57 protein-coding genes (2 of these 57 running past the window's edge) are annotated in these 53,915 nt (G+C 72.5%); 21 read left to right on the top strand and 36 right to left on the bottom strand.

The features are described 5' to 3' along the window. The 3 genes from ACBJ32_RS04315 to ACBJ32_RS04305 all read right to left on the bottom strand — a co-directional run. On the bottom strand, positions 1 to 827 hold the 5' portion of the coding sequence (locus ACBJ32_RS04315; protein ID WP_375125507.1) for a glucose-1-phosphate thymidylyltransferase. The gene continues 229 nt to the left of window position 1, outside the view; only the first 827 of its 1,056 coding nucleotides appear in the window; it begins with the start codon at positions 825 to 827; its stop codon lies beyond the left edge, outside the window. A gap of 80 nt (positions 828 to 907) precedes the next feature. Beyond that, a complete protein-coding gene (locus tag ACBJ32_RS04310; protein ID WP_375125506.1) occupies positions 908 to 1,687 on the bottom strand; it encodes a thioesterase domain-containing protein in 780 nt (259 codons plus the stop codon). A gap of 119 nt (positions 1,688 to 1,806) precedes the next feature. Continuing rightward, positions 1,807 to 2,580 (bottom strand): alpha/beta fold hydrolase, encoded by a 774-nt coding sequence (locus ACBJ32_RS04305; RefSeq protein WP_375125505.1) that lies wholly within the window; start codon positions 2,578 to 2,580, stop codon positions 1,807 to 1,809. A gap of 224 nt (positions 2,581 to 2,804) precedes the next feature. Between ACBJ32_RS04305 and ACBJ32_RS04300 the strand changes: the two genes are divergently transcribed. Continuing rightward, a complete protein-coding gene (locus tag ACBJ32_RS04300) occupies positions 2,805 to 3,146 on the top strand; it encodes a hypothetical protein (protein WP_375125504.1) in 342 nt (113 codons plus the stop codon). A gap of 313 nt (positions 3,147 to 3,459) precedes the next feature. Here ACBJ32_RS04300 and ACBJ32_RS04295 read toward each other — a convergent pair whose 3' ends face one another. The 3 genes from ACBJ32_RS04295 to ACBJ32_RS04285 all read right to left on the bottom strand — a co-directional run bounded on the left by ACBJ32_RS04295 (position 3,460) and on the right by ACBJ32_RS04285 (position 7,309). Beyond that, on the bottom strand, positions 3,460 to 4,773 hold the full coding sequence (locus tag ACBJ32_RS04295; RefSeq protein ID WP_375125503.1) for a cation:proton antiporter: 1,314 nt from the start codon (positions 4,771 to 4,773) through the stop codon (positions 3,460 to 3,462). Positions 4,774 to 4,850: 77 nt separating this feature from the next. Beyond that, positions 4,851 to 6,305: an AMP-binding protein gene (locus ACBJ32_RS04290; protein WP_375125502.1), complete on the bottom strand. Its 1,455-nt coding sequence runs from the start codon at positions 6,303 to 6,305 to the stop codon at positions 4,851 to 4,853. Positions 6,306 to 6,415: 110 nt separating this feature from the next. After that, positions 6,416 to 7,309, bottom strand: coding sequence for a DMT family transporter (locus ACBJ32_RS04285; RefSeq protein ID WP_375125501.1), 894 nt, complete (start codon positions 7,307 to 7,309; stop codon positions 6,416 to 6,418). Positions 7,310 to 7,561: 252 nt separating this feature from the next. Here ACBJ32_RS04285 and ACBJ32_RS04280 point away from each other — a divergent pair, with 252 nt between their 5' ends. From ACBJ32_RS04280 to ACBJ32_RS04250, 7 genes are all read left to right on the top strand, one after another. Further along, entirely contained in the window at positions 7,562 to 7,972 is a 411-nt protein-coding gene (locus tag ACBJ32_RS04280; protein WP_375125500.1) for a hypothetical protein, read from the top strand. A gap of 104 nt (positions 7,973 to 8,076) precedes the next feature. Continuing rightward, positions 8,077 to 8,346 carry an acyl carrier protein gene (locus ACBJ32_RS04275; protein WP_375125499.1) on the top strand — a complete coding sequence of 90 codons (270 nt, stop codon included), beginning with the start codon at positions 8,077 to 8,079 and terminating at the stop codon, positions 8,344 to 8,346. Then, entirely contained in the window at positions 8,343 to 8,717 is a 375-nt protein-coding gene (locus ACBJ32_RS04270) for an ectoine synthase (protein WP_357878477.1), read from the top strand. The genes ACBJ32_RS04275 and ACBJ32_RS04270 overlap by 4 nt, the downstream gene beginning before the upstream one ends. Positions 8,718 to 8,732: 15 nt before the next feature. After that, a complete protein-coding gene (locus ACBJ32_RS04265; RefSeq protein ID WP_375125498.1) occupies positions 8,733 to 9,887 on the top strand; it encodes an acyl-CoA dehydrogenase family protein in 1,155 nt (384 codons plus the stop codon). Then, on the top strand, positions 9,884 to 10,555 hold the full coding sequence (locus ACBJ32_RS04260; protein WP_375125497.1) for a transglutaminase family protein: 672 nt from the start codon (positions 9,884 to 9,886) through the stop codon (positions 10,553 to 10,555). The genes ACBJ32_RS04265 and ACBJ32_RS04260 overlap by 4 nt, the downstream gene beginning before the upstream one ends. An 8-nt stretch (positions 10,556 to 10,563) precedes the next feature. Continuing rightward, positions 10,564 to 11,940: a TrpB-like pyridoxal phosphate-dependent enzyme gene (locus ACBJ32_RS04255; protein ID WP_375125496.1), complete on the top strand. Its 1,377-nt coding sequence runs from the start codon at positions 10,564 to 10,566 to the stop codon at positions 11,938 to 11,940. 144 nt (positions 11,941 to 12,084) lie between these two features. Continuing rightward, complete coding sequence (locus ACBJ32_RS04250; protein WP_375125495.1) at positions 12,085 to 13,278, top strand: flavin-dependent oxidoreductase; 1,194 nt, start codon at positions 12,085 to 12,087, stop codon at positions 13,276 to 13,278. A 36-nt stretch (positions 13,279 to 13,314) separates the two neighbouring features. On the opposite strand, the gene ACBJ32_RS04245 is transcribed toward ACBJ32_RS04250, so the two are convergent. From ACBJ32_RS04245 to ACBJ32_RS04210, 8 genes are all read right to left on the bottom strand, one after another. After that, on the bottom strand, positions 13,315 to 13,776 hold the full coding sequence (locus tag ACBJ32_RS04245) for a DUF1772 domain-containing protein (RefSeq protein ID WP_357878493.1): 462 nt from the start codon (positions 13,774 to 13,776) through the stop codon (positions 13,315 to 13,317). A 49-nt stretch (positions 13,777 to 13,825) separates the two neighbouring features. Then, positions 13,826 to 14,281 (bottom strand): SRPBCC family protein, encoded by a 456-nt coding sequence (locus ACBJ32_RS04240; RefSeq protein WP_357878497.1) that lies wholly within the window; start codon positions 14,279 to 14,281, stop codon positions 13,826 to 13,828. Position 14,282: 1 nt separating this feature from the next. Then, a complete protein-coding gene (locus ACBJ32_RS04235; RefSeq protein WP_357878500.1) occupies positions 14,283 to 14,558 on the bottom strand; it encodes an acyl carrier protein in 276 nt (91 codons plus the stop codon). A 92-nt stretch (positions 14,559 to 14,650) separates the two neighbouring features. After that, positions 14,651 to 15,106: a DUF1772 domain-containing protein gene (locus ACBJ32_RS04230; protein ID WP_375125494.1), complete on the bottom strand. Its 456-nt coding sequence runs from the start codon at positions 15,104 to 15,106 to the stop codon at positions 14,651 to 14,653. Next, positions 15,103 to 16,038 carry an NAD(P)-dependent oxidoreductase gene (locus tag ACBJ32_RS04225; RefSeq protein ID WP_375125493.1) on the bottom strand — a complete coding sequence of 312 codons (936 nt, stop codon included), beginning with the start codon at positions 16,036 to 16,038 and terminating at the stop codon, positions 15,103 to 15,105. Before ACBJ32_RS04225 ends, ACBJ32_RS04230 begins: the two co-directional genes overlap by 4 nt. Next, positions 16,035 to 16,415 (bottom strand): SchA/CurD-like domain-containing protein, encoded by a 381-nt coding sequence (locus tag ACBJ32_RS04220; RefSeq protein WP_357878509.1) that lies wholly within the window; start codon positions 16,413 to 16,415, stop codon positions 16,035 to 16,037. The genes ACBJ32_RS04225 and ACBJ32_RS04220 overlap by 4 nt, the downstream gene beginning before the upstream one ends. 15 nt (positions 16,416 to 16,430) lie before the next feature. After that, a complete protein-coding gene (locus ACBJ32_RS04215) occupies positions 16,431 to 17,288 on the bottom strand; it encodes an LLM class flavin-dependent oxidoreductase (RefSeq protein ID WP_375125492.1) in 858 nt (285 codons plus the stop codon). 4 nt (positions 17,289 to 17,292) lie between these two features. After that, positions 17,293 to 18,030 (bottom strand): SDR family NAD(P)-dependent oxidoreductase, encoded by a 738-nt coding sequence (locus ACBJ32_RS04210; protein ID WP_357878515.1) that lies wholly within the window; start codon positions 18,028 to 18,030, stop codon positions 17,293 to 17,295. A gap of 216 nt (positions 18,031 to 18,246) precedes the next feature. Between ACBJ32_RS04210 and ACBJ32_RS04205 the strand changes: the two genes are divergently transcribed. Then, positions 18,247 to 19,254 (top strand): methyltransferase, encoded by a 1,008-nt coding sequence (locus ACBJ32_RS04205; RefSeq protein ID WP_375125491.1) that lies wholly within the window; start codon positions 18,247 to 18,249, stop codon positions 19,252 to 19,254. On the opposite strand, the gene ACBJ32_RS04200 is transcribed toward ACBJ32_RS04205, so the two are convergent. Then, a complete protein-coding gene (locus tag ACBJ32_RS04200; protein ID WP_375125490.1) occupies positions 19,231 to 19,629 on the bottom strand; it encodes a SchA/CurD-like domain-containing protein in 399 nt (132 codons plus the stop codon). The genes ACBJ32_RS04205 and ACBJ32_RS04200 overlap by 24 nt on opposite strands. A gap of 206 nt (positions 19,630 to 19,835) precedes the next feature. Between ACBJ32_RS04200 and ACBJ32_RS04195 the strand changes: the two genes are divergently transcribed. From ACBJ32_RS04195 to ACBJ32_RS04185, 3 genes are read left to right on the top strand one after another with little or no spacing between them, the layout of a single operon-like run. Then, positions 19,836 to 20,894 (top strand): methyltransferase, encoded by a 1,059-nt coding sequence (locus tag ACBJ32_RS04195; protein WP_375125489.1) that lies wholly within the window; start codon positions 19,836 to 19,838, stop codon positions 20,892 to 20,894. A gap of 23 nt (positions 20,895 to 20,917) precedes the next feature. Beyond that, positions 20,918 to 22,114, top strand: coding sequence for a cytochrome P450 (locus tag ACBJ32_RS04190; RefSeq protein ID WP_375125488.1), 1,197 nt, complete (start codon positions 20,918 to 20,920; stop codon positions 22,112 to 22,114). Between the two features lie 2 nt (positions 22,115 to 22,116). Beyond that, the gene (locus tag ACBJ32_RS04185) at positions 22,117 to 22,314 is read left to right on the top strand and encodes a ferredoxin (protein ID WP_357878530.1); all 198 of its coding nucleotides are present in this window, start codon (positions 22,117 to 22,119) and stop codon (positions 22,312 to 22,314) included. 82 nt (positions 22,315 to 22,396) lie between these two features. Here ACBJ32_RS04185 and ACBJ32_RS04180 read toward each other — a convergent pair whose 3' ends face one another. The 5 genes from ACBJ32_RS04180 to ACBJ32_RS04160 form a co-directional block, all read right to left on the bottom strand. Then, the gene (locus ACBJ32_RS04180) at positions 22,397 to 23,398 is read right to left on the bottom strand and encodes an NAD-dependent epimerase/dehydratase family protein (RefSeq protein ID WP_375125487.1); all 1,002 of its coding nucleotides are present in this window, start codon (positions 23,396 to 23,398) and stop codon (positions 22,397 to 22,399) included. A gap of 15 nt (positions 23,399 to 23,413) precedes the next feature. Then, entirely contained in the window at positions 23,414 to 23,614 is a 201-nt protein-coding gene (locus tag ACBJ32_RS04175; protein WP_375125486.1) for a ferredoxin, read from the bottom strand. Positions 23,615 to 23,636: 22 nt separating this feature from the next. Next, positions 23,637 to 24,824 carry a cytochrome P450 gene (locus ACBJ32_RS04170; protein WP_357878537.1) on the bottom strand — a complete coding sequence of 396 codons (1,188 nt, stop codon included), beginning with the start codon at positions 24,822 to 24,824 and terminating at the stop codon, positions 23,637 to 23,639. A 43-nt stretch (positions 24,825 to 24,867) separates the two neighbouring features. Next, on the bottom strand, positions 24,868 to 25,659 hold the full coding sequence (locus ACBJ32_RS04165) for an SDR family NAD(P)-dependent oxidoreductase (RefSeq protein ID WP_375125485.1): 792 nt from the start codon (positions 25,657 to 25,659) through the stop codon (positions 24,868 to 24,870). Positions 25,660 to 25,743: 84 nt separating this feature from the next. Beyond that, on the bottom strand, positions 25,744 to 26,226 hold the full coding sequence (locus tag ACBJ32_RS04160) for a hypothetical protein (protein ID WP_375125484.1): 483 nt from the start codon (positions 26,224 to 26,226) through the stop codon (positions 25,744 to 25,746). Between the two features lie 184 nt (positions 26,227 to 26,410). Here ACBJ32_RS04160 and ACBJ32_RS04155 point away from each other — a divergent pair, with 184 nt between their 5' ends. Together ACBJ32_RS04155 and ACBJ32_RS04150 are read left to right on the top strand one after the other, a co-directional pair. Further along, positions 26,411 to 27,439, top strand: a complete 1,029-nt coding sequence (locus ACBJ32_RS04155) for an LLM class flavin-dependent oxidoreductase (RefSeq protein ID WP_375125483.1) — start codon at positions 26,411 to 26,413, stop codon at positions 27,437 to 27,439. Between the two features lie 5 nt (positions 27,440 to 27,444). After that, positions 27,445 to 28,932, top strand: a complete 1,488-nt coding sequence (locus ACBJ32_RS04150; RefSeq protein ID WP_375125482.1) for a DHA2 family efflux MFS transporter permease subunit — start codon at positions 27,445 to 27,447, stop codon at positions 28,930 to 28,932. Here ACBJ32_RS04150 and ACBJ32_RS04145 read toward each other — a convergent pair. After that, complete coding sequence (locus ACBJ32_RS04145) at positions 28,880 to 29,899, bottom strand: methyltransferase (protein WP_375125481.1); 1,020 nt, start codon at positions 29,897 to 29,899, stop codon at positions 28,880 to 28,882. The two genes, ACBJ32_RS04150 and ACBJ32_RS04145, sit on opposite strands and share 53 nt — an antisense overlap. 167 nt (positions 29,900 to 30,066) lie before the next feature. On the opposite strand from ACBJ32_RS04145, the gene ACBJ32_RS04140 reads away from it, so the two are divergent. Beyond that, on the top strand, positions 30,067 to 31,197 hold the full coding sequence (locus tag ACBJ32_RS04140; protein ID WP_375125480.1) for a cytochrome P450: 1,131 nt from the start codon (positions 30,067 to 30,069) through the stop codon (positions 31,195 to 31,197). 14 nt (positions 31,198 to 31,211) lie between these two features. Continuing rightward, a complete protein-coding gene (locus ACBJ32_RS04135; RefSeq protein WP_375125479.1) occupies positions 31,212 to 33,224 on the top strand; it encodes a carbamoyltransferase C-terminal domain-containing protein in 2,013 nt (670 codons plus the stop codon). A gap of 9 nt (positions 33,225 to 33,233) precedes the next feature. Here the strand turns inward: ACBJ32_RS04135 and ACBJ32_RS04130 are convergent, their stop codons facing one another. Then, a complete protein-coding gene (locus ACBJ32_RS04130; protein WP_375125478.1) occupies positions 33,234 to 34,454 on the bottom strand; it encodes a nucleotide disphospho-sugar-binding domain-containing protein in 1,221 nt (406 codons plus the stop codon). Between the two features lie 148 nt (positions 34,455 to 34,602). Here ACBJ32_RS04130 and ACBJ32_RS04125 point away from each other — a divergent pair, with 148 nt between their 5' ends. The 5 genes from ACBJ32_RS04125 to ACBJ32_RS04105 all read left to right on the top strand — a co-directional run bounded on the left by ACBJ32_RS04125 (position 34,603) and on the right by ACBJ32_RS04105 (position 39,873). Next, a complete protein-coding gene (locus ACBJ32_RS04125; RefSeq protein WP_357878562.1) occupies positions 34,603 to 35,286 on the top strand; it encodes an SDR family NAD(P)-dependent oxidoreductase in 684 nt (227 codons plus the stop codon). 88 nt (positions 35,287 to 35,374) lie between these two features. Further along, positions 35,375 to 35,713: a TcmI family type II polyketide cyclase gene (locus ACBJ32_RS04120; RefSeq protein ID WP_357878565.1), complete on the top strand. Its 339-nt coding sequence runs from the start codon at positions 35,375 to 35,377 to the stop codon at positions 35,711 to 35,713. Continuing rightward, positions 35,710 to 36,162, top strand: coding sequence for a cupin domain-containing protein (locus ACBJ32_RS04115; protein WP_357878568.1), 453 nt, complete (start codon positions 35,710 to 35,712; stop codon positions 36,160 to 36,162). Before ACBJ32_RS04120 ends, ACBJ32_RS04115 begins: the two co-directional genes overlap by 4 nt. After that, positions 36,159 to 37,415: a beta-ketoacyl-[acyl-carrier-protein] synthase family protein gene (locus tag ACBJ32_RS04110; RefSeq protein ID WP_357878571.1), complete on the top strand. Its 1,257-nt coding sequence runs from the start codon at positions 36,159 to 36,161 to the stop codon at positions 37,413 to 37,415. The genes ACBJ32_RS04115 and ACBJ32_RS04110 overlap by 4 nt, the downstream gene beginning before the upstream one ends. Before the next feature lie 496 nt (positions 37,416 to 37,911). Next, on the top strand, positions 37,912 to 39,873 hold the full coding sequence (locus tag ACBJ32_RS04105; protein WP_375125477.1) for a BTAD domain-containing putative transcriptional regulator: 1,962 nt from the start codon (positions 37,912 to 37,914) through the stop codon (positions 39,871 to 39,873). Between the two features lie 2 nt (positions 39,874 to 39,875). Here the strand turns inward: ACBJ32_RS04105 and ACBJ32_RS04100 are convergent, their stop codons facing one another. From ACBJ32_RS04100 to ACBJ32_RS04035, 14 genes are all read right to left on the bottom strand, one after another. Beyond that, positions 39,876 to 41,309 carry an acetyl/propionyl/methylcrotonyl-CoA carboxylase subunit alpha gene (locus ACBJ32_RS04100; protein WP_375125476.1) on the bottom strand — a complete coding sequence of 478 codons (1,434 nt, stop codon included), beginning with the start codon at positions 41,307 to 41,309 and terminating at the stop codon, positions 39,876 to 39,878. Then, positions 41,306 to 41,842 (bottom strand): acetyl-CoA carboxylase biotin carboxyl carrier protein, encoded by a 537-nt coding sequence (locus tag ACBJ32_RS04095; RefSeq protein ID WP_375125475.1) that lies wholly within the window; start codon positions 41,840 to 41,842, stop codon positions 41,306 to 41,308. Before ACBJ32_RS04095 ends, ACBJ32_RS04100 begins: the two co-directional genes overlap by 4 nt. Then, on the bottom strand, positions 41,839 to 43,530 hold the full coding sequence (locus ACBJ32_RS04090) for an acetyl-CoA carboxylase carboxyltransferase subunit alpha/beta (protein ID WP_357878584.1): 1,692 nt from the start codon (positions 43,528 to 43,530) through the stop codon (positions 41,839 to 41,841). Before ACBJ32_RS04090 ends, ACBJ32_RS04095 begins: the two co-directional genes overlap by 4 nt. 14 nt (positions 43,531 to 43,544) lie before the next feature. Beyond that, on the bottom strand, positions 43,545 to 43,850 hold the full coding sequence (locus ACBJ32_RS04085; protein ID WP_357878587.1) for an antibiotic biosynthesis monooxygenase: 306 nt from the start codon (positions 43,848 to 43,850) through the stop codon (positions 43,545 to 43,547). Beyond that, positions 43,847 to 44,209, bottom strand: coding sequence for an antibiotic biosynthesis monooxygenase family protein (locus ACBJ32_RS04080; protein ID WP_357878590.1), 363 nt, complete (start codon positions 44,207 to 44,209; stop codon positions 43,847 to 43,849). The genes ACBJ32_RS04085 and ACBJ32_RS04080 overlap by 4 nt, the downstream gene beginning before the upstream one ends. Next, entirely contained in the window at positions 44,206 to 44,961 is a 756-nt protein-coding gene (locus ACBJ32_RS04075; protein ID WP_375125474.1) for an SDR family NAD(P)-dependent oxidoreductase, read from the bottom strand. Before ACBJ32_RS04075 ends, ACBJ32_RS04080 begins: the two co-directional genes overlap by 4 nt. A 29-nt stretch (positions 44,962 to 44,990) precedes the next feature. Beyond that, positions 44,991 to 46,208, bottom strand: a complete 1,218-nt coding sequence (locus tag ACBJ32_RS04070) for a ketosynthase chain-length factor (RefSeq protein ID WP_357878596.1) — start codon at positions 46,206 to 46,208, stop codon at positions 44,991 to 44,993. Next, the gene (locus ACBJ32_RS04065) at positions 46,205 to 47,713 is read right to left on the bottom strand and encodes a peptide MFS transporter (RefSeq protein WP_375125473.1); all 1,509 of its coding nucleotides are present in this window, start codon (positions 47,711 to 47,713) and stop codon (positions 46,205 to 46,207) included. The genes ACBJ32_RS04070 and ACBJ32_RS04065 overlap by 4 nt, the downstream gene beginning before the upstream one ends. A 336-nt stretch (positions 47,714 to 48,049) precedes the next feature. Then, positions 48,050 to 48,649: a VOC family protein gene (locus tag ACBJ32_RS04060; protein WP_375125472.1), complete on the bottom strand. Its 600-nt coding sequence runs from the start codon at positions 48,647 to 48,649 to the stop codon at positions 48,050 to 48,052. 32 nt (positions 48,650 to 48,681) lie between these two features. Beyond that, a complete protein-coding gene (locus ACBJ32_RS04055) occupies positions 48,682 to 49,713 on the bottom strand; it encodes an ABC transporter ATP-binding protein (RefSeq protein ID WP_375125471.1) in 1,032 nt (343 codons plus the stop codon). Continuing rightward, complete coding sequence (locus tag ACBJ32_RS04050; RefSeq protein WP_375125470.1) at positions 49,710 to 50,543, bottom strand: ABC transporter permease; 834 nt, start codon at positions 50,541 to 50,543, stop codon at positions 49,710 to 49,712. Before ACBJ32_RS04050 ends, ACBJ32_RS04055 begins: the two co-directional genes overlap by 4 nt. Before the next feature lie 4 nt (positions 50,544 to 50,547). Continuing rightward, positions 50,548 to 51,312: a molybdate ABC transporter substrate-binding protein gene (gene modA, locus ACBJ32_RS04045; RefSeq protein WP_375125967.1), complete on the bottom strand. Its 765-nt coding sequence runs from the start codon at positions 51,310 to 51,312 to the stop codon at positions 50,548 to 50,550. Between the two features lie 41 nt (positions 51,313 to 51,353). After that, on the bottom strand, positions 51,354 to 51,767 hold the full coding sequence (locus ACBJ32_RS04040; RefSeq protein ID WP_357878614.1) for a helix-turn-helix transcriptional regulator: 414 nt from the start codon (positions 51,765 to 51,767) through the stop codon (positions 51,354 to 51,356). 397 nt (positions 51,768 to 52,164) lie between these two features. Further along, positions 52,165 to 53,915: the 3' portion of a hypothetical protein gene (locus tag ACBJ32_RS04035; RefSeq protein WP_375125469.1), read on the bottom strand. The gene runs 1,729 nt beyond the window's last position; only the last 1,751 of its 3,480 coding nucleotides appear in the window; its start codon lies beyond the right edge, outside the window; it ends in the stop codon at positions 52,165 to 52,167.

Here is a 53,915-nt window from a genome sequence, read left to right as displayed (position 1 = left end):
CCGATGATCGCCGGACCCTCGATCGTGGAGGCGACGATGCGCGCGCCGGGCTCGATGACCACCTCGCCGCGCACGTCGCTGAGCCCGTCGAGGTGGCCGGCGATGCCGCGCGCCTGCGTGGCCAGCATCCTGCGGTTGCAGTCGAGGACGTCGTCCACCCGGCCGGCGTCGGTCCAGTACCCGTCGTACACGCTCGCCCGCACCTCGAGGCGGTGGTCGATCAGCCACTGGACGGCGTCGGTGATCTCCAGCTCGCCGCGCCGTCCCGGCGCGATGCGCTCGACGGCCTCGTGGACGGCGGCGGTGAAGAAGTAGACGCCGACCATCACCAGGTCGCTGGCGGGCCGTTCCGGCTTCTCCGTCACGCGCAGGACCGCGCCCGCCGCGTCGAGCTCGGCGACGCCGAACGCCCGGGGGTCGGCCACCCGGCGCACCACGAGCTGCGCGGCGGGGCGCAGGGCGCGGAACTCCTCGGCGATCGGCCCGATCCCGCCTGCCAGCACGCAGTCCCCGAGGTACATGACGAAGTCGTCGTCGCCGAGGAAGCCGCGGGCCAGCTTGACGCAGTGGGCCAGCCCCAGCGGCCTGGGCTGGCGGATGTAGGTGACGTGCGCCCCGAACCTCGAGCCGTCGCCGACGACCTCGGCGATCTGCGCCTGCCTGTCGCCGACCACGAGACCGATCTCGGTCACGCCCAGCTCTCGCAGGCTCTCCAGCACGTGCTCAAGGACCGGCTTGTTCGCGATCGGGATGAGCTGCTTCGGCATGGAGTGGCTCAGGGGGCGCATGCGGGTGCCTGACCCGCCGGACAGCACCAGAGCCTTCATGGTGGCCAGAATCCCAACGCCGGGGTCCCGGCAGCATCTCTGACCGTGCTGGATGACAGGTGGTGGCGACCCTCAGCAGGTCAGCTCGCCGGTCCGGCTCTCCGGCCGGCCAGCTCCGCGGCCAGGACGGGGCCGATGACGCTGAGGGGGCCCGGCCGCATCATGTCCACGTGCCGGCAGTCGACGCGGCGCACGTCCAGGCGGCCGTCGACGTGGCGCGCCCAGGCGCGCGGCGTCAGGGTTCCTCTGCTCTCCCTGGCCGCCTCCAGGTGGAGCACGTCGCCGCGGAAGGTGCCGGGCAGCGCCCGGCGTACGGCGGCGCGGGTGCCGAGCGCGGTCTCCACGAGCTCCGACAGCAGCCGCTCGCTCAAACCGCTGTCACGGGCCAGGCGCCGCAGCACGGACGCGGCGTCTTCCTCCGGGTCGCCCGGGTGGTGGCGGGCGCCCAGGTCGCTCGCGATCGTGCGGGCGAGGTCCAGCCTGTCGCGCTCGGGGTCCACCGGCTGCGTGTCCTGCCCCGTGCTCGGGAAGGAGTCGAGCAGCGCCAGGAAGCCGACGTCCGCCCCCTCCCGCTGCAGCCCGCAGGCCACCGCGTGCGCGATGCTGCCACCCGCCGACCAGCCCATGAGCTGGTACGGCCCGTCCGGCCGCACCGTGCGGATCCGGGCGATGTAGCCGGCCACCATCGCGGCCAGGTCGCGTGCGGGCGGCCGCCGTGCCTGCAGGCAGTAGACGGGACGCCGGCCCAGGTAGGGCACCAGGCCCGCATAGCACCAGCCGAGCCCCGACAGCGGATGGACGCAGAACAGCGGCACTCCGGAGCCGGTCGTCCGCAGCGGCAGCAGCACATCGGTGTCCATGAGCGGCCAGTGTGCGCCCGCCCCGCCGCCCACGCACCTTCGTCCGTGCGCCGCCGCTCCCGCGCCGTCCCCACGCGTCCCCGCGCGTGCGCGCCACACCCGCGCCATTTCCCCACCGCTCACGCGTCCTCATGCGTACGCCGCCGCTCCCCCGCCGCCCCCGGCACGGCGGCGGGGCCGTCCGCGATCCTGGCCAGCAGGTCGGCCAGCGGGCCCGGCGTGGAGATCATCGGCCAGTGCCCGGTGTGCAGGGTCTCGAAGTCCCACGTGGGCGCCATGCGCATGGCGGCCACGTCGGGGGCGATCTGGCCGCCCACGTGCTCCATGGAGCAGATGACGTACGTGGCGCGCTGGTCGGCGAGCGGCCGGTTCATCTTGGCGGGGTCGGCCAGGGTGCGCCCGGGGTGGCCCACGAAGCGCCGCGCGAGCGAGTGCGCCTGCCGCGCGGTTAGCCCCTGCCCGTCGCCCACCACGGCGGCGTCGGGGGCCGGCCACCGGCCCCCGTTGTCGGCGATCTGCCTCAGCTCGCTGCCGCGCACCCGCTCGGGGAAGGCGTGCAGCATCGACTTGCCGTCATGCGGCAGGAACCCCTCGATGAACACCGTGTGCGCCACCCGGTCCGGCGCCCGGTCGGCGACCTGGCCGACCACGAGGCCCGAATAGCTGTGCCCGGCCAGCACCACATCGCGCAGGTCCCGCTCCTCCAGCAAGGCCATGACACGCTCCACGTGGGTCTCCAGCCCCACGTGCGAGACGTCCTCCCCGGCGCCGGCGAGCCCGGGCAAGGTGATGGCCAGCGCGTCGTGGCCGTGCCCACGCAGGCGCTGCTGCACCGCCTCCCAGCACCAGGCTCCCATCCACGGACCGGGCACGAGGACGATCTGTCTCTTCATGGCGCTCTCCATTCACCAACCACGTTCAGGTCACGTCAATGCCTGTCCTCTCACTGTCGGGCCGGCCGGGGCGGGGCTCCATGGAGGCGCGTGGCAGGAAGGTGCAACGCGCCTGCAGCTTGCTGACTCGGTTTTATCTGGTTTGCCGGGCGCCGGGATCGCAAAGTTGGAAGTGCAAGCGAGAACGGCTCCGAAAAACAAATGACTGAGAAAGAGGCAGTGAAATGACGAACTCCATTCTTTCCCCGCGGATTTCCGGCAGTGTTGTCAAGCTTGCGGCGGCTGTTGCGACCTTCGGTGCGGCTTTCGGACTGGGCGCCGGCGCGCTGGACCTGGTTGCGGACCGGGCGGCCGGCTCGGTGCTGGCCGACCCGAACACCTGGCCGGTCCCCGCCGTCGACCCTGGCAACACCTGGCCGAAGGTCGTCGCGGCCACCACCCCCGGCAACACCTGGCCGGTGCCCGCCACCACCCCCGGCAACACCTGGCCGGTGCCCGCCACCACCCCCGGCAACACCTGGCCGGCCCCTGTCGCCGACCCCGACAACACCTGGCCGTCCGCCTAGAAAGGAGAGCCCCGAAAATTGCGCCGGCCATTGACGAGGAAAGGAGCGACATAAAACGTAAACCACGGAAAGACCCCCGCGGAGGCCGCGGGGGTCTTCCTTTTCGTGTGCGTGGCGCGGGCTGTCATCCGGTGCGATTTCGCGTGGGGCGAGACGAAGAAGGAAGACGGCGGCGGTGTCACCGGCGTGCCCGGCGGCCGGTCGCGGCCGGGCCTCTCCGTCCGAGCGCATGGCATCATCATGCAGCCGCACACCGCGCAGGCGACGGGGACATCGTCCGGGCGTCGCCCGGACGATGTCCCCGTCGCCGCCGTCACGCCGACGGCTGCCTCTCCCAAGCCCGGTAGGCCGTCTCGCGGAGCTCTTCGTCGGCGGTGCGCTCCACCCTGGCCATGGCCAGGCGCAGGATGGGCGGCGCCATGACCGAGGTGACGACGGCCACCAGGATGATCATGGTGTAGACCTCGACGCTCAGGATGCCGAGCCGCAGCCCCACCATCGCCACCACGACCTCGATGACGCCGCGCGCGTTGAGCCCGGCCCCCAGGGCGAGCGCCTCCCACCGGTTGAGCCTGCTCAGCTTGGCGCCCGCGTACACGCCGAGGAACTTGCCCAGGATGGCGATGGCCAGGATCGCCAGCCCCGCCAGCAACACCGACGGCTCGCCCAGCGCGGTCAGGTCCATGCGCAGGCCCGCCGTGGCGAAGAAGATGGGGGCGAGCGCGCCGAGCACCACCGTACGCAGCGGCGCGAGCTTGGCGGCGTCCACCTTGCCGGCGCTGCCGATGAGGATGCCCATCACGAACGCGCCGAAGACCGCCTCCAGCCCCAGGGCGTGCGTGGCCGCCCCGGCGAGCACGATGAGCACGACCGTGGTGGCCACCGTGGGCCCGGCCCCCTCCGACCTGGCCGCCAGCCTGAGCGAGCCGCGCACCAGCGGCCTGCCGACCGTGAGCGCGAACGCGACGATCGCCACGAGGTAGGCCACGGACGTCAGCACGGTCCCCGCCGACACCGCGTGCACGGCCATGGCGCTGACGATCGACAGCATGACCCAGCCGAACGCGTCGTCGATCATCCCGGCGGTGAGCGAGAGCTGGCCGACGTTGCGGTGGATGAGCTTCATGTCCATCAACGTCTTGGCCAGCACGGGGATGGCGCTGACGCACATGGCCACGCCGAGGAAGAGCGCGAAGACCGTGCTGTCGGCCCCGTCGGGGATCAGGGACCCGGGAACGAGGAACCCGGCCGCGACGCCGAACCCGAGCGGCACCACGAGCCCGCCCACGCTGACTCCCGCCGCCGTACCGGCGCGCCTGCGGACCAGCCCCATGTCCATGTGCATGCCGGTCAGGCCGACCAGCAGGATCACGCCGATCTGCCCGACCGCGTCGAGCAGGTGGAACTGGCCGGCCTGCGCGGGGAACAGCCACTGCTGGAAGTCCGGCGCGAGATGCGCCAGCAACGACGGCCCCACCAGCACGCCGGCGAGCAGCTCACCGACCACGGAGGGCAGTTTCAACCGGGTCGCGAGCGAGCCCAGCGCGAGCGCCAGCAGCAGCAACGAGCCGACCTGGAGCAGGAAGATCAGTAATTGGTGGGCGCCGATGGGTGCAACGGGAGTCATGTCTTCTCCTCAGTGTTCAGGACGATCCGGCGGGGAAGGCGGCGCCGCGGTGCGCGGCGCCCGATGAGACGGCCTGATCAGGCGGCGATGCGCCTGCGGTCGACCTTGCCGGTGGAGGTCCGCGGGAGCGGGTGCTCGACCAGCCGGATGGCCGACGGGATGGCCGCCCGCGGCAGCCGGGTCGCGCAGTGCGCGCGCAGGCGCAGGCCCGACAGCCCGCTGCTCTGCGCCTTGCGGACGAAGGCGGTCAGCCGGACCTCTCCCCCGTCGCGTGCCGGCACGACGACGGCCTCGACGACGTCGTCGTGCTCCAGCAGGACGCGCTCGACCTGCTCGGGATTGACGCGGACGCCACGCACCTTGAGCTGGAAGTCGTCCCGGCCGACCAGGAACAGCCGCCCGTCGGGGTCGCGGCGGACCAGGTCGCCGGTGCGGAAGTAGGCGCGCCCGTCGGCGCCGGTGACGAACCGGGCGGCCGACGTGCCGGGATCCGCGCTCAGGTAACCGGTGGTCTGGAACGGCGTCCGGACCAGGAGCTCGGCGGCCCCCGCCCGCTGCGGGTCGGAGGAGTGCTCGAAGACGGCGACGACGCCGGGCAGCGGCTCGCCGATCGGCAGGGGGCCGGGCGCGGCGGCCTCGGCGGCGTCGAACTCGTGCCAGAAGCTGTCATTGGTCTCGGTGCAGCCGTACACGTTGTAGTAGCGGGCCTTCGGGAACCTCTCCGGCAGGGTGGCGCGGACCGGCGCCGGCGCGTGGTCCCCGGTGACGATGACGTGCCGTACGCGGGGGAACACCCCCTCGCCCAGCAACTGGTACAGCATGGGCACGCCCTGGACTACGGTCACCCGCGAGGCGGCGAAGAAGTCGCGGACGTGCCGCGGATTGGCGGCCACCGCGGGGTCGACCAGGGCGACGCAGCCGCCGTGCCGCAGCGTGGCCCAGATGTCGAGCAGGCACAGGTCGAAGTTGAGCGGCGCGTAGTTGAGCACCACCTCGCCGGGCCCGAGGCCGAAGGCGTCGCCGGCCCAGTCCGTGAAGCGGGTCACCGCGCCGGAGGAGAGCGGGACCAGTTTCGGCGTCCCGGTCGAGCCGGAGGTGGTCAGGACGAAGGCGGTGTGCGTGGCGGTGACGGGTGCGGGCTGGGGCAGCGGCGGGCCGTCGCAGCCGCCGGCGATGACCCGGGTGACGAGGTCCGGGTGTTCCGCGGCGTGCTCGGCGTCGGTGGCCAGCACCTGCGCGCAGCCGGCCCGCTCGCACAGCTCGCGGAGCGCGACCGGGCCCAGGTCGACCGGCGGGAGCAGCACCGGGCGGCCGGCGGCGAGGCAGCCGAGCACGAGCGCGATCGCCTGTGGCGACTTCTGGGCGAGCACCGCGACGGGGCCGGGGGAAAGGGTGGTCAGCTCCGCCTGGGCGTGCCCGGCGAGCGCGGCGAGCTCGCCGTAGCTGACCGTCCCGGTACGGGTCAGCAGCGCGGGCGCGGCGGGATCGGTCTTCGTCCGAGCGATGAATCCGGAAAGCAGGTCAGATGTCATGAAGGTCGCCCATCGGTAGTGGTGGATACCCACGAGCCTCTTCGATGGGCGACCTCGGAACCAGGGGGATCGGCGTCAGCTACGTGCCGGTGACCGGCAGCTTCCTGCCGTCAGGACCGCACGTCCTCCAGCTCCCGGGCCGGGGTGACCTCGCCCTCGGCGCGGGTGGCCAGGACGGATCCGGCCAGGATCAGCACGAAGGAGACGACGATCAGCGCGGTCAGCGGCTCCTGGAGGACGAGCACCCCGGCGGCGATCGCCACGGCCGGGTTCACGTACGTGGACACCAGCGCGCGCGACGGGCCGGCCTCCTTGATGAGCTCGACGTACACCACGAACGCCAGCCCCGTGCAGAGCACCCCCAGCCCGAGGAGCGCGACCAGCACCGCGCCGCTGGGCATGACGGTGGGCCAGGTCCAGGCGGCGGCGGGGGCGTAGACGAGCGCGGCGAAGGCGAGGCAGGCCGCGGTCAGCGGGATGGTGGGCACGTCCCGCAGGTAGCGGTCGGCGATCAGCGGGGCCAGCGCGTAGGCGAGCACGGTCAGCAGCACCTCGGTGATCGACCAGGCGTCCCCGCCGTCGAGGTGCGGCCCGGCGAGCACGGCGGTGCCGACCACGCCGAGCGCCAGCCCGGCCCAGCGGGCCCTGCCGAGCCGTTCCTCGCCGCCGGTCATCCGGGCCAGCAGCACGCCGAGTATGGGCGCGGCGGCGATCAGCAGGCCGGCGGTCGAGCTGGAGAGCTGCCGCTCGGCGTCGGACAGCAGCCACCAGGGCGCGAGGATCTCCAGGAAGGCGAACGCGATGACCGGCCGCCAGTGCCGCCGCAGCGTTCCCAGTTGCCCGCCGCGCAGCGCCAGGGGCAGGAGCATCGCTGCGCCGATGGCGGTGCGGGCGAAGACCAGCACGGGTACCGACACCTCGGCCACCGCGACCTTGATCAGCAGGTAGGGAATGCCCCACATGACAGAAATCAGGGCGAACAGCACCCAGCCACGGCGGCTCATATGCAACTCCTTCCGAAATTCGCCTCGGTGGCGAATTCCTGCGGGCAGGCACTTCTTTCGAGTACTAGCACGGCCGCCCGTTCCGGGTCTTCTTCCAGCGTGCTCACTTTCTTGCGGACAGCGCACTTGACTTTATTTGCGCAGAGCGGTCAGGATCGGCATTGCGCATGTATTGGCGGCCATCCGGAGGCAGTGTACGATCTGGCCCGTGGCCCCCGCCACACCACGTCGTGAAAAACGGAGGAATGCGCGATGGCCGACAAAACCCCGAATCCCGCGATGCGGCAGCTCGACGTTCTCGTCGGCACCTGGAAGGTGACGAACTTCGAGGACGGCAAGGAGACCGACCAGGGCACCGTCAGGTTCGAGTGGCTGGAAGGCGGCTTCTACCTGATCCAGCACGTCGAGCTGGGCGTCAGCAGGTCGGTGGAGTACATCGGCTACGACCCGGAGACCGGCACGCTCAAGTCGCACCTGTTCGGCCAGTCCCACGAGATCCTCAAGTACACCTGGGAGGTGAACGGCGACACCCTGACCATCTGGTACGGCGACCCGGGCTCGCCCGCCCGTTTCGTCGGCAAGTTCAACGAGGACCGCAGCTCCAACACCGGGGCCTGGGAATGGCCGGGTGGCGGCTTTCAGTCGACCATGGTCAAGGCCTAGCCCGTTTTTCCCGTCCGCTGCCGGCGCGCGGTGCCGGGCAACCGTCCGGCACCGCGCATTCTCAAAGATGCGTCCGCCTGCGCGCAGAGGTGATGCTGCGATTCGTGGACATCACACAGGTGATTAGAGAATTCGTGGTGACCGAGTATCTTCCGGATACTCCGCCCGACGAGCTCGAGGTCGACTACGACCTTTTCCGCAACGGGGTCGTCAACAGCCTCGATCTGCTGAGGCTCATTTCCTGGCTGAAGGATCATTTGGGCATCCCCGTCGACGAGCTCGACATCGTCCCGGAGAACTTCCGCACCGTGGCGGCCATCCGCGATTTCGTCGAGTCAGCCCTGCCGGCACCAGCAGAACGGACATTCAAATGATCATTCGCAAGATCTCCGAAGTGGAGCCGGTCGAGTGGGGGAACGGGCTCAGCCACCGCTTCCTGGTCGAGGACGACGGCATGGGGTACACGCTCACCGACACGACCGTCTGGGCCGGGACCAGCTCCCCCCTGGAGTACCGCAAGCACCTCGAGGCCTGCTACTGCATCAGCGGCACGGGCGCGGTGGTCGATGCCGACGGCCGCACGCACGACCTCGAGCCGGGCACCATGTACGCCCTCGACCAGAACGACCCGCACCACCTGATCGCGGCTCCCGGCGAGGACCTGCGCCTGATCTGCGTCTTCTCGCCCGCGCTGCGCGGCGACGAGCGCCACGCGCTCGACGAGGCCGCGTTCTCCTGCTACTGACGGATCTGATCTCGCATGTACGAGTGGAGCGAAGAGCACCGCGAGCTCAGAGCCGAGTTCGCGCACTGGTACGGGGCGCTGGCCGAGGGCCACCTCGAAGCCGACAGGGACGCCGGGCTCCCGATGCGCGCGTGGGAGCAGGTGCGCGCCTCGGGGCTGCTGCGGCTGCCGTTCCACGCCGAATGGGGCGGCCGCGGGCTCGACCTGCTCAGCACCATGTACGTCCTGGAGGGGCTGGGCGAGGGCTGCCGGGACGGGGGCCTGTGCTTCTCGATCTGCACCCAGATCGTCAGCGCCGGGATCCCGCTGCAGCGCTTCGGCAGCGCCGAGCTCAAGGCCCGCTACCTGCCGGGCATCTGCGACGGCGGCACGATCACCGCGCACGCGATCACCGACCCGCGCGGCGGGTCCGACGTGCTGGGCATGGGCATGACGGCCAAGCCCGACGGCGACCACTGGATCCTCGACGGGGACAAGGTCTTCGTGACCAACGGCCCGGTGGCCGATCTGATCGTGGTGTACGCGCTGACCGACGCGAGCCTGGGCCCGTTCGGCCTGACCGCGTTCCTGGTGGAGCGCGGCACCGAGGGGGTGCTGGCCGGCCCGGACGTGCCGAAGATGGGCCTGCGCACCTCGCCCCTCGGCGAGCTCTCCCTGCGCGGCTGCCGGATCCCGGCCGCGAACGTCCTGGGCCGGCCCGGCATGGGCTTCACGGTGCTGGACCACGTGATGCGGTGGGAGATCCTGTGCTCGTTCATCGTCCAGGTCGGCGCGATGCAGCACCGGCTGGACCGGTGCGTCGAGCACGCCACGCGGCGCCGCCAGTTCGGCCGCCCCATCGGCTCCTTCCAGATGATCGCCGACCAGATCGTGGACATGAAGATCGGGGTGGAGACCTCCCGGCGCTGGTTGTACGACGCGGCGGAGGGGTTCGTCCGCGGCCGGGACGTCACCACGGACATCGCGATCGCGAAGGTGCTGGCCAGCGAGGCGAACGTCAAGTCGGCGCTGTCCGCCGTGCAGATCTTCGGCGGGCGCGGCTACCTGACCGAGACCGGCCTGGAGAAGGACCTGCGGGACGCGGTCGGCGGCACCATCTACTCCGGCACCTCGGAGATGCAACGGATCCGCATCGCGCGGATGCTCGGCCTCAAGGAGTCACAGACATGACCGCTGACCTGGCCGCCACCGCGTTCCTGGACGCCGGCCACCCCGTGGTGCGGGACTTCGCCGCCCGCGCCGCCGCCGGCGCCGAGACCCCCGCCGACCAGGCGGTGCGGCTCTACTACGCGGTCCGGGACGACATCCTCTACGACGTCTACGACATCGACATGTCCCGCGACGGGCTGCGGGCCAGCACGATCATCTCCCGCGGCAGCGGCTTCTGCCTGCACAAGTCGATCGTGTACGCCGCGGCCGCCCGGTCGCTGGGCATCCCGGCCAGGCTGGTCTTCGCCGACGTGCGCAACCACCTGGCCTCCGGGCGGCTCAAGGAGCTCGTCGGCGGCGACGTGTTCCGCTTCCACGGCCTGGTCTCGATCCGGCTGGACGGCCGCTGGGTGAAGGCGACCCCGGTGTTCAACAAGGCTCTCTGCCGGCTGTACCGGCTCAGGCCGCTGGAGTTCGACGGCACGGCCGACAGCGTCTACCACCCGTTCGACGAGTCCGGGCGGCGGCACATGGAGTTCCTGCGATGGCACGGGGAGTTCGACGACTTCCCGTACGAGCTGGTCCTGGACGCGTTCAGGACGGCGCACCCGCGGCTGCTGGACGGCCACGACCAAACCGTGAAGGGCTCGCTGACAGCCGAGGCGAGTGCCCAGATCTCGATCGTGTGAGGTTCACCTTGAACGAACGCGTCAAGTACACCCTGTCCGAGGACGACATCCCCTACTCCTGGCTCAACATCGCCGCGGACTTCGGGGCCGCGGCGCCCATCCTGGACCCCGCGACGGGCGAGCCGGTCAGCCGGGCGGAGCTCGCCAGGTCGATGGCGGAGCCGCTGATCGAGCAGGAGCTCAGCACCGAGCCGGAGTTCGAGATCCCCGGCCCGGTCCGCGACATCTACCGGCAGTGGCGCCCGACCCCGATGTACCGGGCCCGCAGGCTGGAACGGGTGCTGGACACCCCGGCCCGCATCTACTACAAGTACGAGGGCGTCGCGCCGAGCGGCAGCCTCAAGCCCAACTCGGCGGTCCCGCAGGCGTACTACAACAAGCAGGCCGGCAGGACCGGCCTGGTCACGGAGACCGGCGCGGGCCAGTGGGGCACCGCGATCGCGTCGGCCGCCGCGATGTTCGGGATGACCGCGAAGGTGTTCATGGTCGGGGTCAGCTTCCGGCAGAAGCCGTACCGGCGGGCGCTGATGGAGTCCTACGGCGCCGTCTGCTCGGCCAGCCCCAGCCCGGAGACCGCGGCCGGGCGGGCCGTCCTGGCGGAGAACCCGGACCATCCGGGCAGCCTGGGCATCGCCAAGTCCGAGGCGATGGAGGTGGCCTGGGCCAACCCCGAGCTGGGCTACACCCGCGGCAGCTCGCTGAACCACGTGTGCGCGCACCAGACCGTCATCGGCCAGGAGGCGATCGCCCAGATGGCGCTCGCCGACGACTACCCCGACATCGTGGTCGGCCCGTGCGGCGGCGGCAGCACGCTGGCCGGGATGTGCTTCCCGTTCCTGCGGGACAAGCTTCGCACCGGCCGCGACATCCGGCTCATCGCCGCGGAGCCGGTCGCCTGCCCCACCCTGACCCGGGGCCGGATCGCCTACGACCACTCCGACGCGGCGCGGCTCACCCCGCTGTCGCGGATGCACACGCTGGGCCACAAGTTCGTGCCGCCGCCGGTGCACGCCGGCGGGCTGCGGGCGCACGACAGCTCGCCGCTGATCAGCAGGGCCGTCGAGAACGGGCTGATGGAGGCGGTCGCGCTGCGGCAGGTCGCGGTCTTCGAGGCGGGGATCATGTTCGCCCGCGCGGAGGGCATCCTGCCCGCTCCCGAGTCCAGCCACGCGGTCAGGGCGGCCATCGACGAGGCGCTGCGGTGCCGCGAGGAGGGGCGCTCCAAGGCGATCCTCATCGCGCTGTCCGGGCACGGGCACTTCGACCTGGCGGCGTACGAGAAGTACCTGAACGGCACGCTGCCCGACGACGAGCCCGGCGAGGAGGTGTTCCAGCAGGGGCTGGCGAGCATCCCGCAGCTCGCGGCGGTCGCCGGCGGGGCGTGAGAGCCGGTGTGGGCGGCTCCCCCGCCCACACCATTGTCCGCCCGCGAGCGGGGCCGGCCGGGCTCTGGCCGATCAAGTTTCGCTCAAGTATCTTTGCGATCAGGTTGACCGTGTCCCGCCAGACGGCTTCGAGGAGACCGTTCCATGCGCGTGGTCATCGCCGGCGCCGGCATCGCCGGGTTGACCGCGGCCCTGAGCCTGCACGCCGCCGGCATCACCGACGTGACCGTTCACGAGGCGGTGGCGGAGCTCCACCCGCTCGGGGTCGGCATCAACATCCTCCCGCACGCCATCCGCGAGCTCATCGAGCTCGGCCTGGCCGACCGGCTCGCCGCGATCGGCGTGGCGACCGCGGACCTGACCTTCCTCACCTCGCGCGGGCAGCGCATCTGGTCGGAGCCTCGCGGGCTGGCCGCGGGCTACCGGTGGCCGCAGTACTCGATCCACCGGGGGCGGCTGCAGATGATGCTGCTGGAGGCCGTACGCGAGCGCCTCGGCCCCGGCGCGGTGGTGCTGGGCTCCCCCGTCACCGGCCTCGACCACGACGCGGACCTGCTCGTCGGCGCCGACGGCATCCGCTCCACCGTCAGGCAGGCGCTCTTCCCCGGCGAGGGCGAGCCGCTGCCGGGCGGCGACGTGTTGTGGCGCGGCACCACGTACGCCAGGCCGTTCATGACCGGCAGGTCCATGCTCATGGTCGGCGACAGCGCGCAGAAGCTCGTCATCTACCCCATCGCGCCGCCCGAGGACGACGGCACCCAGCTCGTCAACTGGGCCATCCAGCGCGCGGCGCGCGTCGAGGGCGTGCCCCGCGGCGACTGGAACCGGCCCGTCGGCGTGGAGAAGGTGCTGCCCCACGTGGAGGGCTGGCACTGCGACGAGCTGGACGTGCGCGCGCTGATCGCGAACGCGCACCAGGTCCTGGAGTATCCGCTCGTCGACCGCGACCCGCTGCCGTACTGGTCCACGGACAGGGTGACGCTGGTGGGCGACGCCGCGCACCCGATGTACCCGACCGGCTCCAACGGCGGCACCCAGGCCGTCATCGACGCGCGGGTGCTGGCGTACGCGCTGGCGAACGGCCTGGGCCTGGAGTTCTACGAGGAGCAGCGCCGGCCGGTCACCAGCAACGTCGTGCTGGCCAACCGCGGTGACGGGCCCGAGGTCATCCTGCGGCTGACGCACGAGCGGGCGCCGCACGGGTTCGGCGACATCGAGGACGTCATGCCGCTGGCCGAGCGCGAGGAGATCGCGCTGCGCTACAAGAAGCTGGCCGGGTTCGAGCCGGCCACGCTCAACGCGCGCCGGAGCTGGTCGGTGCACCCTCGGCGGCCCTGAAGCCCCGCCGGCGTCTCCTCGCCGTCGCGGTGCTGGTCACAGGGCCAGTCCGACGACGGCGCAGTTGATGAACAGGGCGAGAGTGGACAGGGCGGTCCGGATGCGGTTCCAGGTGCCCCAGCGCCGCCGCGGGTCCCGCTCGGCGAAGTCCTCGGGGAGGTTGTCCGGGTCCAGGTCCCGCACCCACCGGTTGACCGGCACGTTCTGGGTCAGCGAGATCGCGATCGTGCCCAGGCAGAGCGCGGCGGCCACCAGGTACGACACGCGGGCGACCGGGCTCACGGCGAGCAGGCCGAGAGCCAGGTCCCCCAGCGTCGTGATCAGCAGGCAGGCGGGCATGAACGGGTCGTAGCGGGTGGAGAAGAACGCGTGCGCGTGCACGTAGCGATCCGGTGGCAGGCTGGCCAGCAGCGGCCAGCCGCCGAGCTGGGTGCCCAGCAGCACCCCGGCGGCCAGGCCGTTGGCCAGTAGGACGAGCGAGACGACGATCTCCAGCACGGGCCCTCCAGTCAGCCGGCCACCTGTCGATTCCGCCTGGCGGTTTCCATCAGCTCCGCGCCGCGGCGGCTTCCACCTTCTCCTTGATCAGTCGCATCTGGACGGGCGTGTTGCGGTTGAGGCGCTCCTGCATGGTGGCGTCGTCGACCGGCGCCTCCGCCTTCATCTCGAAGTCCTGCACCCAGCGCATGCGCACGCCGCCGTCCTCCTGCAGGTACTCCCAGTAGATCCACATGTACTTGAACGGCCCGGTCTCCACCCGCTGCGAGCGCACGGTGCGGGTGGCCTCGTCGGGCCGCCGCGCCGACACCCAGCTCCACACCTTGCCGTTCTCGTCGGGGTGCAGCGCGAGCCGGAAGAGGATCGTGCCGTCACGATCCGAAATGATCTTGGCTTCCGAGTACTCGCTGAACAGCTCGGGCCAGGACTCGATGTCGTTGGTCATGTCCCAGACGAGCTGCATCGGCGCGGCGATGACGATCTCGTTGTCGGTGTGCCCGGCCATGTCACGCCCCCGCCTTCGCCGTCAGCAAGTTGTTGATGTACGCGACGGCCTTGGCGGGCGTCGGCATGTCCAGCACGGCGTCGTCGCTGATCTGGACGCCGTAGCGGCGTTCCACCTGGCTGCACAGCTCCAGCAGGGCCAGGGAGTCGTAGCCGAGGTCGCCGAAGCCCGTCTCCGCGATGTCGCCGTCGAGGTCCGCCTGGTCGGTGTCCCCCATCTGGCGCAGGATCGCCCGCAGCTCGTTCAGGTCGAAGGCGCTCATGGTTCGTCTCTCCATTCCGTGTCCTTGTCCGTGCCGGAGTCCGGCGGCCGGGACCGTCCCAGGTTCGTGCATGCGTCTGAAGGGTTTCTCGAGCCGCGCTCGACGCCTCATGCCAGGACCACGGCGACGGCGTTCGCCGTCACCCCGAGCAGCGCGAGCGTGGTGCGCAGCAGGTGCCAGCGCCGCCACAGCGGCCTGGGGTCCCGCCAGTCGGGCGGCACCTCGTCCGGGTCGAGGGACTTGACCACCCGGTTGATCGGGACGTTGCAGAAGTGCGAGACCACCGACACGCCCAGCAGCAGCACGGCGCCCGCGGCGAAGAGCAGGCCGGGCCCGGCCCTCGTCAGGAGGGCCAGCGCGATGTCGAGGGCCATCGAGGTGAGCACGATGATCGGCATGGTGGGGTCCCAGCGCCGGCCGACGAGCTGGTGGGTGTAGACGTAGCGGTCGGCCGGCATGGCGAACAGCGCGGGCAGCACGCTCAGCGCCACCGCGAACAGCACCCCTGCCACCACGCCGCTGCCCACCAGCGCCGCCACGGCCAGCAGGTCCGTCACCCTCACGGCCCGCCCGCCGCGCTCTCGCCACCCGCCCGCGTCCCGGTACCCGCCGCGGAGTCGCCGCCGCCCGGGCGGGCCTCGGCGACGATGGCCGCGTCGTCGTCGCCGTGCCCCGCCGCCAGCACGGCGGCGTACGCGTCGAGGGCACGGGTGGTCAGCGGCAGCTCGGCCCCGTGCGCCAGCCCCTCCTGACTGGCCAGGCTGAGATCCTTGTGCATGAGCGTGGCGCGGAAGGCCGCGGGCCGGTACGTCCGCCCCCGCATGAACTGCGCGCGGAAGGACAGCACGGGCGAGCGCCAGCCGCTGTGGTCGAAGACGTCCAGCAGCACGCTGCGATCGATGCCCATCGCCTCGACGAACCTCACCGCCTCGGCCAGCCCGAGGATCTGCACGCCCAGCATCAGGTTGAACGCCAGCTTCAGCGCGCTGGCGTTCCCCGTCGGCCCGAGATGGCGGACCTCCTGCCCGATGGCGTCGAGCACCTCGCGCACCTCCTCCACCACCGGCTCCTCCCCGGCGGCGAAGACCCGCAGCGCGCCCGTGGCGGCCATCGCGGGGTTGCCCAGCACGCACGCCTCCACGCGCCGCACCCCCGCCTCGGCCAGTCGCTTGGCGGCGTGCACGGCGAACGTGGGCGTGACCGTCGAGGTGTCCACGACGATCGTGCCCGGCCGCAGCCGCCCGTCGAGCTCGCCGAACAGCACCTGCTCCACGGCGGCCTCGTCGGCGAGGCTGAGCAGCACCACCTCGGCGCCGGACACCGCCTCCGCCGCCGAGGCGGCGACCGTGGCGCCCGCCTTCCCCACCGGCACGGCCTTGTCCGGGCTGCGGTTGTACACGGTGACGCTCGCGCCGGCGTCGAGCAGGGCGCAGGCCATCCCGGCGCCCATGCCGCCCAGCCCGAGCACGGCGATCGGCTTCGGCTGCACGGTCACCGCTCCGCGGGGTGGGTCTGCACGGACAGCTGCGAGATGCAACGCATCGTGGCGTCGCGGAAGTACCGGCCGAACCCGGCCGCGTCGCTGGTGTCCCGCTGCTCCTGCAGGTAGGGGGCGAGCTTCTCCTCGATCAGGTGCACGCCGCGCTGCGCGGCCATGTGGCGGGCGATGGCGGCGAACTCGCCCTCGTAGTGGATGACGCGCACCATCACGTCGTCCTTGATGAAGACGGCCGTGCCGAGCAGCCGGCCGGCCGCAGCGCCGTCGTCACCGGTGAACACGGGGGTGTCCACCCGCTGGAAGCCGGCGAAGATGTCGGCGATCTCGTCCTCGTGGCCGGGCTTGACTCGATAGGTGATGGCCGCGAACGGCATGGCGTCCTCCTTCTCTCACCCGAAGGCCACTTTGGCGATCAGGTCGAGCTGGTCCACATCGGGCGTGCAGGGAATCAGCATGAGCTCGTCGCATCCGGCGGCGGCGTAGCCGTCGATGGTCTCGCGCAGCCGGGAGTCGTCGGCGATCACGCTGTCGGCCAGGAAGCGGGCCTTCTGGCCGGTGTAGGCGTAGTAGTCGAGCAGGTAGCGGGCGCCGGCCCGCTTGCGTTCCGCGCCGGGCGCGACGTAGGCGAGGGCGCCCAGTCTCGGCGTGTCCGTCCGGCCCGCGGCCGTCCAGGCCCGCCGCACCTCTTCTGCGACCTCGGCGTAGCGGTGCAGCGGGGTGCTGCCGGAGATCCACCCGATGCCGTAGGTGGCGGCCCTCGTCAGCGCGGCGGCCGAGTTGCCGCCGACCCACACCGGGATGTGCCCGCGCTGCGGGCGGGGGCCGATGCCGGGGAGCGCGCCCTGGCCCGACCACACGCGTCTCATCTCGTCCAGCAGCTCGTCGAGGCGCCGCCCGCGCCCGCCGTACGGCACGCCGGTCGCGGTGAAGTCGTCCTCGCGCCCGCCGGCGGCGACGCCCACGACCAGCCGGCCGTTCGCCAGCCTGTCCACGCTGGCCAGTTGCTTGGCCAGGAGCGCCGCGCTCGGGCGGTAGCCGGCGAGCAGGATCGTGGGGGCCAGGGTGATGCGCTCGGTCACGGCGGCGGCGGCCGCGAGCGTCACCACGGGGTCGTAGCTGTCGTAGACCAGCCGGTCGAGCACGGCCAGCGTGCTGAAGCCGAGCCGGTCGGCCCTGCGGGCGAACTCGGCCAGCTCCCGGCCGTCCGCCCCGGGGACGGTGCTCGGCAGGCCGACTCCGATGTCCATCGGGTCAGATCCCGCCGTCGACGTTCAGCGTCACGCCGCTGATGTACTGGGAGGTGTCGCCGGCCAGGAACAGCACCGCGCCGGCCACGTCGTTGGGCCGGCACAGCCGCCCCAGCGCCGTGATCGCGACGACGCGCTCCACCACCTGCGGCGGCAGCCCCGCGCCCGGCTCCGTCTCGGTGAGCCCGGGCGCGACCAGGTTGACCCTGACGCCGCGCGGCCCCAGCTCCTTGCACAGCCCCCGGGTGAACCCGACCAGCGCCGCCTTCGAGGCGGAGTAGTGCACGCCGTTGACCCGGCCGCGCAGCGCCGCCGACGCCCCGATGTTGACCACCGAGGCCCCGTCGGCCAGCACGCCCAGCATCGCCTGCGTGACCAGGTAGGCGGAGGTCACGTTGTGGTCGAGCAGCCGCCGCCACTCCTCCCCCGAGATCTCGGCGAACGGCGCGGAGCCGTCCACGCCGACGTTGTTGACCAGGACGTCGAGCCGCCCGAACTCCTCCGCCACGGTGCCGGCCAGCCGGCGGTTGTCCGCGGAGTCGGTCACGTCCGCGCGCACCACCCGGTTGCGGTCGCCGAGCTCCTTCAGCTCCCTGGCCAGGCTCTCGGAGTCCTCGCCCTCGGTGTGATGACAGGCCAGGACGTGTGCGCCGGCCCCCGCGAAGGCGAGGACCGTGGCGCGGCCGATGCCCCTGGTCCCACCGGTCACCAGCACGCGCTTGCCGCGTAGCCCTTGATCCATCAGACCGTTCCTCTCCTTGCGACGTGCGGCTCTGCTGAGCCGGCCACGCCATCGTGGCGGCGGCGGCTGGTCCGTCCCTCGAAGCGCGGTCGAGAACGGCGGGCGCCCGCGGTGGCTCCAACCGGCTTCGAGCCCGGCTCCACCTCGTGATGGAAGCGTCGCCAGCGACCCGGCACGACCGTCGGCAACGCACGGGTGCGAGAAAGGAAGTTCCGAATGACGGGCATCGCTCCGGACGTCACCACCCCAGCCGGACTCATCCGGCTGTGCAACGCCTTCTGCGAATCGAAGGCGCTGCTCACCGCGGTGGAACTGGACCTGTTCACCGAGCTGCACGACAACCCGGCGACCGAGGAGGAGATCCGGGAGCGGCTCGGGCTGCACGGCCGCGGCCTGCGCGACTTCCTGCTCCTGCTGACCGCCCTCGGCCTGCTGGAGCGGCAGGGCGACAGCTTCCGCAACGCCCCCGGCACCGACCAGTACCTGGTGCGCGAGCAGCCGACCTACATCGGCGGCTTCATGCACCGGGCCAACGCCAACCTCTACCCGGCGTACGGCAGGCTGGCCGAGGCGCTGCGCACCGGGCTGCCGCAGACGCAGGGCGACTTCGAGGACGTGCTGCGCGACCCGAAGGTGCTCGGCCGCTTCATCCACATGATGGACGCGCTGACCCAGGTGCTGGGGCCCCAGCTCATCGAGGCGTACGACTTCTCCGGGCACGCGACGCTGCTCGACGTCGGCGGCTGCCGGGGCAACCTCGCCGGCCAGATCGTCAAGGCGCACCCGGAGCTGACCGGCACGGTGTTCGACCTGCCGCAGATGGAGCCGTTCTGCGCAGAGCACATGGCCGGCCTGGGCCTGACCGGGAAGGTGAACTTCCACGCCGGCGACTTCTTCAAGGACCCGCTGCCGCAGGCCGACGTCGTGGTCATGGGTCACGTGCTGCACGACTACGACCTCGACCGCCGCCGGTTCCTGGTGGAGAAGGCCGCCGCGGCGGTCCGCCCCGGCGGCGCGCTGCTGGTCTACGACCGGATGCTGGACGAGGGCCCCGCCCAGGTGGAGAACCTGGTGATCAGCCTGGACATGCTGCTGGTCACCGAGGGCGGCTCGGAGTACCCGGTCGAGGAGCTGCGGCAGCACGCCGCGCTGGCCGGCTTCACCTCGCTGGAGGAGAAGCAGCTCGGGGAGTTCGACACCCTACTGATCTGCCGCAGAGGCTGAGGGGCCGGGGTGGCGGGGCACCGCGAACTGCGTGATGCAGCGCAGCTGGCTGGCTTGGAAGGTCTTCATGAAGCCCTCCACCGTGCCGGTGTCGCGCGGCTTGTTCAGGTAGGGGGCGAGCTTGCGCTCCACCTCCGCCACGCCCGGCTGGGCGGCCATGAACCGGATCACCGCGTCGAGGTCGCCCTCGTACTCGATGAAGCGCACCAGCGTGCTGTCCCTGATGAAGACCGCCGTCGCGAGGATGCGGCCCGCCCGGGCGCCGTCGGCCCCGGGGACCACGTTCCCCGCAGGCCGCCGGAAGTTCGAGAACACCTCGGCGACCTCGTCCTCGCATCCGCCCTTGATGTCATAAGTGATCGCCGCGTACGGCATGGCAACTCCTCGGGATCGCGGAAACGTCGTCCCAGGATGCGCACCGGGGCTCGAAGCACCCTCGCGAACCGCTCGCGAGCTTCGGCATCCGCTCCATGCCGGTTTGATCCGCCCTTGAGCCTCCGATGGGAGCTTGCCGGTAAGCGGCAGGACCCGGCCCGGCACAGGGCGGCCGAAGCAACCTGTCACCCAGAGGAGGATTCGGGATGACCACGACCTCGACCGACCGTGCCCCGGAGTCGCAGGGTCCCGGCGAGGAGCAGCAGGAGCTGCTCATGATGCTGGCAGGCAAGTGGGTGGCGGGCACCCTGAACGTGCTCGCCCGCCTCGGCGTCGCCGATCTGCTCGCCGACGGCCCGCGCGGCGTGGCCGAACTCGCCGCGGCGACCGACACCCACGCGCCGACCCTGCACCGGTTCCTGCGCGCCGCCGCGTCCGTCGGCGTCTTCGCCGAGCGCGAGGACAAGCGTTTCGAGCTCACGCCGAAGGCGCAGTACCTGCGCAGCGACGTGCCGGGCTCGCTGCGCTACCTGGCCTACTTCTACGGCGAGACCACCGTCTGGAACTGCTGGGGCTACGCCATCGACACCGTGCGCACCGGCGAGCCGAACGGCCACAAGCTGCGTGGCGGCAAGAACTTCTTCGAGTATCTGGAGCAGGAGGCCCCGGAGTTCGCCGCGGCCTTCCACAAGGCCATGTCGGAGCTGAACGAGAGCCGCGCGCCGAAGATCGCCGACTCCTTCGACTTCGGGCGGTTCGCCACGATCGCCGACATCGGCGGCGGGCAGGGCCGGTTCCTGTCGGCGATCCTGCGGCGCTACCCCGGCTCGCGGGGCATCCTGTTCGACATCGAGACCGCCATCGCCTCGGCGCCCCCCGTCCTGGCCGCGCAGGGTGTCGCCGACCGGGTCGAGCTGGTCAGCGGCAGCTTCTTCGACGAGGTGCCGTCCGGCGCGGACGCGTACACGCTCAAGGCCGTCATGCACGACTGGGCGGACGCCGAGTGCCGCAAGGTGCTGGGGCGGATCAGGCAGGCGATCGGCGACGACGCCGGCGCGCGCGTCCTCATCGTGGACGGGGTGGTCCCCGAGGGCAACGACCCGCACTACATCAAGCTGATGGACATCTCGATGGCGGTGACCAACGGGGGCCGCGAGCGGACCGTCGCCGACTGGACGAGCCTCGTGGAGGAGTCGGGCTTCGAGGTCGTCGCGATCCATCCGACGCTGCCGCCGCACAGCATCGTCGAGGCCCGTCCCGTCTGAGCGGCCCGAGAGAGGCGAGGAAGATGAGCAGCGAACAGGCGGTCCCCTACCCGTTCCCGCGCCCGTCGGCACTCGACGTGCCGGTCGAGCTGCGGGACCTGCGCGATCGGCCGGTGGTGCCCGTGGTGCTGCCGAGCGGCGACCGGGCGGTGCTGGTGACGCGGTACGAGGACGTGCGGTCCGTGCTGACGGACCTGAGGGTCAGCCGCAACCTCAACCGGCCGGACGCGGCCCGCATGACCTCGAACAACAAGATGTTCCAGGACGACAGGATGGACCCGGACCCGCCGGAGCACACCCGGGTCCGGCGGCTGGTGATGAAGGCGTTCACGGCCACGATGGTGGAGAACCTGCGCCCCACGGTGCAGGAGATCGTGGACGAGCTGGTGACGAAGATGGAGAACGGGCCGTGCCCCGCGGACGTGTCGGAGGCCGTCGCGTTCCCGCTGTCCATCCGGGTCATCTGCGACCTGCTGGGCGTGCCGACGGAGGATCAGGACCGCTTCCGCGGCTGGACCGACCGGTTCCTGTCCACCGGCAAGTACTCGGGCCCGGAGATCGGCGCGGCGATGGCCGAGCTGGGCCAGTACATGGGCCGGCTGATCGAGAGCAGGCGGGCGGATCCCCGTGACGACCTGATCAGCGCGCTGACCCAGGTCCACGAGGACGACGACACCCGGCTCAGCGAGTACGAGCTGCACTGGTGGTGCCGGCTGCTCCTGCTCGTCGGCTACGAGACCACGGCCAGCCAGATCGGTTACATGGTGGCCAAGGTGCTGGCCCACCCCGACCAGCTCGCCCGGCTGCGCGCGGACCTGTCGCTGGTGCCGGCCGCCGTCGAGGAGGTGCTGCGCTGGAAGCTGCTCAACGGCTCGTTGTCGATGCTGCGCTACGTCACCGAGGACATCGAGGTCGGCGGGGTGACGGTGCCCAAGGGGACCAGCATCATCCCGGCCGTCGAGTCGGCCAACTGGGACGAGAGCGTGTTCTCGTGCCCGGGCGAGTTCGACGTCGCGCGGACGTACAACTACCACCTGACGTTCAGCGTGGGACCGCACTTCTGCATCGGCGCCTCGCTGGCGCGGCTGGAGCTGGGGATCGTGCTGGAGACGCTGCTGCGCAGGCTCCCGGACCTGCGGCTGGCCGTCCCCGCGGACGAGCTGGGGCGCAGCGAGGGCACGCTGATCGGGGGGCTGCTCGAGATCCCGGTGGAGTGGTGAGCATGCGCGTGACGGTCAACCGCGACACCTGCTGCGGCAGCGGCCTGTGCGTGGTCGCGGTGCCGCAGGTGTTCGGCCACGACGACGAGACCGTCGTCGTGGTGAACGAGCCGGAGCCGCCGGCCGCGCTCGCGGACCTCGTCCGCGAGGCGGCCCGGCGCTGCCCGACCGGGACGATCCTGCTGCTCGACGACGAGTGACACGACGTGGAAGAGCCGCCGGCGGACTGTGCCCCCCGGGCGCAGTGTGACCGCGGGCGGCTCTTCCACGTCGTGCCGTCCGTCAGCCCGCCAGGAGCTTGGCCTCCACGTCCGGGTCCAGGTCGACCAGTTCGTGTGCCACGCGGTAGCGCGACTGGGAGCCCTCGGGGACGTCCCCCTCCACCGCGCGCAGCCAGGCCCAGGTGTCGGCCACCGTCTCCCCGACGGGACGGCAGCGCAGCCCGGCGGCCACCGCCTTGGACACGTCGGTCCTGTGCAGCAACTCGTGCATCTCGCCGGGCGGCAGCCAGCCCGGCAGGCCGGTCCAGGGCCGGATCCCCGCCTTCAGGATCGGCTCGGGGTCGATCCAGCGCAGCTCGGCGCCGGCGCCGGTGACCTCGACGCAGGCGGTGAGGAAGTCCTCCGTCGTGGCGTGGCCGGGCGGGCACACCAGGTTGTAGGCGCCGTGCAGGTGGTTCCGCGCGGCGTCCAGGATCCAGGTGGCCAGGTCGCGGACGTCGATGTACTGCAGCGAGGCGGTCCGCGGTCCCGGCGCGAGCTGGAGGCCCCCGCGGGCGGCGCGGCGTAGCCACCACGGCACCCGTCCGGAGTTCTCCCTGGGGCCGAAGATCAGCCCTGGCCGCACGCGCAGGGCCCGGCCGCCGAGCGCCTGCTCCGCGGCCACCTCCCCGCCCGCCTTGGCGTTGCGGTAGTCGGTGTCGCCGTCGTCCGGCGAGCCGGCCACCACCGGCCGCTCCTCGGTGAGCGGCGCCGGGACGGGGAAGTCGTAGATTCCGCGGCTGGAGACGTAGGTGTAGTGGCCGATGCGGCCGTCGAGCAGCCGCAGCGTGTCGCGGACCACCCGCGGCGCGCCGGACCACGTGTCCACCGCCACGTCCCACTCGCCCTTCTGGAGCGGCGCCATGCCGTCCGGGAGGCTGCGGTCGCCGTGGAGCGCCTCGACGCCGGGCGGCGGCGCGTGCCGCCCCCGGTGGAACACCGTGACGTCCCAGCCTCTGGCCACCGCCGCCTCGCTCACCGCACGGCCGACGAACTCCGTACCGCCGAGCAGGAGTACGCGCATCTGATTCCTTTCTCTTCAGCCTGCGCTGCGGCCGACCCGCAGCGCCCCGGACGGGCAGAGGCGCTCCGCGCGCAGGGCCTTGTTCCGCGCGTCCCCGGAGGGCTCCGCGGTCAGCACCACGACCAGGCCGTTCTCGTCCTGGTCGAAGACGCCGGGTGCGGTCAGCGCGCACATGCCCGCGCCGATGCACACCTCCTGGTCCCCGTGGACCTCCATCTGCCTGCCTCCTCCCTCGCGCTCACCAGGTGACCGGCAGCGCGTCGATGCCCTGGATCGCGCCCGGCGGGCGGGCGGCCAGCTCGTCCGCGGGCACGGTCATGCGCAGCGTCGGGATGCGCTGCCACAGCGCCGTCAGCGCGATCTGCAGCTCCAGCCGCGCCAGGTTCTGGCCGAGGCACTGGTGGCGGCCGTAGCCGAAGGCGATGTGGCCGCCGGCGTCGCGGCCGGCGTCGAACGTGTCCGGGTTCTCGAAGACCTCCGCGTCCCGGTTGGCGAGCGAGCCGGGGATGAGGACGCCCTCCCCCGCCTTGATCACCTCACCGTCGATCTCGATGTCGGCGGTGGCGACCCGGATGTTGGCGCTGTCGGCGATCGACTGGAAGCGCAGCAGCTCCTCCACGGCGGGCACGATCGCCTCGGGATCGGCCCGGATCGCGGCGAGCTGGTCCGGGTTCTCCATGAGCGTGACCGCGCCGAGGGAGATCATCGCCGCGGTGGTCTCGTGCCCCGCGATGAGCAGCGACATGGCCGCCAGCGCGAGGTCGTCGTCGGGGATCCGGCCGGTGCCGGCCAGTCGCCCGATGAGACCGGCACCGTCCGGGGTCTTCTTGTACTCGGTGACCAGGTGCTCGAAGTAGGCCAGCAGCTCGGCGCCCGCCTGGCGGCCCTCCGCGGTGGAGAAGGTCCGCACCAGCCGCCGGATGGCGTCCTGGAAGAAGTCGCGGTCCTCCCAGGGGGCACCGAGCAGGCGGCAGATGACCCGGAAGGGCACCGGCAGGGCGAACTCCCGGTACAGGTCGGCCGGCGGGCCGTGCTCCAGCATCTCGTCAAGGGCCTCGTGCACGATGCGCTCGATGTCGGCCCGCCGCTCGCGCACCTTCTTCAGCGTGAAGTCCGGCAGGAACATGCGGCGCTGGATGTCGTGCTCGGGCGGGTCCATCCCGATCAGGGCCTGGCGCTTGCGCTCGGTCAGCAGCTCCACCTGCACCGAGATGACCGGGAAGCCGGGGCGCCTGCGGTCGGAGGACAGCCTCGGGTCCTTCAGCAGCGTCCTGGCCTGGTCGTACCGGGTCACCAGCCAGGCGAGCTGTCCGGCGTAGGTCGTCACCCGGCGCAGCGCCGGGCCCTGCCGCAGCTCCGCGTACGCCGGGGGTGGAAGGTGCGGGCAGACGCGGGCCTGGGGGAAGGCGGGCGGTGCTGTGGTCATCGCTTCTCCTGCTCGTGTCCTGAACAACCGGCCGGCGAGCGCATCAGTGTCCCCCGGCCACGTAGATCACCTGGCCGCTGACGTTCCCGTTGGCCTCCGAGCTCAGGAACAGCACGGTGTTGGCGACGTCCGCGGGCGTCGACACCTTGCCGACGGAGCGGTCCTGGTTGAGCATGCGCTTGATCTGCACGTCGTCGAGGCCGGCGAACGCCGCCTGCTTCTCCGCCGGGAACCGCCGCAGGAAGCCCCTGCTCACCGTGGCGCCGGGGGCGACCACGTTGACGAGGATGCCGTCGGGGGCCAGCTCGGTGGCGAGCGTGCGGCCGAGGCCGTGCAGCGCCGTCTTGCTCGCCACGAAGGCCTCGTCGCCGGTGGCGCCGCGGGTGACGATGTTCGCCGAGATGAGGATGATGCGGCCCCACCCCTGCCGCTTCATGGCCGGCAGCGCGGCCTGCACCGTGTGGAAGGATCCCTCGACGTCGGCGCGCAGCAGCGGCACCCACTCCTCGGGCGGGACGTCCTCGAAGGGCACGGGGGCGGTGCGGGTGCCCTCCTGCGCGGAGGCGCTGAGCACGAGGACGTCGAGCCGCCCCCACTCGTCGAGGACGGCACCCACGGCCGAGCGGATGGAGGCCGGGTCGGTGAGGTCGTACTTCACCACCAGCGCCCTTTCCTCACCGATGGCGCGCGCCAGCTCCTCCGCGCGGCCCGCGTTGTGCCGGAAGGTCAGCGCGACGCGGGCGCCTTCGGCCGCGAACGCCTCGGCCATGGCGGCTCCGATGGATCCGCTGCCTCCGGTGACCAGGACGACCTTGCCGGCGAGTCCGAGTTCCATGCTGGCTCCCTTCAGTGTGTAGCGTCGCGGTCGGGCGTCGATGTCGGCTCGAATCCGACTGAAGCCGGCGAAACGTGCACGGCGTCAGTAACGGGTCCCGGCGGTGGCGCTCTGGACCACCTGGAGCTGGTTGCCCTCGGTGTCGAAGGCGGTGCCCGTCCCCGACGCCGTCCAGGAGCCGGCCGAGGTGAACCGGCCGGCCTGCTGCACGCGTACCTCGCCGATCCAGCTTCCGTCGTCGTCGGCGTACATGAAATGGCGGAAGGTGAACTCGAAGCCCTGCGTGGTGGTGCGCCAGGAGCCGAGGCTCAGGTGACCCGCCCCGGTCGTGGTCGCCACGCAGATGCGGTCGGCGGTGAAGGCGAACAGGCCCGACTCGCCCGGCCTGTTCGGGATGGCGAAGGTCACCTGCACGGCCCAGGTGCCGAGCAGCGGGCTGAGCCGGCTCTCGCCGGTGTCGGTGTCGGCGGCGGCGGCCGTCGTGCCGCCGAGCAGGCCGAGGCCGACCAGCGGGGCGAGGGTGCCGCCGCGGCTGAGCAGGCTGCGGCGATTCAGTTCCGTTCTCATGGCGGGCTCCTTCCGAGCTCCAGGGGGCTCTCCTTTATCCGGCGCCCTGCTCGAGCGGCGGTCCAACCTGGGTCGGCCGCCGCTCGGCCGCTGCCTGCTCCGTCTTCGAGGCGCACCTGTGAGCCTGGGCGCACAGGCACGGCCCTGCCTTACGGACGGGCCTCGCAGAAGGGACAACCCTGGCATGAAGCTCGGTGTCAACCTCTCCTACCTCGACGGGGTGGAGGTCGCGCGGGAGGCCGAACGGCTCGGCTACGACGTCGCGGTCGTCCCCGAAGGGTTCCGCGCGGACGGCGCGACCGTCCTCGGTGCCGTGGCCACCGCGACCACGCGGATCGGCCTGGCCTCCGGCGTCTTCCAGATCCCCGGCCGCACGCCGGCGATGACCGCCCTGACCGCCTCGACGCTCGACGCCCTGTCAGGGGGCCGGTTCCGGCTCGGGCTGGGGGTGTCGAACCCGGACATCTCGGAGGGCTGGCACGGCGTGCCGTTCCGTCGGCCGCTGGCCAGGGCCAGGGAGTACGTGGACATCGTGCGCCGCACGCTGGCCCGCGAGCCGGTCACCCACGACGGCGCCCACTACCGGCTGCCGCCGGAGGGCTGCGCGGCGACGCCGCTGCGCCTGTACAGCGAGCCGGTGGCCGAGCGGATGCCGATCTATCTCGCCGCCGTCGCGCCCGGCGGCCTGGAGCTGGCCGGTGAGATCGCCGACGGCTGGCTGGGCGCGTTCTCCCCGCCGGACGAGCTGCCCAAGACCATCGAGTCGCTGCGCGCGGGACGGCTGCGCGCCGGGCTGACGCTGGCCGGGTTCGAGGTGTCGTGCGGGGTGCCCATGGCGCTGGGCGCCGACGTGGAGGCGGCCGCCGCGCCGATCAGGGGGTACCTGTCGCACTTCCTCGGCATGGGCGGCCGCAGCCGCAACGTCTACCTCTCGCTGTTCGAGCGGATGGGGTACGGCCGCCAGACCGGTGTCGTGCACGAGCGCATGGCCGCGGGCGACCCGCAGGGCGCCGCCGCCGCGGTCCCGGCCGGCCTGGTGGACCGCATCTCGCTGCTCGGCACGCCGGACCGGATCGCCACCAGGATGCGGGCGTACGCCGATCAGGGCATCACCACGCTGGTGATCTCGCCCTTCGGCGGCACGACCGCCGAGCGCGTGCAGATTCTCCGGATCGCCGCGACGGCGCTCGGCCGCGCCGGGCTCGCGGCCTGACCGCCATGGACGCCGGCGGAAGGACGCGACGGTGGGGCGCGGCGCTGCGAGGGCTGCGCGGCAACCCGTGGGCGGTCATGACGACCACCTGCCTCGGATACTTCATCACGATCCTGAACTCCACGTCGGTCAGCATCGCCGTCCCCGAGATCCAGGCGGGGCTCGGCGCCGGCCTGAGCGAGGTGCTGTGGGTCGTCGGCGGTTACGTGCTGGCGCTCGCCGTGCTGACCGTCACCGCCGGCCGGCTGGGGGACGTGGCGGGCCCGCGCAACGTGTTCCTGGCGGGGATGGCGGTCTTCGCCGTCGCGTCGGCGCTGTGCGGGCTCGCCCAGTCGCCGTGGCAGCTCATCGGCGCCCGGCTGCTCCAGGGCGTCGGCGCCGCGCTGATCATCCCGCAGACGCTGACGATGATGACCCTCGTCTTCCCGCCGGAGCGGCGCGGGCGGGCAAGCGCGGTGTGGGGGGTCACCGCCGGGCTCGCCGGCGTGGCCGGCCCGACGCTCGGCGGCCTGCTGGTCTCGACCGCCGGATGGCGCTCGATCTTCGTGGTGAACCTGCCGGTCGGCGTGCTGATCGTGGTGCTGACCCTGCTGGTGGTGCCCGCCGGGCACGCCCGGCGGGCCAGGCGGCTGAACGGGCTGGGCGCGGCCCTGGCCGGCGCCGGGCTCGGCGCGATCACGTTCGGCCTGCTGGAGGGCAGGCACTACGGCTGGGGCACGGTCGTGTCGTTCGTGACCGTGCCGATGGTCATCGGGGCGGGGTTCGTGCTGCTGGCCGGGTTCGTGGTCCACCAGCACCGGGCGCGCGAGCCGCTGGTGCCGACGCGGCTGTTCGCCGACCGCACGTTCACGGTGATGACCGTCTCGATGGCGATCGTGTCGATGTGCGTGATCACGCTCTCCCTGACCATGACGCTCTACCTGCAGTCGGTGCTCGGCATGACGGCCGCGCAGGCCGGGCTCACGCTGGCGCCGTGGGCGCTGGGCATGACGTTCGGGTTCCCCGTCACGGGCCGCCTGGTGGACCGGTTCGGCGGTGAGCGGGTGCTGCTGGGCGGGCTGACCGTGTACGCCGCCGCCCTCGTCGCCGTCGGGCTGCTGTGCCGGCCGGGAGTCGGCGGGCACGTGCTCGTGGTGCCGCTCGCGGTGGCCGGGCTGTCGCAGTCGGCGGCGTTCGGCCCGATCACCTCGCTGGCGATGCGGGACGTCGGCGCCGACCTGGCGGGGGCCGCGTCCGGGGTGTTCAACACGATCCGCCAGACCGGCACGCTCGTCGGCGTCTCCGTGCTGGGCACGGTGCTGCAGGCGCGGCTGGACGCGGTCACCGCGTCGCCGCACGGGGCCGCGTTCGGCGACGCGGTCAGGTTCACGCTGTCCGGGTGCGCCGCGAGCGTGATGCTCGCGGCGCTGGCCTGCTACCTGAACGGGCGGGCGCGCACGGTCAGTGCGGAACCCGCGCCACGGCCAGATGCAAGTCGGTCCCCGTCGGCGTGATCCCGTCGAACTCCAGACCGGCCCGCTCGAACAGCGCGGCGTAGTCCTGCTCGGTACGCTCCCTGCCGCCCATGACCAGCAGCATGTGCAGGTCCATCGACGGCACGAACTTGCTCTCCGGCGGATCCTGCAGCAGCGGGTCGGCGATGACGATGCGCGCCCCCGGCTTCGCCGAGGCGGCCACGTTGCGCAGGATCCGCTCGCAGTCGTCGTCCTCGTACATGTGCAGCGTCAGCTTGAAGACGTACAGGTCGGCGCTGAAGGGCACCTCCCGGAAGTAGTCGCCGGTCACCAGGGCGCAGCGGTCGGAGAACGGGCCGGACAGCAGCTCGTCGTCCACCACGGCCAGCGTGGCCTCGATGTCGAACCAGACGCCCGACAGGTGCGGGGCGTGGTCGAGGATCGCCCGCAGCAGCGTCCCCTCCCCCGCGCCCATGTCGGCGACCGTGTGGACGCCGTCCAGGGGCAGCGCGTTCACCAGCTTCGGGTTCATCTGGTCGGACCAGGACGTCATCCCGCGGAACATCCGCGCCTGCGCCTCGGGGTGGTCCTTGAGGTAGCCGAAGAAGTCGGTGCCGAAGACGTCGGGGAACAGGCACTTGCCGGCGCGTACGGCGTCGGCGAGCTTGCCCCACATCACCCAGCCCCAGTCGGACGGGGTGAGCAGGGTGTGGATCAGGCCGCCCGGGGCGTCCCTGCGCATGGCGCGGGACATGTCCGTGTGCCTGTACACGTCGGGGGTCACCTGCTCGAAGATGCCGTACGCGGCGAGCGCGCGCAGCAGGCGGGCCAGTGCCTTCGGCTCGGCCCCCACCCCCGCGGCGATCTCGGCGACCGGCGTGGGCCCGTCGCCGACCGCGTCCGCCAGCCCCAGCTCGGCCGCCGCCCGCACGATCGCGGCGTCGTGCACCGAGTTGGACAGACGGCGAACCCTGGCCGCGGGAGACGGTTCCGTTTTGCTGCTCATTTCCGCTTCCTCTCACCACCCGGTGGACGATGTGCCGCCTCATGCTGTTCTCGGCCGCTCGAACACCGAGCGAGACCAGGACGAGAGTCCAGCGCCGCTTGCGGGCGCCTTGAGCCCTGGCGCCCATCGTCGTCGGTGATGACTTCTCGGAGAGCAGGAGACCACCGATGACGCTCAAGTTCCCGTTCGACTGGCCGCCCGGGGCACAGCCGCCGGAGGAACTCACCAAGCTCCGGGACGAGCCGGTGGTGCGGGCGGTCATGCCGAGCGGCGACCCGGTCTGGCTGGTGACGCGCTACGCGGACGTCCGGGCGGTGCTGTCGGACCGGCGCCTGAGCCGTAACCGGGAGCGCCCCGGCGCGCCACGCATGACCGCGGCGCCGAGGACCAAGATGTTCCAGAACCCGAAGATCGACCGGGATCCGCCGGAGCACACCCGCATGCGCCGGCTGATGACCAAGGCGTTCACCCCGGCGCGGATCGAACGGCTGGGCCCGTACGTCGAGGAGGTGGTGGCGGAGCTGCTGGACCGGTGGCGCAGGCCGCCGGTGGACCTCGTCGCCGAGTTCGCCCTGCCGCTGACGCTGCGGGTCATCTGCCGCCTGCTCGGCGTGCCGGTGGCCGACCAGGAGCGCTTCCGCACCGGCGTGGGCCAGGCGTGGCAGTACATCGGCGAGCTGATCGAGGCCAAGCGGGCGAACCCGGGCGACGACCTGATCAGCGAGCTGATCGAGGTGCACGACGACCAGGACGGCCGGCTGAGCACGCACGAGCTGCACGTCTGGTGCACGGTGCTGCTGATGGCCGGGCACGAGACCACCGCGGCGCAGATCGGCAGCGGGGCGGTGCTGCTCATGAGCCACCCCGACCAGCTCGCCCTGCTGCGCGCGGAGCCGGAGCGCATCCCCGACGCGGTCGAGGAGCTGCTCCGCTTCCAGGTGGCGGGCCACTCGCTGTCGATGCTGCGCTACGTCACCGAGGACATCGAGATCGGCGGGGTCACCGTGCCGGCCGGCTCCGGCGTGGTGCCGGTGCTGGAGTCGGCCAACTTCGACGAGTCGGTCTTCCCCGACGCCCTGCGCCTCGACATCACCAGGGACGCGCGCGACCAGATCGCGTTCAGCGCCGGACCGCACTACTGCCTGGGGGCGGCGCTGGCCAGGCTCGAGCTGCGGGTCGCGTTCGCCGCACTGATCCAGCGCTTCCCCGGCCTGCGGCTCGCGGTCGACGTCGACGAGCTCAGGCACCACGACAACCCGCTCGAACTCGGCTTCGTCGAGGTTCCCGTCACCTGGTGACCAGTGGAGGACAAATGCGAGACGGCTACTACCTTTCGAGCTATCTGACCATTCCGGGGCTGCACCGGCTGGCGATGGTGTCGTACCGGCACGACAACAACGTGTCCCTGTGGCGCAAGGACGGATCGCAGATCCAGCTCCTGGGTCACTGGGAGTTCGAGCGGATGAGCGGCCTGAAGCACCATCGCACGCCGTTCCTGAGCATGGAGGACCTGCGCACGTTCGTGAACGGCCTGATCCGCCCCTTCGGGGTGTCGCTCGACGACATGACGGAGGTGTGGGGCACGCCGGGCCTGGCCACCACGAACGACTACCACTTCGTGGAGGAGTACCCGGAGCTGTCCTTCCACAGCATCGCGCACCTCTACAGCGCGATGCTGCTGGACAGCGAGACGTTCTTCGACGGCGACATCCTGGCGCTCGCGGTGGACGGCGGGCCCGACCGCCTGCTCGACCAGCAGTACAAGCGTTACTGGTTCACCGGCGCGGTCAGCCGCCGCGGCGTCGTGGAGACCTTCCCCGTCGCCTCGCCCGGCCTGCTCTACAGCACCGCCAAGGACCGGTTCAAGATGCGCGAGGGCACGCTGATGGCGCTCGCGACGGCCACCACGGCCACGGGCCGGTGCGACCGCGAGAGCATCCTCGACAAGTTCGACTTCACCGGCCTGGCCGCGCTGGAGGGCGCGCCGCTGGCGTTCGAGGAGATCGTGGCCCAGGTCCGCGCGACGGCGACCACCGACCCGGACTTCACCGAGGAGGAGAGCTTCGTCAGCGCCGCCATGAAGGAGATCCAGGCGATCTCGGTCATGGCCATGGAGCGCAACATCGAGACCGCGCTGGAGCGCTACGACCTCGACCCTGCCCGGACGCATCTCGCGCTGGCCGGCGGCTACGCGCTGAACTGCCCGACCAACAGCCACCTCATGGCCAAGTACGGCTTCCGCGGCTTCCTCGCGCCGCCGTGCGTGGACGACGGCGGGCAGGCGGTCGGCATCGGCCTGGCCGCCTTCCACAAGAAGACCGGCGGAGAGCGGTTCACCTTCAGCTTCCCCGGCGCCTACCTCGGGCGCCAGGACGACGACCTCGACGGCGCCCTGGCGGAGTTCGGCGAGTACGTCGCCGACGTCCGCGACCTCGACCTCGACCAGGCGGTGCGGGACATCCTCGCCGAGCCGATCGCCTGGTTCCACGGCCGCTCGGAGATCGGGCCGCGGGCGCTGGGCAACCGCAGCCTGATCGGCGACCCGACGTCGCGGGCGGCCAAGGACGCGCTCAACCAGTTCAAGCTGCGCGAGTGGTGGCGGCCGGTCGCGCCGGTGGTGCTGGAGGACCAGCTCGACGAGTGGTTCGAGGACAGCAGGCCGTCGCCGTACATGCTGGAGACGTTCACGATCCGCGAGGAACGCCGCCACCAGATCCAGGCGGTCGCCCACCTCGACTACTCCGCCCGGGTACAGTCGCTCAACGCCGGGCAGAACCCGGCGCTGCACGCCCTGCTGACCGCCTTCCACCGGCACACCGGCGTGCCGATGCTCTGCAACACCTCGCTGAACGACAAGGGCGAGCCGATCATCGACACCATCCGCGAGGCGATCAACTTCTGCCTGCGCAGGAGGATCAGCGTCGGGTACTTCAACGGGCGCAGGGTGGCCTTCCGCAACTTCGACGCCTATCCGGCGGAGGGGCCGTACCCGCGCATGCGCCAGCCGTTCACCGACCTCTCGGAGAGCCGGGCCAGGGCCGTGCACGCCGAGCTGAACCCGCACGGCCTGCCCGAGCTGTACCTGCACGTGCTGTTCCTGGACCTCGCCCTGAGCGGGAAGTTCGACCTGCGTACCGAGGAGGGCGCGGCGGAGGCGTTCGAGGCGGTGGACAGCCGGCTGCGCGCCGACCCGTCGCTGCGGCAGGCCGCCGAGCGCAGCATGCGCCGCGCGGAGCACCGCTTCACCACGTTCGGGCCGGACGCGCTGCTCAACCTGGAACTGGGCGCCGTCCGCCAGATCACCGCGCCCGATCGGGCCCAGTGAGCAGCTGACTCAGCCAGACACGAGGGAGGGGCGTAGCCCGGCCAGCGCGCCGGCCACCTCGGCCGGCGCCGCCTGGCTTCGCATCTCCTCCCTCAGCTCGCCGGCGGCGCGGCGGGGCTCGGGGTCGTCCAGCAGCCTGGTCACCTCGTCCCGCACCGCCGCCGGTGTCAGCTCGGCCAGGCTGAGCACCGCCGCCGCGCCGCCGGCCGCGACCCGCCCGGTGTGCCCGGCGTGGTCGGGCAGCTGCGGCACCAGCAGCATGGGCACGCCGTGGGCGAGCGCGGTGAGGATGCCGCCGGCGCCGCCGTGCCCGACGAACGCGTCGCAGTCGCGCAGCACGTTCCGCAGCGGCACGTCCACCACGACGCGCACGCCGTCCGGTAGCGCGCCCGGCAGGTCCCGCGCCACGCCGGACGGCTCGCCCGCCGCGTCCCGCCGCGCGGCGAGCAGGTCAAGCTGGGCGGCCGAGACCGCCAGCACCACGTCCACGCCGGTCTCGGCGAGGGCGGCGGCGAGCCCGTCGGCGATGAAGCGGGACGGGTCCACCTTGGCGATCGTGTGCCCCCAGCTCACGCAGACGCGCGGCCGCCGGCGCCCGCCGGGAGGCTCGGGCGGCTGCCACGGCGTGGTCTCCGGGCCGTTGTAGGGCAGGTACCGCATCGGCAGCAGCCGGTGGTCGCCCGGCACCTGCACGCTCGCCGGCACCGGGTCCACGGTCGCCGCGCCGAACGGGTCCACCGGCCCGGCGCCGAACCGCTCGGCCAGCGGCGCCAGCGCGTCCGGCAGCACCCCCCGGGCGCGTTGCAGCAGGTCGAAGCCGTACAGCTGGCGTACGGCCGGGACTCCCGTGGCCGCGGCGGCGATCGGGCCCGCCAGCGTCACCTGGTCGTACACCACGAGATCGGCCCGCCAGTCCCTGATCAGCCGGATGAGGTCGCCGGTCATCGACTCGGCGTGCGCCGTCAGCATCCGCAGCACCCGCGGCCCCTTCCCCTCGCGCCGGGGCGCGGGCCCGCCGGGCAGGGGCAGCAGGTACTCGTGCACCATGCCGGCCGTGTCGACGTCCGTCCCGAGGACGGCCGCCGGCAGGTCGGCCCGCAGGACGTCGCGGGTGAGGCCGGGCTCGCTGGCGAAGACCACCTCGTGACCGGCGGCACGGCAGGCCCGCGCCAGCGGGACCAGCGCGTACAGATGCGAGGGCCAGGCCCAGGTCGTGAACACCACCCGCATGGGGCATCTCCTCCTCGGCTGTTCGCGGGCGCGGCCGGAGCCGTTCGCCGGCGGCGCGCCTTCCTGCGCCGACGATGGCACCGGACCCTGGAGGCTCGCTGGAGCGCGGCACCGTCGAGCGTCGAGCGGGCCCGGTCATGGTGACGGGGTGAGCGAACCACGTACCGCCCTGATCACCGGGGCCAACCGAGGGCTGGGCCACGCGACCGCCGCCGAGCTGCACCGGCGGGGTCTGCGGGTCGTCGTGACCGCACGGGACGCGGGCGAGGCCGCCGAGGCGGCCGCGCGCATCGGCCCGGACGTCCGCTCCCATCCGCTCGACGTCACCGATCCCGCCGGCGTCGAGCGGGCGGCGGCCCTGCTCGGGCCCGTGGACGTGCTCGTGTGCAACGCGGGCGTGCTGCTCGACGCGGGCGACGACCCGCTGTCGGTGCCGCTGGAACGGGTGGAGCGGACGCTGGCGGTCAACCTCCTGGGCGGGTGGCGGGTGGCCCAGGCGTTCGTGCCGGGGATGGTGTCCAGGGGCTGGGGGCGGGTGGTGTTCGTCTCCAGCGGCACCGGGTCGTTCAGCGTCGGGCTGTGGACGGGGGCGCCGGCGTACTCGGTGTCCAAGACCGCCGTCAACGGGCTGACCACCATGCTCGCCACCTGCACCAAGGGGACGGGCGTGCTGGTGAACGCGGTCAACCCCGGGCAGACGAGGACCCGGATGGTGCCCACGGCCGAGCGCACGCCGCAGGAGGCCGCCGCCGACATCGCCGACGCGGCCACCCTTCCCGACGACGGGCCGACGGGCGTGTTCCTCCGCGGTGACCGGCAGGTCGGCTGGTAGCCGCGCTGGAGCTGACTTCGAGCACCCTTCCACTGCCCGGGACAACCATCGAGGCAGCCTTTCGATCACCTTCTCAGGAGGCGAGAACGTGCACCGGACCCTGATCGTGGCCAAGCTGAGGAGCGCCGACAACACCCGGCCGATCGCCGACACCTTCGGCGAGTCCGACGCGACCGACCTGCCCCACATGGTGGGCGTGAACCGCCGGACCCTCTTCCACTTCCACGACCTGTACTTCCACCTCGTCGAGGCGGACCAGGACATCTCTCCCAACCTGTACAAGGCGCGCAGCCACCCGCTGTACGAGGACATCAACGCACGGCTGGCCAAGCTGGTCGCGCCGTACGACCCGAACTGGAAGGAGCCCAAGGACGCGATGGCAACTCCGTTCTACGTGTGGACGTCCGAGCAGGGGAGGATCCAGTGACCGCAGCAGAGACGAGCGCCGCCAAGACCGTGAGGCCGGCCGTGGTGAAGGCGGCGGACGTGGCGCCGAACCGCCGCCGCGGCGGTGACATCCGGGTCACGCTCAGCCCGAAGACGACGGGCTGCACCTCCGGGTTCGGGGGTGTGCTGTATCTCGGGCCGGGCGAGCACGTGGCCGAGCACTACCACCCGTACTCGGAGGAGTTCCTGCACGTGATCGCGGGCGAGCTGGAGATGTCCCTGGACGGTGAGCCGGTCCGGCTCGCGCCGGGTGCCTCGCTGCTGGTGCCGATCAACATGCGCCACCGCCTGGTGAACGTCGGGGAGGGCGAGGCGCACGTGGTCTTCCACCTGTCGCCGCTGGCTCCCCGCCCGGACCTCGGGCACGTGGACACCGAGGAGCTGCCGGCGCCGCAGGAGCCCGGCCCGCAGGTCGGGGGGCCGCGTTGAGCAGACAAGCGGTGATCACCGGGATCGGCGTCATCGCGCCCAGCGGCATCGGGCGGGAGGCGTTCTGGCGCCTGCTGACCGACGGGCGCACCGCCACCCGGCGGATCACGCTGTTCGACCCGAGCGCGTTCCGGTCGCAGATCGCGGCCGAGGTGGACTTCGACCCGAAGGCGGCTGGGCTGTCGGCGCAGCAGATCCGGCGCATGGACAGGGCCGCGCAGTTCGCCACGGTGTGCACGAGGGAGGCGGTCGCCGACAGCGGTCTCGACCTGGCGGGCGTGGAGCCCGACCGGGTCGGCGTCTCGCTCGGCAGCGCCGTGGGCTGCACGATGGGGCTGGAGGAGGAGTACACCGTCCTGGCCGACGAGGGCCGCCGCTGGCTGGTCGACCACACCTACGGGGTGCCGCACCTGTACGGCTACATGGTGCCCAGCACGCTGGCCGTGGAGGTGGCCTGGGAGGCGGGGGCGGAGGGTCCGGCGGCGCTGATCTCGACCGGCTGCACGTCGGGCCTCGACGCGGTCGGACACGGGGCGATGCTCATCGAGGAGAACTCGGCGGACGTCGTGATCGCGGGCGCGACGGACGCGCCGCTGTCGCCCATCACGTCGGCGTGTTTCGACGCGATCCGGGCGACCTCGCCGAACAACGACGACCCCGAGCACGCCTCGCGGCCCTTCGACGCCAAGCGGGACGGGTTCGTGCTCGGCGAGGGCGCCGCCGTGATGGTGCTGGAGGAGGCCGAGGCCGCGCGGCGGCGCGGCGCGCGGGTGTACGCCCGCGTCGCCGGGTTCGCCAGCCGCAGCAACGCCTTCCACATGACCGGGCTCAAGCCCGACGGACGGGAGATGGCCGAGGCCATCCGGGTGGCGCTGGACCAGGCCAGGCTGGACCCGGCGGACATCGACTACATCAACGCGCACGGCTCGGGCACGCGGCAGAACGACCGGCACGAGACGGCGGCGTTCAAGCGCAGTCTCGGCCATCGGGCCTACGAGATCCCGGCCAGCTCGATCAAGTCGATGGTCGGCCACTCGCTCGGCGCGATCGGGTCCCTGGAGGTGGCGGCGTGCGCGCTGGCACTGGATCGGCAGGTCGTGCCGCCGACGGCCAATCTGCGAAATCGCGATCCGGAATGCGATCTGGACTATGTGCCCATCACCGCCAGGGAGCACGAGATGGACGCCGTACTGAGCGTCGGAAGCGGTTTCGGCGGTTTCCAGAGCGCAATGGTGCTCGCCCGTCCCGCTTAGTGGCCCCGTTCCTGAGTCACGACTCAGGAATGGGTCATTCCTCAATATAAGAGTTGCAGAACCTTGTCAAGATCACTGAAGGGGAGATCCTTGAAACCAGGGTCTCCCCTCTCCGTTCCCGGCTCGGCCGGAGTCCATCCGGAGCGGCATTTTCCCAGGCCAGCACGGAGATCGATTAGGAAGCCTTTCTTTCTGATGTATGATTTGACCATGAGTCAGGCCGGTGTCAATTAAGGGATTGATTCAGGGTTTTCCCTGAGGCGCTTTACCCGGTGTGAGCGATACTGTCAGTCAAGCATCCGTCATACTCCGTGGGCTCAGCGATCTTCGAGTCATTCTCAAGATCAAATTACCCGCGTCTGCTAAGTTCTCTTACGAAGAGATCGTCCAACGTGGCCGCAGGCGACGGCGGGGGCAACTCTCGTCGCAGCGGATGACCACGTTCTCGGGCAAGCAGACGCGTGGCTGACGTCGTCCATGACGCGTGAGCCTATGGATGCAGGGGACGGTGCGTGTGGTGGAAATCAATCTGCTCGGTCCGATGGAAGTGCTCCGGCACGGCGTCGCCCTGACGCCGTCGGCCCCCAAACTGCGCACTGTGCTCAGTTTGCTGGCCGTGCAGGCGAGCATTGTCGTCCGAACCGACAAAATCATCGAAGAGCTCTGGGAGGACAACCCGCCGGCGAGCGTCACCACCACCTTGCAGACCTACATCTACCAATTAAGGAAACTGCTGCGTCTCGGCACCCCGCCGAACATGGCGGGCGCCGGGGACACGCCCGCCGATGCCGCCTTGCGTACCTCTCCTTATGGATACGCGCTGATCCTCGACCCGGACATGCTCGACACCATGCGGTTCGAGCGGCTGTCCGACCAGGGCAGGAGGGAGCTGGAGGCGGGCGACATGAACGCCGCCGCCGAGACCCTCTCCCACGCCCTGCGGCTGTGGCGGGGGCCCGCGCTGGTCGACGTCGGTCACGGGCCGGTGCTGCGCGCCGAGGGCCTGCGGCTGGAGGAGATGTACAAGAACGCGCTGGAACGCCGGATCGAGGCGGATCTGCATCTGGGCCGACATCATGAGCTGCTCGGCGAGCTCACCCGGCTGGCCGCCGAGCAGTCGACGCACGAAGGGTTCCAGGCCAAGCTGATGCTGGCGCTGCACCGCGCGGGCCGCCGCTCCGAGGCCCTGAAGATCTACCAGCGCACGCGCAGCGCCCTGGCCACGGAGCTGGGCCTCGACCCGTCCAGCGAGCTGGAGCAGTTGCACCGCGCCGTGCTGGCCGCCGACGAGAGCCTCGCCCTGCCACGGCCCCGCACACCGGTGCGGATCAGCCGCACCCGCCCGCCGCGTCAGCTCCCTCCCGAGGGAACCGCGCTCGTGGGCCGGCAACCGCAGGTCAGCGCCCTGCTCGCGGCCCTGTCCGCGCGGCAGCACCACGCGCCGCCGGTCGTCGTCATCACCGGCCCGCCCGGCTCCGGCAAGTCGGCGCTGTGCAAGAAGGTCGGGCACCGCGCCAACGGCCCCTACACCGACGCCCAGCTCTACGCGCGCCTGGTGGACGCCCACGGCCGCCCGGCCGACCCCCGCGACGTGCTCGCCGCCTTCCTGCGCGCCCTCGACGTGCCAGAAGATCGCATCCCGGCCACGCTGAGCGAGCGCACCCACCTCTTTCGCACCTGGACGGCCGACCGGCACGTGCTGGTGACGCTCGACGACGTGGTCAGGACCGACCAGCTGCTGCCGCTGGTGCCGGCGAGCCCCGACTGCGGGGTGCTGGTCACGGCCCGCCGGCAGATCTCCGTGCCCGAGGTCACGGCGACCGTCGAGGTGGGCCCGCTGAACGCCGAGGAGGGGCTGCGGCTGCTGACCAACGTGCTCGGCGACCATCGCATCGCCCAGGACGAGGCGACCGCCCGCGAGCTCGTCCGCCTGTGCGACGGCCTGCCCGCCGCGCTCCAGGCGGCCGCCGCGCGGCTCCAGCTCCGGCCGCACTGGCCGATCAGCAAGCTGATCAAGGTGCTGCGCGGGGAGACGATGGGCCCGCGCCCGACCGGCAACCACGACCTTGTCCTCTATCCCAGCGTGGAGCTGAGCTACCGGCTCATGCCGCCGGCCGTCCAGTCCGCCTTCCGCGTGCTCACCCGGCTCGACGTGAGCGCGTTCACCCCGCGACGGGCCGCCCGGCTGCTGCGCATCTCCGAGCCGCAGACCGAGGCGCTGCTGGACGAGCTCGTGGAGTTCCAGCTCATGACGGCCGAGCCGGGCGACGGGGAGCCCGACCCGCTGCAGTACCGGTTCCTGCCCAGCGTGCGGGCGGCCGGACGCCGGCTGCCCGCCGACGAGCGCGACGCCCTGCTGAGCCCGGTCTACCAGACCGTCCCGGCCACGCGCGCCGCGCTGGACGACGGATGTGTCGGCGGGCCGGCCGTGGCGAAGCGCGCGCCGGTGTCCTCCTGAGCTCACGGACGGGGTGCCGCAGAGCGCGGCGCCCCGTCCCCGTCCCCGGCCCCGTCCCCGTTTCCGGCCAGGTCCTCGGCCAGCAGTGACGTGGTGTGCGTGCCCTCGCGGAAGGCAGGCTCGGCCAGCACGGCCCGCAGCAGCTCCTTGGTCGTACGGATGCCACGCCCCTCGATGCGGAACTCCGACAGCGCCCGCTCCATCCTGGCGATGGCCTGCTCGCGATCCGGCCCCCAGGCGATGACCTTGGCCAGCAGCGAGTCGTAGTCGGGCGGCACCCGGTAGCCCGTGTAGGCGTGGGTGTCCACCCGCACGAACGGCCCGCCGGGCGGCACGAACTCCGCCAGCTCCCCCGCGCACGGCACGAAGTCGCGCTCCGGGTCCTCGGCGTTGATCCGGCACTCCACGGCCACCCCGCGCGGGTGCACGTCCTCCTGGCGGAAGGACAGCGGCCGGCCGGCGGCGACCCAGAGCTGCTCGCGCACGAGGTCGATCCCGGTCACCGCCTCCGTCACCGGATGCTCCACCTGGATGCGCGAGTTCACCTCGATGAAGGCGAACTCCTCGCCGCTCACCAGGAACTCGAATGTCCCCGCGCCGGTGAAGCCGGCCGCCTTGGCCCCGGCGACCGCCGCCTCGGCGAGCCGGTCGGCCAGCCCCGGCGACACGCCGGGGGCGGGCGTCTCCTCGATCAGCTTCTGGTGCCGTCGCTGCACCGAGCAGTCCCGGTTGCCCAGGGCCACGACCGTGCCGTGCTCGTCGGCGAGCACCTGCACCTCGACGTGCTTGGCCCGCTCCATGAACCGCTCCAGGTAGACGCGGCCGTCGCCGAACACCGCCCGCGCGGCCGCGCTGGTGGCGCGGAACGTGGCCGCCAGGTCCTCCATCCGGCGCACCACCGCCATGCCGCGCCCGCCGCCGCCCGCCGATGCCTTGATGATCAGCGGGAAACCGATCCGCTCCCCCGCCGCGAGCACGTCGGCGGCGTTGCTCACCGGCTCGGGCGTGCCCGGCAGCACCGGCAGGCCGGCGTCCGCCATCATGCTCCTGGCCAGCGCCTTGTCGCCGAGCCTGGCCATGACCTCGGGCCGGGCGCCGACGAAGACCAGTCCGTTGGCCGCGCAGATCTCCGCGAAGTCGGGATCCTCCGACAGGAACCCGTACCCGGGGTGCACGGCCTGCGCGCCCGTACGCAACGCGGCCTCGATGATCGCCGGCGGGTAGAGGTAGCTGCGCTTGGCCGGGCCGGGGCCGATCCGCATCGCGACGTCCGCGGCCCGCACGGCGGCCGAGTCGCCGTCCACCGAGGAGTGGACGACGACGGTCCTGATGCCCATCTCGCGGCAGGTTCGCACGATCCGCAGCGCGATCTCGCCGCGGTTGGCGACCAGCACGGTGTCGAACGGCCGTGACGGCCGGTGCGTGCCGCCGCTCATGCGTCCACGTCCGGCTCGATCACGATCAGCGGCTGGTCGTACTCGACGCCCTCGGCGTCGCCGGCCAGGATCTGCGTCACCCGGCCGCCGACGTCCGCGACGACCGGGTTCATCAGCTTCATCGCCTCCACGATGGCCACCTGCTGGTCCGGCTCGACGAGGTCGCCGACCTCCACGAACGGCTTCGCGCCCGGCTCGGGCTGCCGGTAGAACGTGCCCACCAGCTCCGCCCGCACCACGTGACCCGACGGCTCGGCGGCGATCTCCTCCACGGGCGGCTCGTGAACCGCCTCGGCCGCCACGGGCGTCCATTCGACCTCGATGCTCGCGCCGCCCAGCCGTACGCATGCCCTGCTCGGCGACCGCGGCGAGGCCTGGACCGCGTCGGCCAGCCCCTTGCAGAGGATCGCCACCGCGTCCCGCACGCCGATCTCGGCCAGTGCCCCGTCCCACGCGCTGGAGCCTGGCGCCCCGTCCCAGGTGCCCGGGTCCAGCGCACCGTTCCCCGCGCTCGCTTGCCGCGCGTCCGTCATACCGACACCCTCTCCCTGTACGTGCCGAACCAGCGAAGCCGCCGCCGCCGGGCCTCCCGCAGCGCGGCACCGTCCTGCTCGCGCAGCTCACGCAGCGCGCACACCACCGCGTCGCGCACCAGCTCGCTCGCCACCGCCGGGTCACGGTGGGCGCCGCCAGCGGGCTCCGGAACCACCCCGTCCACGATGCCGTTCGACAGCAGCGTGGCCGCGTCGACGCCGAGCGCGGCGGCCGCCGCGGGCGCGGCCTCCCCGCTGCGCCACAGGATCGCCGCGCAGCCCTCCGGGCTGATCACGGAGAAGATCGCGTTCTCGCACAGCAGGAGGCGGTCGGCCACCGCGAGTGCCAGCGCCCCGCCGCTGCCGCCCTCGCCCGTGATCACGCTGACCACGGGGACGTCGAGGGAGCCCATCACCCGCAGGCACTCGGCGATCGCGTGCGCCTGGCCGTGCCGCTCGGCCTCCAGCCCCGGGTGCGCGCCGGGGGTGTCGATGAGCGTGACGACCGGCACCCGCAGCTTCGCGGCCAGCCGCATCAGGCGCACCGCCTTGCGGTAGCCCGCCGGCGACGGCATGCCGAAGTCGCGCCGTACCAGCTCCTGGGTGGTGTGACCCTTCTGGTGGCCGATGACCATCACCGGCAGGCCCTCCAGGTCGGCCAGCCCGCCCACCACGGCGGGGCAGTCGGCACCGGCCCGGTCGCCGCGCAGCTCGACGAACTCCGAGCCCCACGCGGCGACGTGGTCCAGGGTGGTGGGCCGGCCCAGGTCGCGGGCCAGGCCGACCACCTGCCCGACCGGCCGGCCCGGCAGCAGCTCCGGGTGGCGGATCACCGGGTCCGTCACCTCCGGCCCCCACTCCGGGTCCGGCGGCGCGCCCAGCGCGAGCAGCGACTCCAGCACCTGCGGCAGCTCACCGCGCGGCACGACCTCGTCGAGCAGGCCGTGATCGAGCAGGAACTCCGCGGTCTGGAAGCCCTCCGGCAGCCGCTGCCGGATGGTCTGCTCGATCACCCGCGGCCCCGCGAACCCCATTCTGGCGCCGGGCTCGGCGAGGATCACGTCCGAGAGCGTCGAGAACGACGCCGCCACCCCGCCGTAGGTGGGGTCGGTCACCAGGGTGATCGTCAGCAGGCCCGCCTCGTCGAGTGCCGCCATCGCGTTGCTCGTCCTGGCCATCTGCAGCAGGGAGAAGGCGCCCTCCTGCATGCGGGCGCCGCCCGACGCGGTGATGAGCAGCAGCGGCAGCCGGTGCTTCAGCGCCTCCTCGGCCGCGGTCACGATCGCCTCGCCCTCGGCGGCGCCCATGCTGCCGCCGAGGAAGCGGAAGTCCATGACCGCCACCACCACCCCGCGGCCCCGTACGGTGCCGCGCACCACGCGCACCGCGCAGTCCATCCCGGTGCGGGAGCGCGCCGAGTCCAGCCGGCCGGCGTACGGGACGAGGTCCTCGAACGCGAGCGGATCGTGCACCGACGGGCCGGGCTCGACCGGCGTGCCCGAGCCCGCGTCGAGCACCCGCTCCAGCCGCTGCTCGGCGGTGAGCTGCCCGTGCCGGCCGCAGTCGGGGCACACCATGGACATGCGGTCGAACCGCTTGCGGTAGACCAGCATCCCGCACCCCGTGCAGGACAGCCAGTCCGTCAGATCCATCGTGGTCTTCATGGTCCCGTTGGGAACGGATTTCACGGCCGATCTCCTGGCTAGTAGGAGGCTGTTACCTGATAGACGGCGAACGGCCTGCTCATCCGGCCGTCACGGAACGGGCGCAACGGCGCCGTCTGCCACTTGTGGTCCGGCCCCCGCTCCCATTCCTGGAAGTCCGCCAGGCTCCGCCACATGCTCACCACCACGAAGCCGCCGTCATCGGTGACCGACCGCAGCAACTCGTTGGAGAGCAGGCCGGGCACCCCGGCCAGCCTGTTGCTGGCCTCGTGGTAGGCCTTCTCGATGGCGGCGACGTCGGTCGCGGTGTGATAGAGCAGCACCCGGACTCCGGCGTCCGTCATCGAGCCGCCTCCCACGCCTGGTGCGTGGCCGCCTCTCCGGGCTCGGCGCCGGCCCCCGGCAGGTGGGCGACGATGTGCATCGTGCTCATGGACCCGCCGGAGCGGTACGGGTGCAGCTTCTGGCGGTGGTCCAGGTGGCGGTCACTGGTCTCGAACTCGCGGAAGCGCGGCTCGTCCACCCAGTCGCTCATGATGTAGTAGATCCCCTTCTCCTCGCCGTCGCGGGCGAGCCACTGGCCGAGGTTGGCCGGGTGCGTGGTGACGGAGTCACCGACCTCCAGCCACACACGCTCGAACTCGCTCTCCATGCCCGGCTTGATCTGCAGGCGGAGCATGACCCGGAAGACGGTCCCGCTCATGAGATCCCCCCGTCCACGGAGACGACGGAGCCGGTGACGTACCGCGACAGGTCGCCGGCCAGCCACAGCACGGCGCCCGCGACCTCGTCGGGGGTGCCCAGGCGGCCCAGGCAGGTCTTGCCCGAGTACCGCTCGACCATCTGCGCGCGCTGCTCCTCCGGCATCTGGTCGAACGCCTCGGTGTGGATCATCCCGAGTGACAGCACGTTGAACCGGATGCCCTTCGGGCCGAACTCCCTGGCCAGGGTGCGGGTCAGCCCGTGCAGCGCGGCCTTGGTGGCGGTGTAGTGGGCGCGCAGCGGGATGCCGACCTCGATCGACTTCGAGCTGATGCCGATGACCGAGGAGCCCTCGCCCAGCAGGGGCAGCGCGTGCTGGATCACCAGGTGCACGGCGGTGAGGTTGGTGTCGACGATGCGCTGCCACTCCGCGAGGTCGAGCTGCGCGTAGGGGACGTGGCTGATCGCGGCGGCGTTGTTCACCACCAGGTCCAGCCGGCCGTCGAACCGGTCGCGGCACTGCTCCAGCAGGCCGGCGATCTGCTGCGGGTCGGTGAGGTCGGCACGCAGGACGGCGTGCCTGCCGCCGAGCTGCTTCAGTTCGTGCTCCAGCGAGACGACGTGCTCGCCCTCCTGCCGGTAGCAGGTGATGACGTCCACGCCCGCACGCGCGAGCGCGAGGACGATGCCGCGGCCCACGCCGCGGGTTCCGCCGGTGACGAGCGCTCGCTTGCCGCTCAAGCCGAGATCCATCGCGTTCCTTCCTTCGACTGCCTGGGGAGTCACTTCTTGAGTACGAGCGCGGCGGTGAACCCTCCGTGCCCGCGGGCCAGTACGAGCGCGGTCCGCAGCCCGCGGTCGCGGGGCTGGCCGAGGACCAGGTCGATGTCGCATCCCGGGGCGAGCCTGGCCGGGCCCGCGGTGGCCGGGATGACGCCGTCGCGCAGCGCCAGCAGCGCCGTCGCCACGTCGAGTGCGGCGCCGCCGCCGTAGAGGCGGCCCGTCAGCGTCTTGGGCGCGGTGACGGGGACGCCCCGCGGGCCGAACACCGCGGTGATGGCCCGCGCCTCGGCCAGGTCGTCGTCCGGCGTGCCCGAGGCGTCCGCGAACACCACGTCCACCTCCGACGGCTCCACCGCGGCGTCGGCCAGGGCGCGCTCGATCGTGCGGCGCAGGGCGGGCGGCCGGCCCGAGCCCGGCGCCGGGTCGAAGCCCGCCGCGTACCCGGCGACCGAGCCGTAGACGGTGGCGTCGCGGGCCAGGGCGCTCTCGGCGTCCTCCACGATGAGCATGGCGCCGCCCTCCCCCGGCACGTAGCCGGTGGCCTCCGCGTCGAACGGCACGTACGCCCGCTCGGGGTCGTCCACGCCGGACAGCCTGCCGCTGGAGAGCTGCGCGACGAGGCCGTAGGGGCACAGCGAGGCGTCGGTGCCGCCGGTCACCACGATGCGTGACCCGCGCCTGATCAGCCTGCGTGACTGCCCGACCGCGTCCAGGCCGCCGGCCTGCTCGCAGCAGATCACCCCGCACGGGCCGCGCATGCCGTGCCTGATCGACACCTGACCGGTGGTGGCGGCGTAGAACCAGGCGATCGACTGGTACGCGCCCACCCACGAGGGCCCGTTGAGGTAGAGCCGCTCCATCTCGTGCTGGCCGAACTCGGTGCCGCCGGACGAGCTGGCGGTCACCACCGCCATCTCGTACTCGGGCAGCTCGGCGGGGACCACGCCGGCGTCCGCGAGCGCGGCCTCGGCCGCCGCCAGGCCCATGTGCGTCCAGTGGTCGGTCTCCCGGATCAGCCTGCTGGGGAGCTGCTCCCCCGCGACGAATCCGGGCACCTGCCCGGCCAGCCTGACCGGGTAGCCGCTCGCGTCGAACCGGGTGATCGGCCCGATGCCCGACTTGCCGGCCAGCGTCGCCTGCCAGTGCGTCTCGGTCCCGATCCCGGTCGGCGCGACGACCCCGATGCCCGTCACCACCGGCATGCCGGATCCGCTCATCGGCTGCCCTCCTTCACCGTGTCCGTCGTGGGTTCCGGCGCGGGGGTGCGCGGGCCGGCCGTGAGCCCGCCGGCCAGCGCGCGCCGGCCGAGCGCGAACGCGAGCCCGCAGGCCGTCGCCACGCCGCCGAGCCCGAGGTAGTACAGCGGCTCGGGAATCACCTCGGCGAGCCTGACCACGCCGCTGCCCAGCCCGCCGCCGAGCCCGGCGAACAGCCACATCAGGCCGAGCGTGCGCCCCATGAAGCCCGGCGGGAGCACCTCGGCGGCGGCCGAGATGATCACCGCGGCGACGATGACCTCGCCGCAGGCGTGGGTGAGGTAGACCACGACCAGCCACAGCGGCGACACCTTCTCACCCGACGAGGCGAGCACCGTGGTCAGCGACATGACCAGGAAGCCGCCGCCGACGAGGACGAGACCGATGGCCAGCTTCACCGGGACGTGGTTCCGCCCGGCCAGCGCCGGCAGCCCCACGGCGATCAGCGGCGCCAGCATCAGGATGAACAGCGGCGTCGCGGCCTGCAGCCAGCTCGCCGGGATCTCCATGCCGAACACCTGCCGGTCCACGTGGTCCCTGGCGAACAGGTTCAACAGCGACGCGGCGTGCGCGATGATCATCCAGAAGAGCGTGGAGCCCAGGAAGACGAAGAGGAACGCGCGCAGCCTGCGCCGGTCGTACGCGTCGAGGCCCGGGTTGCGGTAGACCGCGATGTAGCAGACGACCGGCACGATCACGCTGAACACGCCGACCAGCCCGATCGCCAGGGTCACGCTGAGCATCCCGGCCAGCCCCAGCGCGACCAGCGCCGCGACGACCAGGCCGCCGGCCAGCCCGGTGCGCCGGCCGATCGCCGTGCGCTCGCCGGCCGTCAGCGGGCGCACCGGCCGCCGGCCCACGTCGCCGAACTGCGCGGCGCTCAGCCCGAGCTGGATCGCGGTGGTCAGCATGACCAGCGCGGCCACCCCGAAGGCCAGGCTCCAGCTCACCCGCTCGCCCAGGTAGCCGACCAGCAGCGGGGCTGCCAGCGCGGAGACCTGGGTCGCGACGTACATGAGGGAGATGCCGGCCTCGCGGCCCCGGCTGCCGCCGAACATCAGGTTGATCATGGCCTGGTGGTTCGGCTTGTACACGGCGCCGCCGACGGCCACGAGCGGCAGGCCGACCGCGGCGCCCCAGCCGGTGGGCACGGCCAGGCACAGGTAGCCGGCCATGCCCGCCACGCAGCCGGCGAGCAGCGCCCGCCGGTTGCCCAGGACCCGGTCCCCCAGCCAGCCGCCCGCGATCGACAACATGAACATGAAGCCGATCCACGCGCCGAACAGCGTCGCGGCGTCGGTCGGCGGCAGGCCCAGGCCGCCGCGGGAGGCGGGGGCCGAGGCGTACAGCACGAGGATGGCCTGCAGGCCGTAGAACCCGAACCGCTCGAGCGCGTCGCTGGTGAACAGGGTCAGGTACCAGCGAGGCATCGCGCGCAGGGTGATGGCTCTGTCGGCGGTGCTCATCGCGCCCCGCCCTCCGGGGGTGCGCCGGCGAGCGCCGGTACTCTCGCGTCGTTCATGCAGGCCCTTTCTTCGGCTCGACCAAACAACACCTCTTGCGTACGGGACCCGACTCGAATCTGCCTTGCGTTGCGGGCAGCGAGCCGTTCGACGGCCGGTACGGGAGGGGTTGCGGAGGAGCCGGAAGGGCTGCTCACGGCGGCGCCCGGACGGGCGCAGGATCAGGTTCGCGGGCGGGCGCCGGGCCAGGCCGGCCGGGCACCGGGCCAGGCCGGGCCGGGTCAGGCCAGGCCGGGCCGGGTCAGGCCAGGCCGGCCCGGTCAGCTCAGGGCGGCCGGGTCAGCTCAGGACGACGTCCCCGGCCAGGCGCGCCACGAGGGCGGGCGCGTCGCCGCGTTCGACCTCCAGCTCCGCCCCGAGCGCGCGCAGGAGGGCCCGCGCCCGCCCGGGCTCGGGGTGCCGCCCGCTCAGGGAGCGCAGCGGCACCTCGGGCAGGTCCCGGTCGGCGGGATGCACGGTGGTGCCCCAGTCGATGAGGAACGGCGTCAGCGGGTCGCGCGACGGCATGGTCAGCCGCCACTCCAGCAGGTCGCCGTCCGCGGTGCGGCGGGACATGGCCCGCGGCTCGCCCGGGTCGTGTCCTTGCCGCCGCGCCTCGGCGACGGTGGCGTCCAGGTCCGCTGGCCGTACGCACCAGCTGACCAGCCGCGGCCCTGCCAGCTCGTCGATCAGGAACCAGCGCGGCCCGTCGGGGCCGGGCTGCTCGGGGTCCGGCCCGATGATCTCCAGGTAGCGGCGCCCGCCGAGGCCGAGCAGGTAGTTGCGGGTGCCGAGGCCCAGGTGCCTGCCGCCCTCGGCGGGCCGCACGCCGAGCCTCCTCTCCAGGGCTGCGACGGTGCCGACGAGGTCGGGGGTGGCGTACACGAGATGGTCGAGCATGACTCAGACCCTAGTCAGGCGGTCCGCGGCGCTCATGCGGGGTAGGCGTGGGTCTCGGTGGCCTTGACCGACGCCCAGATCCGCTGGCCGGGGGTCAGGTCGAGGTCGGCCAGGGCGGCGGGGGTGATGTCGGCGAAGACGGTGATGGGGCCGTCGAGGTGGACGCGTACGTTGTCGCCGTGCCGTTCGATGCCGTCGATGCGGGCCTCCCACAGGTTGCGGGGGCTGCCGTCGGGGCGGGTGCGGTAGAGGGCGACGGCGGCGGGCGGGAAGGCCACGAACGCGGCCCCTTCGAGGTGTTCCGAGGTGTGCAGCCGCAGCTCGCCGACCTGGACCCGGGCGCCGTCGGCCACGCCCCGGTACAGGTTGAGCCCGACGAGGCGGGCGACGTAGTCGGTGCGGGGCCGGCGGGCCACCTCGGCCGGCGGGCCCTGCTGGACGACGGCGCCCCGCTCGATGACGACCAGCCGGTCGGCCAGCACCATGGCGTCGAGCGGGTCGTGGGTGACCAGGACGGTGGCGCCGTCGAAGTCGGCCAGGTGGCGGCGAAGCCGGGAGCGGATCTCCAGCCGGGTGTGCGCGTCGAGGGCCGCCAGCGGCTCGTCCAGCAGGAGCAGCTCGGGCCGTACGGCCAGCGCCCGCGCGAGCGCCACCCGCTGCGCCTGGCCGCCGGACAGCTGCCTCGGCTTGGCGGCGGCGCGGTCGGCCAGGCCGACGCGCTCCAGCAGCTCGGCGGCGGCCCGGCGGGACTCGGCCTTGGACACGCCCTGGCAGCGCGGCCCGAACGCGACGTTGTCCAGCACGGTCAGGTGCGGGAAGAGCAGGTAGTCCTGGAAGACCATGCCGATCGGGCGGCTCTCGGCGGGCAGCGTGTGCAGCGGCCTGCCGCGCAGCGTGATCTGCCCGCCGGACATGGCGGTCAGCCCGGCCAGGGCGCGCAGCGCGGTGGTCTTGCCCGCGCCGTTCGGGCCGAGCAGCGCCACCACCTCTCCGGGGGCCACCCGCAGGGCGAGGTCGAGGGTGAAGGCGGGCCTGGTGACCACCAGCCTGGCATCGAGCGTCATGGCGCGCTCACCCACCGGTCGCGCAGGCTGGCCAGGATGATCACCGACACGGCGAGCAGCACCAGGCTGAGCACGATCGCCGCCTCCGGGTCGGTCTCCAGGGCCAGGTAGACGGCCAGCGGCATGGTACGCGTCGTGCCGGGGAAGTTGCCGGCGAACGTGATCGTCGCCCCGAACTCGCCGAGCGCCCGCGCCCAGCACAACACCGCCCCCGCCACCACGCCCGGCATCACCATCGGCAGCGTCACGCGCCGGAACACCGTCCACCGCGAGGCTCCCAGCGTGGCGGCCGCCTCCTCGAAGCGCTGGTCCGCGCCGCGCAGCGCGCCCTCCACGCTGATCACCAGAAACGGCATCGCGACGAACGCCTCGGCGATGATCACGCCCGCGGTCGTGAACGGCAGCGTGATCCCGAAACTCGCCTCCAGCCACTGCCCGGCCAGCCCGCGCCGGCCCAGCACGAGCAGCAGCGCCACGCCGCCGACCACGGGCGGCAGCACCAGCGGCACCGTGACCAGGGCCCGCACCACCCGCCGCCCGGGGAACTCGACCCGGGCCAGCAGCCAGGCCAGCGGCACGCCGAGCAGCAGGCACGCGGCGGTGGCGACGGTGGCGGTCACCAGCGACAGCCGCAGCGCCTCCAGGACGTGCGGCTCGGCCAGCCGCTGCGGCAGCGTGGACCACGGCGCCCGGACCAGCAGCCCCGCCAGCGGCAGCACGAGGAAGGCCAGCCCCGCCAGCGCGGGCACGACCAGCATCCACGGCAACCGCGCCGACACCTCGCGGCGCGGCCGGGCCGGGCCGGGCTGTTCCTGCACAGGAGCGCTCATCTGATCAGGGCGCCTCGAAGCCGGCCCTGGTCAGCACGTCCTTGCCCTGCTGCGACAGCACCAGGTCCACGAACCGCCCGGCCAGGTCACCGGCCGGGGCCTCGGGCAGGGCGGCGATCGGGTAGTCGTTGACCGCCTGGTCGGCCTCCGGGAACGCGATGCCCCGCACCTTCCCGCCCGCGGCGATCACGTCTGTCCTGTAGACCAGCGCCGCGTCCACCTCACCCAGCACCACCTTCGTCAGCGTGGCCTTCACGTCCTGCTCCAGGGTGACCGGCGTGACCTTCAGCCCGGCCGCGTCCAGCGCCTTGATCGCCGCCGCCCCGCACGGCACCTGCTCGGCGCAGAGCGCCACCTTCACCCCGGGGCCGGCCAGGTCCTTCAGCTCGTCCACCTCGGCCGGGTCGCCGGCGGGCACGGCGATCTGCAGCTTGTTGCGGGCGAACGTGACCGGCGACGCCGCCGGCGACGCGTCGGTGACGGTCTTCATCGTGGCCGGGCTCGCCGCCGCGAACACGTCCGCCGGCGCCCCTTGCGTGATCTGCTGGGCCAGCGTGGCGCTGGAGCCGAAGTTGAACCGCACCGTCGTGCCCGGGTGCGCGCTCTCGAAGACCTTGCCGAGCTCGGTGAACGTGCCGGTCAGCGAGGCCGCCGCGAACACCGTCACCTGCTTCGCGCCGGCGGCCGACGCTCCCGAGCCCGAACCCGAACCCGATCCGGAGCCGCAGCCGGCCAGCCCTGCCAGCGCGAGCGCGACGGGCAGGGCCATCGCCCATCGGGAAAGACGACTGAACACCAAGGGAGGGCTCCTCACACCTGACTGGCCACGCGCTCGTGACCGGGGATCTCCACGACGACGTTGGTGGACTTGATCACGGCGACCGCCACCACCCCCGCCTCCAGGCCCAGCTCGTCGGCGGCCTGGCGGCTCATCAGCGACACCACCCTGAACGGCCCTGCGGCGATCTCCACCTGGGCCATCACCGCGTCGCGGATCACCTCGGTCACGATCCCCCTGAAGCGGTTGCGGGCCGAGGAGCGGCCTCCGTCGTCGTTCTCCTCGATCTGCGCGCGGGCAAAGGCGGCCAGGTCGGCGCCGTTCACCCGCCGGTGGCCGTGCTCGTCGCGCTCGGCGGCCAGCCTGCCCGCGTCCACCCACCGGCGGACGGTGTCGGAGCTGACCCCGAGCAGCGCCGCGGCCTCACTGATCCTGAACGTCGTCACAAACCCTTACTCTATCTCTCGCACTTTCCAACCAGAAAGTCGGTGTGCCGCCGCAGCAGCGGCCTGTTTTGCGGCTGTGCCCTGGCATCCACGAGCGCAATGGGCATCGCGGGGAAGGGCTCGCTCGGGCTCTCGGCCCGGGTGATCGGCTCGCGATCCGGCCCGTCCGCTGACCGCCGCCCGGGCTCCGGCCAGCTCCTCCGGAGAAGCCGCAAAGCTCTCCTCCCGGGCCGCACCGGCGCCCGGCCGCTCGGCCAGGACGCCGCCGGTCCGGCGGGCGATGTCGTGCGGCGGCCCCAGCGCACGCGGAGTGACGAGCCTGTCGCAGCCGCACCCACAGCTCCACGATCCCGATCGTGGGCCGGCCGGCCGCTCCGGGGCCGGGTGCTGCGCGGGATCACCGGCCGCGGTGGTAGGTGAAGGCGAACAGTCCCGCGTCGCCGGCCGCGTACAGCGCCGAGCCGTCGGGGTGCCAGGCGCAGCCGTGCAACTCGCCGTCCAGGACGATCCCGCACTCGGTCGCGTACGCGGTGACGTCCCAGACGCGCAGGCAGCCGTGCCTGGCGGCGGTCGCCAGGCGGGTGCCGTCCGGGGAGAAGGCGAGGCCGACCAGCCATTCGTCCTGGCCGAACCGGGCCGTGCGCGCTCCAGTCACGTCGAACAGCTCGACCGCGCCGTCGATGGTGCCCGCCGCCACGTGACGGCCGCCGGGGTCGACGGCCAGCGCCTCGATCAGGCTCTCCGCCTCCGCCAGGAGGCCCAGCGGGCGGCCGTCGCGGGTCCAGCGCCGTACCTCGTGGCCCGTGGCGACCGCGAGCCAGGACGAGTCCGGGGCGATGGCCACCGCGGTCACCTCCTCGTCCTGCCGCTCCAGGGTCGTGGCGGTGTCGAGGTCCGGCGTCAGGATGCGTACGGTGTGGTCCGTGGCGACGGCCATCCACGTGCCGTCCGGGGCGATCGCCGAGGCCAGCTCCATGACGGCGCCGGGCGGCTCCGCGATCCCGCGTGCGGGGCCGGCGCCGGGCGGCTCCGCGGTCCTGCGTACGGCGCCGTCCGGGCCGTGCAGCCGGATGCCGCCCTCGGGGTCGGCGCTGAGAACGTACGTGCCGTCGGGGGACACGGCCACGCTCCTCAGCCATTCCCTCGGGCCCTGGGCGCGGACGGTCCCGTCCGGGTTCCAGAGGGCCAGGCCGGACAGGCCGACGGTGGCCAGGCAGGAGCCGTCGCTCGCCATCGCGAGGCCGCGCAGGTCGTGGCGGGCGGGCGGCTCGGTGGGGCCGGTTCGTACGGCGAGGTCCACGTCCCAGACGCGGACCGTGCGGTCGGCGCTCGACGAGGCCAGCAGGCGGCCGTCCGGGGTGATCGCCAGGCCCGAGATCGTGTCGGTGTGGCCGTGCAGGCGGGCCCGCACGGTTCCGTCCAGGTCCAGGATGGCGAGGTTGTCGTCGAAGTCGGGGACGGCGAGCCGCCGGCCGCCTGGGGCGACGGCCACGCCGGTGCCGTGGGAGAAGACGGTGCGCAGCTCGGCGCGCGGGGTGCCGTCGGCGTTCAGCAGGCGGACGGAGCCATGCCGGCTCAGCAGGGCCAGCCACTCCCCGGAGGGCGCGATCGCCACCGCCTCCGCACCGTTGTCCTCGCCCGCTTCCTCCTCGCGCTCCCCATCCTCGGCACCGCCCTCGCCCTCGGCATGGGCGTCGGCGTCGCCCTCGACCTCGGCATGGGCGTCGGCGTCGTCCCCGGCGTCGGCGTCGTCCCCGTCCTCGTCCCAGATCGCGTCGACAGTCGCCAGGCGGCTCCCGTCCGCGCTCCACAGCTCGGTGGTGTCCGGGCCGGTCGCGACCGCCCAGGTGCCGTCGGGTGCGATGGCGACGGCGCCGTACTCCTCGCACGCGTCCTCCGGCGCGGCGCGCGTCCGGCCATCGGCGTCGAAGAACCGCAGGAACCCGTCCCCGCCCGCGACCCCCCACGCCCCGTCCGGCGCGATCGCGATCGTCTCGGCCGTTCCCGGCAGGTCGTCGAGGACGGCGCGCGGCCGGCCGTCCGGCTCCCACAGCCGCACCGTCCCGTCCCAGCTCCCGGTGGCCAGCCACGCCCCGCCGGGCGCGACGGCCACGCACGTGACCTGGCTCTCGTGCCCGAGCAGGGCCC

The organism is Nonomuraea sp. GTA35 (assembly GCF_041950525.1).
Lineage (GTDB): Bacteria > Actinomycetota > Actinomycetes > Streptosporangiales > Streptosporangiaceae > Nonomuraea.
The sequence above is the reverse complement of the archived record's forward strand: the minus strand, read 5'-3'. Positions and strand labels throughout refer to the sequence as shown.

What these genes read in the sequence shown, in the direction of transcription:
- ACBJ32_RS04310 (WP_375125506.1), bottom strand. Translation starts at nt 1,687, where the DNA reads ATGGACACCGATGTGCTGCTGCCGCTGCGGACGACCGGCTCCGGAGTG.
- ACBJ32_RS04305 (WP_375125505.1), bottom strand. Translation starts at nt 2,580, where the DNA reads ATGAAGAGACAGATCGTCCTCGTGCCCGGTCCGTGGATGGGAGCCTGG.
- ACBJ32_RS04300 (WP_375125504.1), top strand. Translation starts at nt 2,805, where the DNA reads ATGACGAACTCCATTCTTTCCCCGCGGATTTCCGGCAGTGTTGTCAAG.
- ACBJ32_RS04295 (WP_375125503.1), bottom strand. Translation starts at nt 4,773, where the DNA reads ATGACTCCCGTTGCACCCATCGGCGCCCACCAATTACTGATCTTCCTG.
- ACBJ32_RS04290 (WP_375125502.1), bottom strand. Translation starts at nt 6,305, where the DNA reads ATGACATCTGACCTGCTTTCCGGATTCATCGCTCGGACGAAGACCGAT.
- ACBJ32_RS04285 (WP_375125501.1), bottom strand. Translation starts at nt 7,309, where the DNA reads ATGAGCCGCCGTGGCTGGGTGCTGTTCGCCCTGATTTCTGTCATGTGG.
- ACBJ32_RS04280 (WP_375125500.1), top strand. Translation starts at nt 7,562, where the DNA reads ATGGCCGACAAAACCCCGAATCCCGCGATGCGGCAGCTCGACGTTCTC.
- ACBJ32_RS04270 (WP_357878477.1), top strand. Translation starts at nt 8,343, where the DNA reads ATGATCATTCGCAAGATCTCCGAAGTGGAGCCGGTCGAGTGGGGGAAC.
- ACBJ32_RS04265 (WP_375125498.1), top strand. Translation starts at nt 8,733, where the DNA reads ATGTACGAGTGGAGCGAAGAGCACCGCGAGCTCAGAGCCGAGTTCGCG.
- ACBJ32_RS04260 (WP_375125497.1), top strand. Translation starts at nt 9,884, where the DNA reads ATGACCGCTGACCTGGCCGCCACCGCGTTCCTGGACGCCGGCCACCCC.
- ACBJ32_RS04250 (WP_375125495.1), top strand. Translation starts at nt 12,085, where the DNA reads ATGCGCGTGGTCATCGCCGGCGCCGGCATCGCCGGGTTGACCGCGGCC.
- ACBJ32_RS04240 (WP_357878497.1), bottom strand. Translation starts at nt 14,281, where the DNA reads ATGGCCGGGCACACCGACAACGAGATCGTCATCGCCGCGCCGATGCAG.
- ACBJ32_RS04235 (WP_357878500.1), bottom strand. Translation starts at nt 14,558, where the DNA reads ATGGAGAGACGAACCATGAGCGCCTTCGACCTGAACGAGCTGCGGGCG.
- ACBJ32_RS04220 (WP_357878509.1), bottom strand. Translation starts at nt 16,415, where the DNA reads ATGCCGTTCGCGGCCATCACCTATCGAGTCAAGCCCGGCCACGAGGAC.
- ACBJ32_RS04215 (WP_375125492.1), bottom strand. Translation starts at nt 17,288, where the DNA reads ATGGACATCGGAGTCGGCCTGCCGAGCACCGTCCCCGGGGCGGACGGC.
- ACBJ32_RS04210 (WP_357878515.1), bottom strand. Translation starts at nt 18,030, where the DNA reads ATGGATCAAGGGCTACGCGGCAAGCGCGTGCTGGTGACCGGTGGGACC.
- ACBJ32_RS04205 (WP_375125491.1), top strand. Translation starts at nt 18,247, where the DNA reads ATGACGGGCATCGCTCCGGACGTCACCACCCCAGCCGGACTCATCCGG.
- ACBJ32_RS04200 (WP_375125490.1), bottom strand. Translation starts at nt 19,629, where the DNA reads ATGCCGTACGCGGCGATCACTTATGACATCAAGGGCGGATGCGAGGAC.
- ACBJ32_RS04195 (WP_375125489.1), top strand. Translation starts at nt 19,836, where the DNA reads ATGACCACGACCTCGACCGACCGTGCCCCGGAGTCGCAGGGTCCCGGC.
- ACBJ32_RS04190 (WP_375125488.1), top strand. Translation starts at nt 20,918, where the DNA reads ATGAGCAGCGAACAGGCGGTCCCCTACCCGTTCCCGCGCCCGTCGGCA.
- ACBJ32_RS04185 (WP_357878530.1), top strand. Translation starts at nt 22,117, where the DNA reads ATGCGCGTGACGGTCAACCGCGACACCTGCTGCGGCAGCGGCCTGTGC.
- ACBJ32_RS04180 (WP_375125487.1), bottom strand. Translation starts at nt 23,398, where the DNA reads ATGCGCGTACTCCTGCTCGGCGGTACGGAGTTCGTCGGCCGTGCGGTG.
- ACBJ32_RS04175 (WP_375125486.1), bottom strand. Translation starts at nt 23,614, where the DNA reads ATGGAGGTCCACGGGGACCAGGAGGTGTGCATCGGCGCGGGCATGTGC.
- ACBJ32_RS04170 (WP_357878537.1), bottom strand. Translation starts at nt 24,824, where the DNA reads ATGACCACAGCACCGCCCGCCTTCCCCCAGGCCCGCGTCTGCCCGCAC.
- ACBJ32_RS04165 (WP_375125485.1), bottom strand. Translation starts at nt 25,659, where the DNA reads ATGGAACTCGGACTCGCCGGCAAGGTCGTCCTGGTCACCGGAGGCAGC.
- ACBJ32_RS04160 (WP_375125484.1), bottom strand. Translation starts at nt 26,226, where the DNA reads ATGAGAACGGAACTGAATCGCCGCAGCCTGCTCAGCCGCGGCGGCACC.
- ACBJ32_RS04155 (WP_375125483.1), top strand. Translation starts at nt 26,411, where the DNA reads ATGAAGCTCGGTGTCAACCTCTCCTACCTCGACGGGGTGGAGGTCGCG.
- ACBJ32_RS04150 (WP_375125482.1), top strand. Translation starts at nt 27,445, where the DNA reads ATGGACGCCGGCGGAAGGACGCGACGGTGGGGCGCGGCGCTGCGAGGG.
- ACBJ32_RS04145 (WP_375125481.1), bottom strand. Translation starts at nt 29,899, where the DNA reads ATGAGCAGCAAAACGGAACCGTCTCCCGCGGCCAGGGTTCGCCGTCTG.
- ACBJ32_RS04140 (WP_375125480.1), top strand. Translation starts at nt 30,067, where the DNA reads ATGACGCTCAAGTTCCCGTTCGACTGGCCGCCCGGGGCACAGCCGCCG.
- ACBJ32_RS04135 (WP_375125479.1), top strand. Translation starts at nt 31,212, where the DNA reads ATGCGAGACGGCTACTACCTTTCGAGCTATCTGACCATTCCGGGGCTG.
- ACBJ32_RS04130 (WP_375125478.1), bottom strand. Translation starts at nt 34,454, where the DNA reads ATGCGGGTGGTGTTCACGACCTGGGCCTGGCCCTCGCATCTGTACGCG.
- ACBJ32_RS04105 (WP_375125477.1), top strand. Translation starts at nt 37,912, where the DNA reads ATGCAGGGGACGGTGCGTGTGGTGGAAATCAATCTGCTCGGTCCGATG.
- ACBJ32_RS04100 (WP_375125476.1), bottom strand. Translation starts at nt 41,309, where the DNA reads ATGAGCGGCGGCACGCACCGGCCGTCACGGCCGTTCGACACCGTGCTG.
- ACBJ32_RS04095 (WP_375125475.1), bottom strand. Translation starts at nt 41,842, where the DNA reads ATGACGGACGCGCGGCAAGCGAGCGCGGGGAACGGTGCGCTGGACCCG.
- ACBJ32_RS04085 (WP_357878587.1), bottom strand. Translation starts at nt 43,850, where the DNA reads ATGACGGACGCCGGAGTCCGGGTGCTGCTCTATCACACCGCGACCGAC.
- ACBJ32_RS04080 (WP_357878590.1), bottom strand. Translation starts at nt 44,209, where the DNA reads ATGAGCGGGACCGTCTTCCGGGTCATGCTCCGCCTGCAGATCAAGCCG.
- ACBJ32_RS04075 (WP_375125474.1), bottom strand. Translation starts at nt 44,961, where the DNA reads ATGGATCTCGGCTTGAGCGGCAAGCGAGCGCTCGTCACCGGCGGAACC.
- ACBJ32_RS04070 (WP_357878596.1), bottom strand. Translation starts at nt 46,208, where the DNA reads ATGAGCGGATCCGGCATGCCGGTGGTGACGGGCATCGGGGTCGTCGCG.
- ACBJ32_RS04065 (WP_375125473.1), bottom strand. Translation starts at nt 47,713, where the DNA reads ATGAGCACCGCCGACAGAGCCATCACCCTGCGCGCGATGCCTCGCTGG.
- ACBJ32_RS04060 (WP_375125472.1), bottom strand. Translation starts at nt 48,649, where the DNA reads ATGCTCGACCATCTCGTGTACGCCACCCCCGACCTCGTCGGCACCGTC.
- ACBJ32_RS04055 (WP_375125471.1), bottom strand. Translation starts at nt 49,713, where the DNA reads ATGACGCTCGATGCCAGGCTGGTGGTCACCAGGCCCGCCTTCACCCTC.
- ACBJ32_RS04050 (WP_375125470.1), bottom strand. Translation starts at nt 50,543, where the DNA reads ATGAGCGCTCCTGTGCAGGAACAGCCCGGCCCGGCCCGGCCGCGCCGC.
- modA (WP_375125967.1), bottom strand. Translation starts at nt 51,312, where the DNA reads ATGGCCCTGCCCGTCGCGCTCGCGCTGGCAGGGCTGGCCGGCTGCGGC.